Annotated in this window: 55 protein-coding genes, 1 other RNA gene, 1 pseudogene and 1 riboswitch (1 of these 58 cut by a window edge); of the genes and pseudogenes, 20 read left to right on the top strand and 37 right to left on the bottom strand. The window is 63.5% G+C overall.

What is annotated here, in order from left to right:
- Positions 1-174: 174 nt before the first annotated feature.
- Positions 175-1,218, top strand: coding sequence for a patatin-like phospholipase family protein (locus BHD06_RS08945; protein ID WP_080456649.1), 1,044 nt, complete (start codon positions 175-177; stop codon positions 1,216-1,218).
- Positions 1,219-1,248: 30 nt separating this feature from the next.
- Here BHD06_RS08945 and BHD06_RS08940 read toward each other — a convergent pair whose 3' ends face one another.
- The gene (locus BHD06_RS08940; protein WP_080456648.1) at positions 1,249-2,340 is read right to left on the bottom strand and encodes a Hint domain-containing protein; all 1,092 of its coding nucleotides are present in this window, start codon (positions 2,338-2,340) and stop codon (positions 1,249-1,251) included.
- A gap of 1 nt (position 2,341) precedes the next feature.
- On the bottom strand, positions 2,342-3,952 hold the full coding sequence (locus BHD06_RS08935) for a Hint domain-containing protein (protein ID WP_080456709.1): 1,611 nt from the start codon (positions 3,950-3,952) through the stop codon (positions 2,342-2,344).
- A gap of 362 nt (positions 3,953-4,314) precedes the next feature.
- Here BHD06_RS08935 and dapE point away from each other — a divergent pair, with 362 nt between their 5' ends.
- Complete coding sequence (gene dapE / locus BHD06_RS08930) at positions 4,315-5,466, top strand: succinyl-diaminopimelate desuccinylase (protein WP_080456647.1); 1,152 nt, start codon at positions 4,315-4,317, stop codon at positions 5,464-5,466.
- A gap of 8 nt (positions 5,467-5,474) precedes the next feature.
- Complete coding sequence (locus BHD06_RS08925) at positions 5,475-6,074, top strand: TIGR04282 family arsenosugar biosynthesis glycosyltransferase (RefSeq protein WP_080456708.1); 600 nt, start codon at positions 5,475-5,477, stop codon at positions 6,072-6,074.
- 130 nt (positions 6,075-6,204) lie between these two features.
- Here the strand turns inward: BHD06_RS08925 and BHD06_RS08920 are convergent, their stop codons facing one another.
- From BHD06_RS08920 to gatC, 6 genes are all read right to left on the bottom strand, one after another.
- The gene (locus tag BHD06_RS08920; protein WP_080456707.1) at positions 6,205-6,714 is read right to left on the bottom strand and encodes a DUF2244 domain-containing protein; all 510 of its coding nucleotides are present in this window, start codon (positions 6,712-6,714) and stop codon (positions 6,205-6,207) included.
- Positions 6,715-6,750: 36 nt separating this feature from the next.
- An RNA gene (gene rnpB / locus BHD06_RS08915) (RNase P RNA component class A) lies at positions 6,751-7,176 on the bottom strand.
- Between the two features lie 12 nt (positions 7,177-7,188).
- Complete coding sequence (locus BHD06_RS08910; RefSeq protein WP_080456646.1) at positions 7,189-7,908, bottom strand: N-acetylmuramoyl-L-alanine amidase; 720 nt, start codon at positions 7,906-7,908, stop codon at positions 7,189-7,191.
- Positions 7,908-8,627: a hypothetical protein gene (locus BHD06_RS08905; RefSeq protein ID WP_080456645.1), complete on the bottom strand. Its 720-nt coding sequence runs from the start codon at positions 8,625-8,627 to the stop codon at positions 7,908-7,910. Before BHD06_RS08905 ends, BHD06_RS08910 begins: the two co-directional genes overlap by 1 nt.
- Positions 8,628-8,664: 37 nt before the next feature.
- A complete protein-coding gene (gatA, locus tag BHD06_RS08900) occupies positions 8,665-10,152 on the bottom strand; it encodes an Asp-tRNA(Asn)/Glu-tRNA(Gln) amidotransferase subunit GatA (protein WP_080456644.1) in 1,488 nt (495 codons plus the stop codon).
- The gene (gatC, locus tag BHD06_RS08895) at positions 10,152-10,439 is read right to left on the bottom strand and encodes an Asp-tRNA(Asn)/Glu-tRNA(Gln) amidotransferase subunit GatC (RefSeq protein WP_080456643.1); all 288 of its coding nucleotides are present in this window, start codon (positions 10,437-10,439) and stop codon (positions 10,152-10,154) included. The genes gatA and gatC overlap by 1 nt, the downstream gene beginning before the upstream one ends.
- A 140-nt stretch (positions 10,440-10,579) precedes the next feature.
- On the opposite strand from gatC, the gene BHD06_RS08890 reads away from it, so the two are divergent.
- A complete protein-coding gene (locus tag BHD06_RS08890) occupies positions 10,580-11,272 on the top strand; it encodes a metal-dependent hydrolase (protein WP_080456642.1) in 693 nt (230 codons plus the stop codon).
- A 58-nt stretch (positions 11,273-11,330) separates the two neighbouring features.
- Here BHD06_RS08890 and BHD06_RS08885 read toward each other — a convergent pair whose 3' ends face one another.
- Positions 11,331-12,131: a pseudouridine synthase gene (locus BHD06_RS08885; protein ID WP_080456641.1), complete on the bottom strand. Its 801-nt coding sequence runs from the start codon at positions 12,129-12,131 to the stop codon at positions 11,331-11,333.
- 65 nt (positions 12,132-12,196) lie between these two features.
- On the opposite strand from BHD06_RS08885, the gene BHD06_RS08880 reads away from it, so the two are divergent.
- Positions 12,197-12,655, top strand: a complete 459-nt coding sequence (locus tag BHD06_RS08880; RefSeq protein WP_080456640.1) for a nucleoside deaminase — start codon at positions 12,197-12,199, stop codon at positions 12,653-12,655.
- Here the strand turns inward: BHD06_RS08880 and BHD06_RS08875 are convergent.
- The 4 genes from BHD06_RS08875 to BHD06_RS08860 all read right to left on the bottom strand — a co-directional run bounded on the left by BHD06_RS08875 (position 12,647) and on the right by BHD06_RS08860 (position 16,710).
- Entirely contained in the window at positions 12,647-13,612 is a 966-nt protein-coding gene (locus BHD06_RS08875) for a LysR family transcriptional regulator (RefSeq protein WP_080456639.1), read from the bottom strand. The two genes, BHD06_RS08880 and BHD06_RS08875, sit on opposite strands and share 9 nt — an antisense overlap.
- 6 nt (positions 13,613-13,618) lie before the next feature.
- On the bottom strand, positions 13,619-14,176 hold the full coding sequence (gene phaR, locus BHD06_RS08870; RefSeq protein WP_080456638.1) for a polyhydroxyalkanoate synthesis repressor PhaR: 558 nt from the start codon (positions 14,174-14,176) through the stop codon (positions 13,619-13,621).
- Positions 14,177-14,314: 138 nt separating this feature from the next.
- Positions 14,315-14,764, bottom strand: a complete 450-nt coding sequence (locus BHD06_RS08865; protein ID WP_080456637.1) for a phasin family protein — start codon at positions 14,762-14,764, stop codon at positions 14,315-14,317.
- 140 nt (positions 14,765-14,904) lie between these two features.
- Positions 14,905-16,710 (bottom strand): alpha/beta hydrolase, encoded by a 1,806-nt coding sequence (locus BHD06_RS08860; protein WP_080456706.1) that lies wholly within the window; start codon positions 16,708-16,710, stop codon positions 14,905-14,907.
- A 109-nt stretch (positions 16,711-16,819) separates the two neighbouring features.
- Here BHD06_RS08860 and phaZ point away from each other — a divergent pair, with 109 nt between their 5' ends.
- Positions 16,820-18,100 (top strand): polyhydroxyalkanoate depolymerase, encoded by a 1,281-nt coding sequence (gene phaZ / locus BHD06_RS08855; protein ID WP_080456636.1) that lies wholly within the window; start codon positions 16,820-16,822, stop codon positions 18,098-18,100.
- Between the two features lie 56 nt (positions 18,101-18,156).
- Here phaZ and BHD06_RS08850 read toward each other — a convergent pair whose 3' ends face one another.
- From BHD06_RS08850 to BHD06_RS08835, 4 genes are all read right to left on the bottom strand, one after another.
- Entirely contained in the window at positions 18,157-18,408 is a 252-nt protein-coding gene (locus BHD06_RS08850; protein WP_080456635.1) for a hypothetical protein, read from the bottom strand.
- On the bottom strand, positions 18,401-19,129 hold the full coding sequence (locus BHD06_RS08845; RefSeq protein WP_080456634.1) for an alpha/beta fold hydrolase: 729 nt from the start codon (positions 19,127-19,129) through the stop codon (positions 18,401-18,403). Before BHD06_RS08845 ends, BHD06_RS08850 begins: the two co-directional genes overlap by 8 nt.
- A gap of 127 nt (positions 19,130-19,256) precedes the next feature.
- Positions 19,257-20,015, bottom strand: coding sequence for an alpha/beta fold hydrolase (locus BHD06_RS08840; protein ID WP_080456633.1), 759 nt, complete (start codon positions 20,013-20,015; stop codon positions 19,257-19,259).
- 109 nt (positions 20,016-20,124) lie between these two features.
- The gene (locus BHD06_RS08835; protein WP_080456632.1) at positions 20,125-20,370 is read right to left on the bottom strand and encodes a hypothetical protein; all 246 of its coding nucleotides are present in this window, start codon (positions 20,368-20,370) and stop codon (positions 20,125-20,127) included.
- 267 nt (positions 20,371-20,637) lie between these two features.
- On the opposite strand from BHD06_RS08835, the gene thrS reads away from it, so the two are divergent.
- The 3 genes from thrS (at position 20,638) to BHD06_RS08820 (ending at position 24,119) form a co-directional block, all read left to right on the top strand.
- Positions 20,638-22,617, top strand: coding sequence for a threonine--tRNA ligase (gene thrS / locus BHD06_RS08830; protein ID WP_080456631.1), 1,980 nt, complete (start codon positions 20,638-20,640; stop codon positions 22,615-22,617).
- A gap of 122 nt (positions 22,618-22,739) precedes the next feature.
- Entirely contained in the window at positions 22,740-23,327 is a 588-nt protein-coding gene (locus BHD06_RS08825) for a cytochrome P460 family protein (protein ID WP_080456630.1), read from the top strand.
- A gap of 90 nt (positions 23,328-23,417) precedes the next feature.
- Positions 23,418-24,119: a phosphatidylcholine/phosphatidylserine synthase gene (locus tag BHD06_RS08820; protein ID WP_080456629.1), complete on the top strand. Its 702-nt coding sequence runs from the start codon at positions 23,418-23,420 to the stop codon at positions 24,117-24,119.
- Positions 24,120-24,134: 15 nt separating this feature from the next.
- Here BHD06_RS08820 and BHD06_RS08815 read toward each other — a convergent pair whose 3' ends face one another.
- On the bottom strand, positions 24,135-24,596 hold the full coding sequence (locus BHD06_RS08815) for a GAF domain-containing protein (RefSeq protein ID WP_080456628.1): 462 nt from the start codon (positions 24,594-24,596) through the stop codon (positions 24,135-24,137).
- Between the two features lie 282 nt (positions 24,597-24,878).
- Between BHD06_RS08815 and BHD06_RS08810 the strand changes: the two genes are divergently transcribed.
- The gene (locus BHD06_RS08810) at positions 24,879-25,340 is read left to right on the top strand and encodes an N-acetyltransferase (protein ID WP_080456627.1); all 462 of its coding nucleotides are present in this window, start codon (positions 24,879-24,881) and stop codon (positions 25,338-25,340) included.
- Between the two features lie 4 nt (positions 25,341-25,344).
- Here BHD06_RS08810 and BHD06_RS08805 read toward each other — a convergent pair whose 3' ends face one another.
- Positions 25,345-26,517, bottom strand: coding sequence for an acetyl-CoA C-acyltransferase (locus BHD06_RS08805; protein WP_080456626.1), 1,173 nt, complete (start codon positions 26,515-26,517; stop codon positions 25,345-25,347).
- 97 nt (positions 26,518-26,614) lie between these two features.
- Here BHD06_RS08805 and BHD06_RS08800 point away from each other — a divergent pair, with 97 nt between their 5' ends.
- The 3 genes from BHD06_RS08800 (at position 26,615) to BHD06_RS08790 (ending at position 29,251) form a co-directional block, all read left to right on the top strand.
- Positions 26,615-26,953, top strand: a complete 339-nt coding sequence (locus BHD06_RS08800; RefSeq protein WP_080456625.1) for an STAS domain-containing protein — start codon at positions 26,615-26,617, stop codon at positions 26,951-26,953.
- A gap of 58 nt (positions 26,954-27,011) precedes the next feature.
- Positions 27,012-27,443 carry an ATP-binding protein gene (locus BHD06_RS08795; protein WP_139784672.1) on the top strand — a complete coding sequence of 144 codons (432 nt, stop codon included), beginning with the start codon at positions 27,012-27,014 and terminating at the stop codon, positions 27,441-27,443.
- A 230-nt stretch (positions 27,444-27,673) separates the two neighbouring features.
- Positions 27,674-29,251 (top strand): gamma-glutamyltransferase family protein, encoded by a 1,578-nt coding sequence (locus BHD06_RS08790; RefSeq protein WP_080456624.1) that lies wholly within the window; start codon positions 27,674-27,676, stop codon positions 29,249-29,251.
- A gap of 29 nt (positions 29,252-29,280) precedes the next feature.
- Here the strand turns inward: BHD06_RS08790 and hspQ are convergent, their stop codons facing one another.
- Positions 29,281-29,607, bottom strand: coding sequence for a heat shock protein HspQ (gene hspQ / locus BHD06_RS08785; RefSeq protein ID WP_080456623.1), 327 nt, complete (start codon positions 29,605-29,607; stop codon positions 29,281-29,283).
- A 189-nt stretch (positions 29,608-29,796) separates the two neighbouring features.
- Between hspQ and BHD06_RS08780 the strand changes: the two genes are divergently transcribed.
- On the top strand, positions 29,797-30,399 hold the full coding sequence (locus BHD06_RS08780) for a lytic transglycosylase (protein WP_080456622.1): 603 nt from the start codon (positions 29,797-29,799) through the stop codon (positions 30,397-30,399).
- Positions 30,400-30,413: 14 nt separating this feature from the next.
- Here the strand turns inward: BHD06_RS08780 and BHD06_RS08775 are convergent, their stop codons facing one another.
- From BHD06_RS08775 to BHD06_RS08765, 3 genes are all read right to left on the bottom strand, one after another.
- Positions 30,414-31,019, bottom strand: a complete 606-nt coding sequence (locus BHD06_RS08775) for an outer membrane lipoprotein carrier protein LolA (protein WP_080456621.1) — start codon at positions 31,017-31,019, stop codon at positions 30,414-30,416.
- Between the two features lie 83 nt (positions 31,020-31,102).
- Positions 31,103-33,985 (bottom strand): DNA translocase FtsK, encoded by a 2,883-nt coding sequence (locus BHD06_RS08770; RefSeq protein ID WP_080456620.1) that lies wholly within the window; start codon positions 33,983-33,985, stop codon positions 31,103-31,105.
- Between the two features lie 18 nt (positions 33,986-34,003).
- On the bottom strand, positions 34,004-35,182 hold the full coding sequence (locus BHD06_RS08765) for an aminotransferase class I/II-fold pyridoxal phosphate-dependent enzyme (RefSeq protein ID WP_080456619.1): 1,179 nt from the start codon (positions 35,180-35,182) through the stop codon (positions 34,004-34,006).
- Positions 35,183-35,426: 244 nt separating this feature from the next.
- Between BHD06_RS08765 and BHD06_RS08760 the strand changes: the two genes are divergently transcribed.
- The 3 genes from BHD06_RS08760 (at position 35,427) to BHD06_RS08750 (ending at position 39,955) form a co-directional block, all read left to right on the top strand.
- Positions 35,427-38,294 carry a calcium-binding protein gene (locus tag BHD06_RS08760; protein ID WP_080456618.1) on the top strand — a complete coding sequence of 956 codons (2,868 nt, stop codon included), beginning with the start codon at positions 35,427-35,429 and terminating at the stop codon, positions 38,292-38,294.
- 147 nt (positions 38,295-38,441) lie between these two features.
- The gene (gene argE / locus BHD06_RS08755; RefSeq protein WP_080456617.1) at positions 38,442-39,608 is read left to right on the top strand and encodes an acetylornithine deacetylase; all 1,167 of its coding nucleotides are present in this window, start codon (positions 38,442-38,444) and stop codon (positions 39,606-39,608) included.
- Positions 39,609-39,703: 95 nt separating this feature from the next.
- Positions 39,704-39,955, top strand: coding sequence for a sulfotransferase (locus BHD06_RS08750; protein WP_080456704.1), 252 nt, complete (start codon positions 39,704-39,706; stop codon positions 39,953-39,955).
- 12 nt (positions 39,956-39,967) lie between these two features.
- Here the strand turns inward: BHD06_RS08750 and BHD06_RS08745 are convergent, their stop codons facing one another.
- The 9 genes from BHD06_RS08745 to miaB all read right to left on the bottom strand — a co-directional run bounded on the left by BHD06_RS08745 (position 39,968) and on the right by miaB (position 48,501).
- Entirely contained in the window at positions 39,968-40,681 is a 714-nt protein-coding gene (locus BHD06_RS08745; protein ID WP_080456616.1) for a tRNA (guanosine(46)-N(7))-methyltransferase TrmB, read from the bottom strand.
- 43 nt (positions 40,682-40,724) lie between these two features.
- Positions 40,725-41,891, bottom strand: a complete 1,167-nt coding sequence (gene metK, locus BHD06_RS08740) for a methionine adenosyltransferase (RefSeq protein ID WP_080456615.1) — start codon at positions 41,889-41,891, stop codon at positions 40,725-40,727.
- A gap of 5 nt (positions 41,892-41,896) precedes the next feature.
- A riboswitch (SAM-SAH riboswitch) is annotated at positions 41,897-41,944 on the bottom strand.
- A gap of 32 nt (positions 41,945-41,976) precedes the next feature.
- Positions 41,977-43,512: an apolipoprotein N-acyltransferase gene (gene lnt / locus BHD06_RS08735; RefSeq protein WP_080456614.1), complete on the bottom strand. Its 1,536-nt coding sequence runs from the start codon at positions 43,510-43,512 to the stop codon at positions 41,977-41,979.
- Positions 43,505-44,392, bottom strand: a complete 888-nt coding sequence (locus BHD06_RS08730; protein ID WP_080456613.1) for a hemolysin family protein — start codon at positions 44,390-44,392, stop codon at positions 43,505-43,507. Before BHD06_RS08730 ends, lnt begins: the two co-directional genes overlap by 8 nt.
- A gap of 42 nt (positions 44,393-44,434) precedes the next feature.
- Positions 44,435-44,923, bottom strand: a complete 489-nt coding sequence (gene ybeY, locus BHD06_RS08725) for an rRNA maturation RNase YbeY (protein WP_080456612.1) — start codon at positions 44,921-44,923, stop codon at positions 44,435-44,437.
- Between the two features lie 6 nt (positions 44,924-44,929).
- Positions 44,930-45,904: a PhoH family protein gene (locus BHD06_RS08720; RefSeq protein WP_080456611.1), complete on the bottom strand. Its 975-nt coding sequence runs from the start codon at positions 45,902-45,904 to the stop codon at positions 44,930-44,932.
- A gap of 182 nt (positions 45,905-46,086) precedes the next feature.
- Complete coding sequence (locus BHD06_RS08715; RefSeq protein ID WP_139784679.1) at positions 46,087-46,398, bottom strand: hypothetical protein; 312 nt, start codon at positions 46,396-46,398, stop codon at positions 46,087-46,089.
- Positions 46,399-46,410: 12 nt separating this feature from the next.
- The gene (locus BHD06_RS08710; RefSeq protein WP_080456702.1) at positions 46,411-46,950 is read right to left on the bottom strand and encodes an OmpA family protein; all 540 of its coding nucleotides are present in this window, start codon (positions 46,948-46,950) and stop codon (positions 46,411-46,413) included.
- A 225-nt stretch (positions 46,951-47,175) separates the two neighbouring features.
- On the bottom strand, positions 47,176-48,501 hold the full coding sequence (gene miaB, locus BHD06_RS08705; RefSeq protein WP_080456610.1) for a tRNA (N6-isopentenyl adenosine(37)-C2)-methylthiotransferase MiaB: 1,326 nt from the start codon (positions 48,499-48,501) through the stop codon (positions 47,176-47,178).
- Between the two features lie 113 nt (positions 48,502-48,614).
- On the opposite strand from miaB, the gene BHD06_RS08700 reads away from it, so the two are divergent.
- Positions 48,615-49,490, top strand: a complete 876-nt coding sequence (locus BHD06_RS08700) for a hypothetical protein (protein WP_080456609.1) — start codon at positions 48,615-48,617, stop codon at positions 49,488-49,490.
- Positions 49,491-49,763: 273 nt separating this feature from the next.
- Here BHD06_RS08700 and BHD06_RS08695 read toward each other — a convergent pair whose 3' ends face one another.
- The 5 genes from BHD06_RS08695 to fabA form a co-directional block, all read right to left on the bottom strand.
- Positions 49,764-51,062, bottom strand: a complete 1,299-nt coding sequence (locus BHD06_RS08695) for a glycine cleavage T C-terminal barrel domain-containing protein (RefSeq protein ID WP_080456701.1) — start codon at positions 51,060-51,062, stop codon at positions 49,764-49,766.
- Positions 51,063-51,126: 64 nt separating this feature from the next.
- A complete protein-coding gene (locus BHD06_RS08690) occupies positions 51,127-51,495 on the bottom strand; it encodes a hypothetical protein (protein ID WP_139784671.1) in 369 nt (122 codons plus the stop codon).
- A gap of 321 nt (positions 51,496-51,816) precedes the next feature.
- A complete protein-coding gene (locus BHD06_RS08685; RefSeq protein ID WP_080456607.1) occupies positions 51,817-52,608 on the bottom strand; it encodes an enoyl-ACP reductase in 792 nt (263 codons plus the stop codon).
- A 7-nt stretch (positions 52,609-52,615) separates the two neighbouring features.
- Positions 52,616-53,845: a beta-ketoacyl-ACP synthase I gene (gene fabB, locus BHD06_RS08680; protein ID WP_080456606.1), complete on the bottom strand. Its 1,230-nt coding sequence runs from the start codon at positions 53,843-53,845 to the stop codon at positions 52,616-52,618.
- A gap of 26 nt (positions 53,846-53,871) precedes the next feature.
- Positions 53,872-54,381 carry a bifunctional 3-hydroxydecanoyl-ACP dehydratase/trans-2-decenoyl-ACP isomerase gene (fabA, locus tag BHD06_RS08675; RefSeq protein WP_080456605.1) on the bottom strand — a complete coding sequence of 170 codons (510 nt, stop codon included), beginning with the start codon at positions 54,379-54,381 and terminating at the stop codon, positions 53,872-53,874.
- A gap of 182 nt (positions 54,382-54,563) precedes the next feature.
- Here fabA and irrA point away from each other — a divergent pair, with 182 nt between their 5' ends.
- Positions 54,564-54,989 carry an iron response transcriptional regulator IrrA gene (gene irrA / locus BHD06_RS08670; RefSeq protein ID WP_080456604.1) on the top strand — a complete coding sequence of 142 codons (426 nt, stop codon included), beginning with the start codon at positions 54,564-54,566 and terminating at the stop codon, positions 54,987-54,989.
- Positions 54,990-55,199: 210 nt separating this feature from the next.
- A pseudogene (locus BHD06_RS08665) lies at positions 55,200-55,690 on the top strand (PLP-dependent cysteine synthase family protein) (its annotated part continues 208 nt past the right edge of the window); the annotation flags it as partial.

Below are 55,690 nucleotides of genomic sequence, written 5' to 3'. Positions count from 1 at the left end.
GGCCAAACGGTTCCATGTCACAGATCGACCGAAACGCCTGCGGTGCCGACAGAGCGGGCATGACCCGGCTGCCACACAGACCCGTGACACCTCTGCGCGGCATTCCCCCTATGGCTGCGCGCGGATTTCGGCTATGCGTGAAAACATGCCGCGACGCAGCAGAAAGGGATACCCATGCCGAAGACCCCCAAACCGATCAATCTCGCACTCCAGGGCGGTGGTGCGCATGGGGCCTTCTCCTGGGGCGTGCTCGACTATCTGCTCGAGGACGGCCGCCTGCGCATCGCAGGCATCTCGGGCACCTCGGCAGGGGCGATGAACGCGGTGGCGCTCGCCGACGGCTATACCCGGGCCGGGCCCGAGGGCGCGCGCGCCGCGCTCGACCAGTTCTGGCGCGCGATGAGTGCCAGCGCCCAACACACGCCCCTGCAACGCACGCCGATGGACCGGCTGACCGGAAACTGGGGGCTGGAAAACAACCCGTTCTATCACTTCATGAACGCGCTTACCGGCGTTGCCTCGCCGTACCAACTCAACCCGATGAACATCAATCCGCTGCGTGATCTGGTCGAGGACAGCATTGATTTCGAGATGGTGCGCAAATGCACCGCCTTCGAGTTGTTCGTCTCGGCCACCAATGTCGAGACCGGGCGCGTCAAGGTCTTCCCGCGTGAGCATCTGACCGCTGACATGGTCATGGCCTCGGCCTGCCTGCCGCATATCTACCGCGCGGTGGAGATCGACGGCGTGCCCTATTGGGATGGCGGCTACATGGGCAACCCGGCGTTGTTTCCGCTCTATGGCAAGACCGGCACCGATGACATCCTGATCGTCCAGATCAATCCGATCGAGCGCAAAGGCGTGCCGCGCTCGGCGCAGGAGATCGAGAACCGCGTGAACGAGATCAGCTTCAACGCCAGCCTGCTGAAAGAGCTGCGCGCCATCGACTTCGTCGACCGGCTGATAGCGCAGGGCAAGCTTTCGACCGATCACTACCGGCCCGTCAAGGTCCACCTGATCCAGAACGAAGACGCGCTCAAACCGATGGGGGCATCATCCAAGATGAATGTCGAATGGGCCTTCCTCACGCGGCTGCGCGATATCGGACGCGAGACGGCGGCAACCTGGCTCGACGACTGCTTCGACCGGATCGGTGTCGACAGCACCATCGACCTGCGCACCATGTTCGATGGCATCGGGGCCGAACACCAGGGCTGACCGGAGCATAAAACTGAAGACGCTGCCCCCTCACGCCGCGCGGTTCATCGCCAGCGTGATTGCCTCATAGGGTTTCAGCACCGGCCAGAGCGGCCTGGGATGTTCCGGCAGGCGCGCGCGATCGCAGGCCTCCAGCAGGCTGCATCCGATCAGGTCCGGCTTGCGTCGCAACCGCCCGATATAAAGGCTTTCGGTCTGGGTTCCGGCGGCGTCGATCTCTTCGTGGCCTGGCAACAGCAGATTGTGATAGCTCACCATCATCGGGCTCTCGGCGAAGAGTGCCGAAAATCCGTTGACCAGATAGCGTGCCGGGACCAGCACGGCCTCGGAATTGAACAGGTATTCCACCTCCGATCCGCGGATCACCAGGCGCTGGTGCGGGGCTACGACGATATCGCGGCGCAGGCCGAAGTAAGGCGCGCGCAGGCGCACCGGCCGAAAACTGCCAAGCGCCGGAACCCGGCGATTCAGGCTTTGCAGCACCGGCACCGGCGCGCCATCGGTGGTCAACACCTGGTCGGCCCGTCGCAGTCGACCCGCCGCCACATAGCCGCCCGGCGTCAGCACCGGCACCGTGGCGCTGAGCCCTGGCATTGGCCCCACCGGCTCGACCCGCGACGACAATGCGGCGAAGATCACCTCGCGATCCATTACGCGTTGACGCGGATCGGTGAAGACCGTGCGCATGTCCGACAGCGGGATCGGATGCGGCGGCACCAGCGCGACCGAGGTCAGACCGAACACATCCGGCCGCTCGACCGAGAGCCGCGCCCACCGGCCCGGCGCGTCCCAGCTATAGGTGATGCGCAGGCTGTCGGTGCGGTCGTCGATCCGGTAGGGCAGCGTTGCGTGGCGCAGGTCGTCCGCCTGTGTCTCGATCAGCGTGATCCCGCCCGAGGGCAGCGCCTGCACAGAGAAACTACCGCGCCAGGGGTGGCTGCGGCTGAAGGACAGCAAGGTCTGCGGGCGCGACTCCGCAGCCGGGCGTGTCTCGATCATCAGCGTCCCGCGAGGCATCAGCGCGTCCGGCGCCGGCGGGGCCAGGGTGCCGGTCGGGCACTCTCCCAATCCCTGCGGCATGAAATGCCCGCCGGTCTGGTCGGTGAAAGCGATCCAGCCCATCTCAGGCCGCGTGCGCGCTGATCATCAAGAGCCGCGCCTCGTATTGCTTGAGGGTGCGCCGTGCAGCGGGGCTGTAGCCCGCGCCTGTTTCCGGGTCGATCTCTGGGAAGAGCGCGCAAATCTCCTCGACGATCTCGGCCTCGAAGCTGTGCGCGGTCTGCGGTCCGGGCAGAAAGCTTTCGGTCGGCAGGCCTTCGGAGAACACCACCTGATGCCGATCGAAGAGAATATGCACATACTCCACCTCGCCGCCCTCGATCCGCCGCACCGTGCGGTCATTGACCAGATCGCGCGCCGCCACCAGCACCTCGCGCTCGCCGAACAGCAACTCCGCGACACTGTCGCGGATCAGCACCCGGTGCAGCGGTGACAGAAGCAATTCGCGATGCGCACCAAAGGTGTCAGCGGCGATGCGAACAGGCGCAAAGTCGGCCGCCGCCATCACCTTGCGCCGCCCGATCCAGCGCAGGGGTTGCGCGCCGTCATCCTGCGTCAGGACCAGATCACCGGGCTGCAAGGTCTCGACCGCCACCTCACCGCCGGGCGTGCGGATGAGCGTTCCTGCGACGAAACAGGGCACCGAGTCGACGATGACAAAGCCCACATCGGTCTGTCCCGTGCTGCTTTCGACCTCGTAGGTAAAGTTGAAGAGTTCGGTATCGCCATCGCCGATAATTTCGATCGTGCCATCGGCGTTAAGCTGGATCTGCTGGCCTGAATTCAGCGTGACGATATCGCCCGCCGAGACCGCCTTTCCGTTCAGATGGGTGATCGTCAGCGTTCCGGCAGTGTTGTTGATGTCATTGGCCAGAAGATCGAGCGTACGCGAGCCATCTGGAAACAGCGTCGTCGTGTCATCGCCCGCGACCAACGTGGTCTGCACACTGTCCGCCGCGATCAGGAGGTTCGAGTCGAAATTGGCATCATTCACATCGGCGATACCGATGCGGATCGAATTCACTTCATTCGCGTTGACCGGGATAGTCAGGCTCATCGTGACGGTGAACCCGTCCATCTCGGTATTGAAATCGCTGTTGGTGTTATCGACGAACAGATTAGCGTTGGACTCGTCGTTGATATTGTTCGGTGCTGTATCGCCGTTGCCGACACTGATCGGCACAAAGTTACCGTTGATCCAGACCCCCACAGAATCCTGGAACTGACTTGTAGTGAACTCGGGGTATTCCTCTGAGGCAAAGACGAATTGCATGGTCAGCATATCGCCGGTGGGTATGAAATCAGTGTCTATGAACGCGGCGTCGAATGTCGGGGCACCGATGGCCGCATTGAAGGCAGGATCGTTGTTCACACCGCTGGTATTGGTGCTCGTGTCGTCTCTCTGATTGGCATCGTTGTTGACCCACCAGGCCCATGGCGGCGCGTTGCTTGGGGTGTTGGTAAAATCCGATGCACGTCCGGTCGACAGGATCACACCGCTGTCTGACGGTGTCACGCCCGGCGCGACGCTGTCGCCACTGCTATAGATTCCCGAAGAACGGTCGTCTCCGGTATAGCTTGCATTGACGACCGTCACCCCCTCGCCAAAGATGGCCTCTGCCATGTCCAACGCCGAAGCATTGGTATCGACCGGAAGCTTCGATGCCGTAACCATGTCCTGCCCCACCTCTTCGAGAGGCAGCGCAAACGCAGCGTTACACGGCCCGTGCGGGCCGTCGGATCCTTGATGCCGAAAACGCGCGCCCTTGCTTTTCGGCGCGCGATCCTGCCCGGATATCGGGGCCATTGTCCCTCAGGATCTGCGTCCCTTTGCGGATCTGGCGGCCCGTAAGTCTGTCTTGCCCTGCCTCGGGTTTTTATTGTTAAGTGTCTTTCAATACCAAAAACTTCCATCGGTGTTAAGATTTATTCGTTCGATAGACTGGCCCCCTTGCAATCGGGTCACGGGGTCCGGTTTGCACATGGGCGCGATCCGCGCTAACCGGGCGGGGATATTGATCTTACAGGACCCCGCAAATGCCGCTTTTTCCGCTCGATCCCGCGCGTCTCACCGCCGATCTTATCAAATGCCCCTCGGTCACGCCCGAAGAGGGTGGCGCTCTGCAACTGCTCGAAGAGGTGCTGAGCGGCGCGGGCTTCGCCTGCACCCGCGTGGATCGCGGCGGGGTCGGCAACCTTTTTGCCCGATGGGGCGACAAGGGCGCGGCGCGCAGCTTCGGCTTCAACGGGCATACCGACGTGGTGCCGGTGGGCGATGAGGGCGCGTGGAGCGTGCCGCCCTTCGGCGCGGTCGAAAAGAACGGCGTGCTATACGGGCGCGGGGCAACGGACATGAAATCCGGTGTCGCGGCCTTTGTCGCGGCGGCGACGGATTTCGTGGCAGAAACCCCGCCTGAGGGCGCGCTGATCCTCGCCATCACCGGCGATGAGGAAGGCGATGCGGTGGACGGCACCACCGCCCTGCTCGACTGGATGGACGCGAATGGCGAGCGGATGAGTGCTTGCCTCGTGGGGGAGCCCACCTGCCCCGAGCGTATGGGCGAGATGATCAAGATCGGGCGGCGCGGTTCGCTGTCGGCATGGATCACGATCACCGGAGTGCAGGGCCATTCCGCCTATCCGCACCGCGCCTGCAACCCGCTGCCCGCCATGGCGCGGCTGATGGACCGGCTGTCCTCGCATACTCTGGATGAGGGCACCGAGCATTTCGATCCCTCGACCCTGGCCGTGGTCACCATCGACACCGGCAACCCGGCCACCAACGTGATCCCCGCCGAGTGTCGCGCCACCGTCAATATCCGCTTCAACGATACCCATGACAGCGCCAGTCTCATCCAATGGATGCAAGCCGAGATCGACCGCGTGGCAGAGGAGTTCGGCGTGTCGGGCGCGATGCAGGTGAAGGTGTCGGGCGAGTCGTTCCTGACCCCGCCCGGCCCGCTTTCGGACCTTGTGGCAGGCGCGGTCAAGGCCGAGACCGGTGTGGTGCCGGTACTCTCGACCACGGGGGGCACGTCGGACGCGCGCTTTATCAAGGATCACTGCCCGGTGGTGGAATTCGGCCTTGTCGGCCAGACCATGCACCAGGTGGACGAACGCGTGGAGGTGGCGCAGATCCACCAGCTCAAGGCGATCTATGCCCGCATCCTGCGCGACTATTTCGCCTGATGTACCGGATGCGGCGGCAGCTGATCGTCATGGTCAAGGAACCGCGCCCCGGGCGCGTCAAGACCCGGCTCGGGCGGGATATCGGCATGACGGCGGCGGCGTGGTGGTTTCGCCATCAGGTCGCGCGGCTCCTGCGCGAGGTGGAGGACCCCCGCTGGCATCTGAGCCTTGCCGTCAGCCCCGACCGCGTCGGGATGACAAGCCGCGTCTGGCCTGCGCATCTGCCGCGTCTACCGCAAGGGCCGGGCAATCTGGGCGACCGGATGGGGCGGCTTCTGCGCAACGCACCGCCCGGGCCGGTCTGCATCATCGGGGCCGATATCCCGGGCATTCGCGCCGCCCACATCGCGCGTGCCTTCGACGCCCTTGGACGGCATGACGCGCTGGTCGGGCCGGCGCATGACGGCGGTTTTTGGCTGATCGGATTACGCCGCACCGGTCGGGTGCCCGATGGGCTTTTCCAAGGCGTGCGCTGGTCGACCGCGTATGCGCTGCGTGACACAATCGACAGCCTTGACGGCCAACGCGTCGCGCTGACCGACCAGCTACGCGACATCGATACCGCAGCCGATCTGCGCGCGTTGCGGAGCCCCGGAACGCAGCCCTGATGGCGAGGGACACACAGATCAGGGGCGACGGTGCGCATCTGGCCTGTTGCTGTCAGCTCTGGATAGAGGGATGCGCCACGTATTGGTGCCGAACCTCATGGTCTGCCAAAGGCCCAATCGTCCGCTTCCCTCACCCCGTCATCGGTGCCGACGGCGGCCGCAGCGCGTCGGTCAACTCGCCATAGAGCGCCTTGCGCTCGTCCTCGGACAGGAAGACGCCGATCTCGACCTCGCGATCGCCGCCCTTGAGGGTAATGTAATGCTCGACCGGGCCGCCCTTGGGGTGCATCTGCACCCGTGCCCAGTAGCGGTTGCAGTCCCATTGCTGAACGTCGCCGCGCGGATTAGTACGCGTGAGGTGGACCTCGTCCGGTGAAATGACCAGTTCCTCGGTGATGCGCGCGCTGCGATAGCTGTGCTCTAGCGCCCACCAGATGCCGCCCACCGCGGCCAGCATGAAGGGCAACAACCCCCACAGCACCACCGTTCCCAGAAGTGGATAAAGCGGGATGGTGATCAGTGTGAAGGTGCCCAGCACGAAGGCCGCGAAGCCCCGGCGCGGCAGCGACCGGTGCGGCCAGAGCGAGAGGCTGATATCAGGGTCTGCCCCGCGTGGCGGGGTGCTCCATTCATACGGCATGACCCGTTTGTAGCCCTTGGGCGGAAAATGAAAAGGGTGCGCGGAGGGCCTGTAAGCCGGATTCTGTCCAGGGGTTGCCCCCTTGGATGACCATTCATCTGGACGCGCGATTGCCCGCGCGCCTCAAGCTGCCAACCCGGACCGCCGGGCCAAGACGTGCCTGCGGGCGGTTTCGGTTGCCCGACCGGTCCCCGCGTGCGGTCCCTATTTGGCATTGCTCCCGGTGGGGCTTGCCGTGCCGGTCCGGTTGCCCGTCCCGCGGTGGGCTCTTACCCCACCGTTTCACCTTGACCCTGGCGCTTCGCCAAAGGCGAACCCTTGACACAGCTCCGGGGCTGTCTGTTTTCTGTGGCGCTTTCCCTCGGGTTGCCCCGGCCGGGCGTTACCCGGCACCGTTGTCTTGTGGAGTCCGGACTTTCCTCGACGCCCCTTGCGGGGTGCCGCGGCCATCCGGCCCTCCGCGCGAGGTTCGACTTAGGCGGTCGCGCGGTCCCGGTCAACGGGGAAGCGACGGGCAAGATCGGCGATCATCGCGCAATCCTCGGGACCAAGCGGCCCGGTGGCATGGGGGCGAAAGCGCAGGCGAAAGGCGCGCTGGATATCGTCAGCCTTCACGCCCTCGCGCAAAGAGTAGCCGAATTGTTCTGCATCACGCAGGAAATCCGCCTCTGAAACGCGGCCCGGCGCAGCCCCCTCCGGCCACACCGACAACCCCGCGCGCGCCAGCCCGCGCCAGTCAAACCGTGGCCCCGGATCGGATTTGCGCGCAGGGGCCATGTCGGAATGGGCGATCACCCGCGCAGGCGCGATGCGCCAGCGCTGCATGATGCCCGCCATGAGCCGTTCCAGCGCCGCCATCTGTGGGGCAGAAAAGGGATGCGTGCCGGTATTAGCCAGCTCTATCCCGATGGAGCGGGAATTGACATCCCGCACATCGCCCCACTGTCCAGCCCCCGCATGCCAGGCGCGCATTTCCTCCTCGACCATGCGCCAGACGCGGCCCCGCTCACAGATCAGGTAATGCGCGGACACCTCGGCGCACGCATCACAGAGCCGCTCGAGCGCCGCCTCGGGCGTCGCCATCGCGGTGTAGTGCAACACGATGATGTCGGGCCGCACGCCCTTCCGACGCGGCCCGAAATTAGGCGAGGGATGGGGTGTCACCGGCAGGTGCGCCTCGGCGCACCCGGTCATCAGCCGCCGACCGCGTTCTGAAAGCGGGTCGGATCCCAATCGCAGGCAAAGCCATCGCCATCGGGATCAAGACCGAGACGGTCGCGCTCCGGTCCGCCGCGGTCCAGAAAGTCGATCTGTGCCTGATCCGCCGAGGGGTATTGCGCGCAGTTGCGCTGAAACTTTCTGTCCTTGTTGAAGCCGACCCGGCTGTAAAGCTGGGTCCCGATGGGGTGCCGGTTGGCCAGCGCATAGGCCACGATATTGGGACCCGCTTCGGTCGGACGGGCACCGATCGCCTCGGGCTGTACGACCTGATACTGCGCGCGACTCTGCGCGAGGCGGGCAGCGTCTTCCTCGATGGAGCGCTCCGAGCCCACGGCGTCGAAATCGTTCTCTTGAGAAATACCAGCCGAATTCAGCACCGGCGGTGGCGGATTCGAGGGGCTCGCCTGTAGCGGCACCTCGCCGGAATTCGCCGCCGCGAGGGCGGCCTCGGTATCGGCCGCCAGGCGTTCGGCATCGCTGCCTCCGGTCGCCTGCCCGGTGGCGTCGAGCGGCTCGGAGGAGACCGCATCTGGCGCAGGCAGGGCGTTGCCCGCAAGCGCCGCCTCGCGCGCCTCTTTTTCGCGCTGATACTCGTTGTAATCCTTGAACCCGACGCCCGCGCCGCTATCGGGGATCGCCGGAGCACAGGCCCCAAGCGCCGCCATCGTCACCACTGCAAATGCGATCCGCATCTTTGTTATCCTGCCATGTGCCCTTTTAGAGAGGCGTTTACCACCATTTCGCGGGCTTGGCCACAAAGCCCGCCGCCTGCTCAAGCGCATAGGCGGTATTGAGCAAATCGCCCTCGTCCCAAGGCCGCCCGATCAGTTGCAACCCGAGCGGCAGGCCCTGCTTGTCAGTACCGGCAGGCACAGCGATGCCCGGCAGACCGGCAAGGTTGACGGTCACGGTGAAGACGTCGTTGAGATACATCTGCACCGGGTCGGCATCGGTCATCTCGCCCAAGCCGAAGGCTGCGCTTGGCGTGGCGGGGGTGAGAATGGCGTCGATACCGGCGGCGAAGACCTCCTCGAAATCGCGCTTGATCAGGGTGCGCACCTTGCGGGCGCGGTTGTAGTAGGCGTCGTAGAACCCGGCAGAGAGCACATAGGTACCAACCATCACCCGGCGCTGCACCTCGTGGCCAAAGCCTTCGGCACGGGTTTTTTCGTACATCTCGGTGATGCCGTCACCCTGCGCCAGTTTTGCCCGATGGCCATAACGCACCCCGTCATAGCGCGCGAGGTTGCTTGACGCCTCGGCGGGCGCAATCACGTAATAGGCAGGCAGGGCGTATTTGGTATGCGGCAGGGAAATGTCGCGGATGTCGGCGCCCGCGTCCTTGAGCATCGCGGTGCCGTCAGCCCAAAGCTGCTCGATCTCGTCGGGCATGCCGTCCATGCGGTATTCTTTCGGAATACCGATCACCTTGCCCTTTATATCGCCGGTCAGCATTGCCTCGAAATCAGGCACCGGAATATCCGCCGAGGTGCTGTCCTTGGGGTCATGGCCGCACATCGCGCCCAGCATGATCGCACTGTCGCGCACCGTCTTTGTCATCGGCCCCGCCTGATCCAATGAAGAGGCAAACGCTACGACCCCCCACCGCGAGCAGCGCCCGTAGGTGGGCTTGATGCCGGTGATGCCGGTGAAAGCCGCAGGCTGGCGGATCGAGCCGCCGGTATCGGTGCCGGTCGCGGCAAGGCAGAGATCTGCCGCCACGGCGCTGGCCGACCCACCGGAGGAGCCGCCGGGGGTAAGCGCCGCCTCGTCATTGCCGCGCCGCCAAGGGTTGACGACGTTGCCATAGCAGGAGGTCTCGTTCGACGAGCCCATGGCAAACTCATCCATGTTGAGCTTGCCCAGCATCACCGCACCAGCATCGAACAGGTTCTGTGTAACGGTGGACTCGTATTCCGGCGTGAAGCCTTCCAAAATGCGGCTTGCGGCCTGTGACGGCACGCCGCGCGTGCAGAAAAGATCCTTTATCCCCAGCGGGATGCCGCACATCGCGGGGGCATCGCCCTGCGCGATGCGCGCATCTGCCGCCTGCGCCTGCGCGCGCGCCAGATCAGGCGTGTCGTGGACAAAGGCATTGAGCGCGCCCGCCCCCTGCACCGCCGAAAGGCACGCCTCGGTCAATTCCACGCTGGTCACATCGCCCTTACGCAGCGCGTCGCGGGCATCAGAAATGGTCAGTCTGTTGAGATCGGTCATTATTCAACCACCTTCGGCACGGCAAAAAAACCCTCGCGCGCATCGGGCGCGTTCGACAGGATCTTGTCTTGCTGGTCGCCCTCGGTCACCACGTCGTCGCGACGTTTCAGACGCTGCGGGGTGACCGAGGTCATCGGCTCGACACCCGTCACATCCACCTCACCCAATTGCTCGATAAAGCCGAGGATGGTGTTGAATTCCTGCGCCAGCGCAGGCAGCGCGTCCTCGTCCACGCGGATGCGCGCGAGCTTGGCCACCTTGGCCGCAGTTTCCAGATCGATCGACATGAGCCACTCCTCTTGTCCGGTTGCCCCAGCGTTTAGCGCCCACGCGATATGGGTGCAAGACGGGTGCGGGCTGGACACCCCCTTTATTCTCGCCGCCGGCTTGCTACTGTCACGCCAAATCGCAAGAGAGGAGACGACACATGAATATAATCTGGCTCGGACACAGCTCTTTCCGGATCGAGATCGGCGGGCAGGTGCTGCTGCTCGATCCGTGGCTGAATGGCAATCCGATGCTGCCGGAGGACAGCCACGACGAGGCCACCAAGGGGGCCACGCATATCCTGCTGACCCATGCCCATTTCGATCACGTGACCGACGTTTTGCCGCTGGCGAAAAAGCTGGGCGTGCCTGTGGTCGGCCAGTTCGACCTGATGGCGCATTGGGCCGAGGCCGAGGGGATCGAGACGGTGGGCTTCAACAAGGGCGGCACGGTCGATCTGGGGGGCGTGAAGGTGACGATGGTGCATGCCACCCATTCCACCAGCTTTGGCAGCGATGCCGGACCGAACGTGCCGGGCAGCGAATGCGGCTTCATGATCGCGGGCGAAGGGCATGTGATCTATGTTTCAGGCGATACCGACGTGATGGCCGATATGGGCGTGTTTCACGACCTGCATCAGCCAGATATCGGAATTCTCTGCGCGGGCGGGTATTTCACCATGGACATGTGCCGGGCGGGCTATGCGGCTAAGACATTCTTTGACTTCAAGACCGTGATCCCGTGTCACTACAAGACCTTCCCGATCCTGGAGCAATCAGCGGAGGAACTTGTCAAGGCGCTGCCGGGCGTCGATGTGATCGAGCCCGAGGTGATGGCGGCGATCAGTCTCTGAGCGCGGAGTGGGGGCGCTGCCCCCACACCCCCGGGATACTTTCGGCAAGATGAAGCGATCAGCGGCGGCGGCGCTGCGGTTTGCGCAGTGGTTTTGCGGACGATTTTTTGGTGTCGGGCTGGGGCTCGTCCGGCATCCCTAACTGGTCACGCAGCACGCGGGGGCGGATTTCCTCGACCGCGCCGGGTTTGAGCTGGCCCAACTGGAACGGCCCGTAGGACAGGCGGATCAGGCGGTTGACGACAAGGCCCACCGCCTCCATCGCGCGGCGCACCTCGCGGTTCTTGCCCTCGCGGATCGACACGGAGACCCAGGCGTTGGCCCCCTGCTGGCGGTCGAGCGTCACCGTCATCGGTTGGAATTTCTCGCCCTCGATCACCAGCCCCTTGCGCAGCGGATCGAAGGTGGCATCGGTGGGCCGCCCGTTGACGCGGGCGCGGTAGCGGCGCAGCCAGCCGGTCGAGGGCAGTTCCAGCTTGCGCTTCAACTCGCCGTCATTGGTCAGCAGCAACAGCCCCTCGGAATTGAGATCAAGCCGCCCGATGCTCATCACGCGCGGCATGTCCTCGGGCAGATCGTCGTATATCGTCGGACGGCCCTGCTCGTCTCGGGTGGTGGTCACACGGCCCACAGGTTTGTGATAGAGCCAGAGGCGCGCGGGCTCGGGGGCTGCAAGGGCGCGGCCATCGACCACGATCTTATCCGTTGGCGTCACGTTGAGCGCGGGCGAGGTGATCTTTTGCCCGTTCACGGTGACGCGGCCGGCCTCGATCAGGCGCTCGGCCTCGCGTCGGCTGGCGCGGCCTGCACGGGCGATGACCTTGGCGATACGCTCGCCGGGGGGGGTGTCGGTGCTCATGGATCACGCGCATAGCGCAAAGCCGGGGCTTGCGAAAGCGCGGATCGCGAGGCTAGAGACAAGTCATGACATTCCGCAGCCACATGGACACCGCCCTGACCGAGGCCCGCGCCGCAGGCGCACGCGGCGAGGTCCCGGTGGGCGCGGTGGTGGTGGACGCGGCGGGCCGTATCGTGGCGCAGGCGGGCAACCGGACGCGCGAGCTAAGCGATCCCACGGCGCATGCAGAAATCCTCGCGCTCCGTGCCGCCTGCACCGCGCTCGGATCGGAGCGGCTGATGGGGCATGATCTCTACGTCACGCTGGAGCCCTGCGCGATGTGCGGCAGCGCCATCGCGGCGGCGCGGATCGCGCGGCTCTATTACGGCGCGGCCGATCCGAAATCGGGCGGCGTGGCGCAGGGCGCACGGGTTTTCGCGCATCCGCAATGCCACCACGTGCCAGAGGTTTATGACGGCATCGGCGCACGGGAGGCAGAGGTGCTGCTCAAGGCCTTCTTTGCCACCCGGCGCGGGTCAGAATAAGGTCAGGCCATCGGCCAGAAACGGGTGCTGCCGGATCGCCGGATCGACGATGGTCTCCTTGAGAATCGGCTTGAGCCTTGTGGCCAGCGTCTCGGGCATGTCCTGCAATATACCCTTACGCGCGATCACGCTGATCGTGCGCGTGAGCGGTGCCAGTGGCAATTCCAGCACGTCGATCTGATCGGCAAAGCGCCGCGCCCGCATCAACGCCAGCGGCGGCAAAATCGACCAGCCGGTGCCCTGCCCGACCAGCGCCAGGATCGAGTGATAGCTGTCCAGCTCGAAGCGATGCGGCAGGTTCAGATTTTCGCGCACCAGATGCGCCGAGATCAGCCGCCCCATGTAATGCCGCTGCGTGTACTGGATGAGCGGCAGACGCTTTAGCTGCCGCAGCACGTCGCGATCGGGCCGGATCACGCGTCGCGGCGCGACCACGGCAAAGCCTTCGCGCAGCACCGGGTGCACCTCGGTCCAATCCGCCGTGTCACCCAGTTCAGCAGCGACGATGAAATCGAGCGCGCGCGCGTCAAGCTGGTCATAAAGGTGATGGCTCGCGCCGGTCTCCAGTAGGAACTGACAGCCCGTCAGCTCTCCGGCCATGTGGGTGAGGAGTTGCGGGGTGACATCCGCCTCAAGATCCTCGATCATCCCGAGGCGAAAGCGGGTCAGCGTTGAAAGATGCGACATCGCGAGTTCGGCGCGCGCCTGTGCCGCCTCGTTGAGAATGACCTGTGCGCGGCGCTGCATGATCTCGCCGGCGGGCGTCAGGCGGATCGGCCGGGCGTTACGCTGCAACAGCGTCGCACCCACCGCGCCCTCAAGATTGGTCAATTGCTGGCTGACCGCCGATGGGCTGGCCCCAAGACGCCGGGCGGCGGCAGAAATCGAACGCTCGTCGGCGGCGGCCATGAACACCTCGATCCCCCAGAGGGTGATCCGGCCCGGGCTTTCGACCATGCCCGCCTACTTGCTCATCTTCGACAGCTTGCTCTGCAAATCCGCAAGCTGCTTCTTGATCTCGTCGAGATCGCCCTCGTCCCTGGGTGCGTCGGTATCAGGCTGCGGCCCGCTGCTGCCCATGCCCGACATCCCTCCCGTCATCGCCTTCATAAAGGCCTCCTGCTGGGCGCGCATCGCCTCCATGCCGGGCATTGCGGCGAGCGGGTTGGCCTTGGTCATGTTCTCAAGCATCTTGGATTGACCGTCGCGCAGCATCTCGAAACTGGCGGCAAGGAATTCCGGCACCACACTGGTGGCCTGCGTGGTATAGCTGCGCACCAGATCATTGAGCACGTTGATCGGCAGCACGCTTTCACCGCGGCTTTCGTGTTCGGCGATGATCTGCAGCAGGTACTGCCGCGTCAGGTCGTCGCCGGACTTGAGGTCGATGATCTGCACTTCGCGCCCGTCGCGGATGAACTCGGCGATATCCTCCAGCGTGACATAATCGGAGGTCTCGGTATTGTAGAGCCTGCGACTGGCGTAGCGTTTGATAAGCAACGGTTTCTGGGTGTCGGCCAAAGGATGTCCCTCCCGAGTAATGCGGCTGCAGCACAGACTAGACGCAAGTGCAGAAAAAAGAAAGGGCGAGCCTCGCGGCCCGCCCTTCGCAGTCCATACCCATCAAGGGAGGGGATCAGGGTATGTATCTGCGTGTTCTTACTTGGTCGCGGCGGTCGCTTTCTGCGTCGCTGCGGTCACGTCGTCGGTTGCTTTCTTGACCACTTTGGTTGCGTCTTCCTGCATGGTCTTGCCAGCGGCCATCATCAGTTCGACGGTTTCCATCTGAACCTTTTTCGCGATTTCAGCGAAGGCGGACATGTTCTCGGCGGCCACTTCGGCATTGGCCGACGCGAAATCGGTCATCGCCTTGGCGTAATCGGCAGGCTCGGCTTTCGCTTTCGACATCTCGCTCAGCTTGGCCAGGGTTTCCTTGGTCCACTTGTTCGAGATTTCGGCCGACTGCTCGGCTGCTGTCAGCGCGACGCTGGACAGTTTCTCGTTCAGCGATGCCTGGTTCTTGAACGCATCTTCCATCGCCTTGGTATCGACGGGAAAGGTGCCCATGACGTCTTTGAACATCGCGGTGAAATCTTGGGTTTTTGCCATTGGTCAGATCCTCTCGGGTTGAGCGGGGTGTCCGCTGTTGTCTGCAACTGAGAGGAATATAGATGCTGCAACGCGGCATTTCAAGGATTTTTTCTGCATTGCAGCATTTTTTGGTGACGTAGGGTCAAAAGACTTCCAGATCAGAGGCTTGCCTTCTTGCGCACATAGGTGCCAGGGGCCGGTGCCAGCGCCGGATGCTCCGAATCGCCCGGTTCGCGGGCGACAACCATCTTGCCCGATCGCTTCGCCAGCCATGCCTCCCAGCGCGGCCACCACGACCCTTCGTGATAGGTGGCCCGCTCCAGCCAGTCCTCCGGCGACCCGCTCAGGTCGTCATTGGTGTAATGCCCGTATTTCTTCTTGGCGGGCGGATTGACAATCCCGGCGATATGGCCGGATTCCGATACGATGAAGGTGCGGTCCTTAGCGCCGGTCTGCTGAAAGCCGCGATAGCAATCCTTCCACGCCGCGATATGGTCATTCTCACAAGTGACCGACATGAGCGGCACCTTGACGTCGCTGACATGCAGCCGCTCGCCGCAGAGATCGAACCCGTCGGTCACGAAATGGTTGCCCTGACACAGGCCCCGCAGATACTGCACCGTCATTTTCGCCGGCAGGTTCGCCCCGTCGCCGTTCCAGTAGAGCAGATCGAAGGCGGGCGGCGCCTCGCCCATCATGTAGCTACGCACCGCAGGCTGGTAGATCAGATCACGAGAGCGCAGGAACGACATGGTGCGCCCCATTATGAAGGAGCGCAGCACACCCTGCGCGGTGACCTCCTCCTCAATGCCGTCGATGAAATCGTCCTGCAGGAAGGGCGTGAACTCTCCCTGTTCCGCAAAATCGGTAAGCGCAGTAAAGAACGTGGCCGATTTCACCGATTTGTCACCGCGCTTGGCCATCAGTGCCAGCGTCAGGTGCAGCGTGGTGCCTGCGATGCAATAACCCACGGCGTTTACCTGTTTTTGACCGGTGATCGCCTTGGCCTCGCGGATTGCGGTCAGAAAGCCCTCTTCGATGTACTCCTCCATGCCGACATCGGCATGGCTGGCATCGGCATTGACCCAGCTCACGACAAACAGCGTATAGCCCTGATCGGTGATCCACTTGATCAGGCTGTTCTGTGCCTTGAGATCGAGGATATAGAACTTGTTGATCCAGGGCGGAAAGATCACCAGCGGGATGGCGTGGACCTGCTCGGTGGTGGGGCTGTACTGAATGAGCTCCATCATCCGATTGCGATAGACCACCTCGCCGGGGGTGGTGGCGATATTGGTGCCCAGCTCGAACGCCTTGTCATCAGCCAGGCGCACGACCAACTCGCCGTTATTGGCCTCCAGGTCGGCGATCAGGTTCTCCATCCCCTTCACCAGGCTCTCGCCCTCGGTCTCGATGGCGCGTTCCAGCGCATCTGGGTTGGTGCCGAGAAAATTCGTGGGCGACATCATGTCGATGATCTGATGCGCGAAATAATCAAGTTTGAGGCGGTCCTTCTCCGGCAGATCCTCGTCGATCTCCTCGAGCGCCTGCTCAATGGCCTGCGCGTTGAGCGCATATTGCCGCTTGACGTATTTGAAATACGGGTGCGACTCCCACAGCGGATTGGCAAAGCGCTTGTCGCCCGCCAGCGGGTCGGGCGTGTCATCCGGCTCGGCCGCCTCGCCGCGCATCAGCATCTGCTGCGCCTCCATGAAATGACGCACCGACTTGCCCCAGTATTCCAGTTGCTGCTCATAAATCTTGCCGGGATTCTCGAACATCTCAGTCCAGTAGGACGACGCCGCCTTGGCAAACAGATCCTGCGACGGGGCGTTCAACGTCGGATTCGCAGGCTTGCGCGCGGCCAGCGCCTGAACCAGCCGCTGCGACAACTGCTCGACCTTGGCGAGATTTTCGTTCATCTTTTCAACGTTTTCGCCTGCGACATTGTCTTGCGTTGCCATTTCAATCATTTCCCCTTAACATTTTCTGCTATGCAGCATACCGTCGCCACGACCGGAGGGGCAGTGCGGCGAATGGAACCGGGTGCCCACCCGAGAGCAGGAGACGAATATGCGCTACATGGCCACTTACGACCTCATGGAATCCCTCCGAAATGCCAACCAATGGCTGGGAGCCTCCGCCCTTTCCTTCGCATCCTATCCGATGTTCAGCTTGGTGCCAAACCCTGCCTTGCAATGGATGGCGGCCTGGGGCGAGGTGACCGAGCGCAGCTATCAGCGCATGGTCTCGAAGCCCGATTGGGGCATCCGCACCTTCACCCACGAGGATGGGCGCGACCATCTGGTGAACATTGAAACGGTGGTCTCTCGCCCGTTCGGCGATCTCATCCATTTCAGTGTCGCGGGGCGCGAGGAACAGCCGCGCAAGGTGATGCTCGTTGCACCGATGTCGGGCCATTACGCGACACTCTTGCGGTCGACCGTCAAATCGCTGCTGGTTAATTGCGAGGTCTATGTCACCGACTGGCATAATGCGCGCGATATCCCCGTGTCCGAAGGCAAGTTCGATATCGAGGATTACACCCTCTACCTTGTCGATTTCATGAAAGAACTGGGCCCCGACATCAACGTCATCGCCGTCTGCCAGCCCGCGCCGCTGACGCTGGCCGCGACGGCCTATCTGGCCGAACTCGAGCCCGAGGCGCAGCCGCGCACGCTCACCCTCATCGGCGGCCCCATCGACCCCGACGCCACACCTACGGACGTGACGGACTTTGGCCGCCGCGTGACCATGGGCCAGCTTGAGGAAACCATGATCCAGCGCGTCGGCTTTAAATACAAGGGTGTGGGCCGTCAGGTCTATCCCGGCCTGCTGCAACTGGCCTCCTTCGTGTCGATGAATGCCGAGCGCCACGCCAAGGCCTTTACCGATCAGATCATGCGCGTCAGCCAGGGCGACGCGAGCGATCACGACGCCCATAACCGGTTCTACGATGAATATCTCGCGGTCATGGACATGACAGCCGAGTTTTACCTCTCAACGGTGGAGCGGATTTTCAAGGGGCTGGAGATCGCGCAGAACCGCTTCGAGATCAAGGGACACCGGGTCGATCTGGGCAAGATCACCAAGGTCGCGGTCAAGACCGTCGAGGGCGGCAAGGACGATATCTCGGCCCCCGGCCAATGCGTCGCGGCGCTTGACCTCTGTACCGGGCTGCCCGATCACATGAAGGCCAGCTATCTCGAGCCCGAGGCCGGTCATTATGGCATTTTCGCGGGCCGGTCCTGGCGCAACAACATCCGCCCTGTCGTGCTCGATTTCATCGACGCGAATGCACGGCCTGCGCGCGCCGCCAAGCCGGCGAATCGCAATATCGCCGCGAACGGCTGAGCAGGCTCCGGCGGTACGGCCTTGCCGTGCCGCCGGGCGATCCGAGTTCAGTGCAGTCACCGCGTGCGACGCCGCAGCCATCGCCAGAGCGGCACGATATCGAGCGCGGCCACCGTGATCCCCAGCGGGATCATCCAGAAGCCGAGCACCGGCAGAAACCCCAGAATTCCGCCGACGATCAGCAACAGCCCGACGAGCAGCCTGATCCCCGGTGGCAATCTGCGCCCGGTCCAGACCTGCATTCGGCGGCGCAGTTGACGCAGCCTGCCCTTGGGCGGGGCGATCGGATTCCGCTTCGGCTCAGGCATCGACCGGGTTCTGCAGCATCAAGGGCCGTTTCAGCCAGCCACGCAGCGCCGCGGTGGTCACCTCGGGTTGTTCCAGAACCGGCAGATGCCCCGCCTCGGGCACCAGGGAGAGCGTCGCCGTGGGGATCAGCTCGGCCAGAAAGCTGTGCCGCCGGGGTGGGGTCAGCCCGTCCTGCTCGCCGCACAGCACCAGCGTCGGCACCTTGCAGCGCCGCAGCACCGCCTGATAATCGCGGCGGCGTTGCAGCGCGCGCGTCTGCCGGATGATTGCCTCGGGTCCGAGCGCGGTGGCCATCTCCACCACCTGCGCCAGCACCGCCGCGCGCCCCTGCCCGGGGGCCAACACATCGCGGCCCAGCATCATTTCGACGGCATCGGCCACGGTGCCCGCGCGCAGCTTGATGATGAAGGGCTCGTAGGCTGCGGCGGATTGCGGGGTTTCGGCAAGCGCATTGGTATCCATCAGGGCGATCCGCGTCACCCGGTCCGGAGCGCGCCGCAGAATCTCCATCGCGACGATGCCGCCCATCGACAACCCGGCCAGCGCAAACCGGCGCGGCAGCACGTCGAGCAAGCCCGAGGCGATCTCCTCGATCCGGTCCCCGCCAGTGATCGGCGCAACCGTGACCGCCATATCGCGGCTCATGTCGGCCAGTTGCGGCGCGAAAAGCCGCGCATCGCACATCATGCCGGGCAGAAACACGACCGGATCACTGCTCATTTGACATCTCGCACTTCCCGAGGGTCTGCGCCCCCGCTATCGGGAATCAGATTGTCACCTTGCAAGACCAAAGAGCAAGCCCCTCCTGCCCTCGCGCGCTGGAATACGCCGGGCGTCCAGTCGCACCTCACGCCTGACCGGCCCGCGCGATCACCTCTTCTACCGACGCCCCGATCAGCGCCAGACAATCGCAGTCCGAGAACCGGTGATCGGCGCCATCGACCAGAACCAGCCGCATATCTGGCCCTGTCGAATGGTCCAAAAGCGACAAGGCTACGGACTTATCCACATCTTTATCGGCGGTTCCTTGCAGAAATCGAACAGGAAAGGGAAGATCGAGCGGTGAGCGCAAAACCAGGTTCTCCCGCCCCTCCTCGATCAGTCGACGGGTAATGACATAGGGCTCGCCATAGTCGCTCGGCAGATCAATTTGCCCGTCATCCCGCAACGCCGCGCGTTGCGCCGCATTGAAGCCCGCCCACATCGAATCCTCGGTGAAGTCCGGGGCGGCGGCGATTGTCACCATGCCCACCACCCGCTGCGGCATCTCCCGCGCCAGCAAGAGTGCGATCCAGCCCCCCATGGAGGACCCCACGAGGATTTGCGGCCCCTTGGTCAACGCCTCGATCACCGCTCGCGCATCCGCCACCCAATCGCCGATGCAACCGTCGGTAAAGGCACCAGAGGAGCGCCCGTGCCCGGAATAGTCGAACCGCAGAAAAGCGCGGCCGGCGCGTTGCGCCCACTGCTCCAGCCAGAGCGCCTTGGTTCCCTCCATGTCGGATTTGAACCCGCCGAGGAACACCACGCCCGGCCCTTGCCCCGGCGTCTGATGATACGCCAGATCGCGGCCCTCGGCGGTAGTCAGATAAGGCGTCCCCTGCATCGCGTCCTCCCGCGTCGTTCGGGGCGATCATGCACGGCGCAGCCACCACGGGCAAGCAATGTGCGACCGCCCAGGCTCAGGACGAGCAGACATACAGTTTAACGTTCGGTCAGCCGCCGATATAGGCCCCGCGACGCGGGCGGTAGAAAACCTTTTGATTGTGCAGTCGGCCCAGAAGATCGTGAACCTGGCGCAGGGTCTCATCGGCATCGCCGATGCTGTCCACGGTCTTGTCATGCTGCTCGGCGACCGGCACGGCACGCGCCGAAAGATCGGATTTGGTCTGACGCAGCGCCGCCTCAATCAACTCCATATCCGCGACCGACAATTCGAAGTTTGAATTATAACCCGCCATGTAACTGGCCTCCTAAGCCCATGCTGCCCCCAGGCATTGTGCAGGTGCAGCGTAATATTGTTTCGTGACCGATAAGCGGCAATTAAGCCATCAATTGCGACATGTCCAACGCTTTTTCCGACCTGCGGCAAAATGATAATCTATACCATTGTATACTGCCTCATCCGTCAGCAGGTCTTGACCTGCGGACACGCGGCGGGCATTAGGCGTCAACCATACCCGCAACCGGGCGTTCCGTGGGCGCCAAACCGACGAGGAGCCAGAGCAATGGCCAATATCTCCCTCACCTTTCCCGATGGCAATGCACGCGATTATCCCGCAGGCGTGACCCCTGCCGAAGTCGCGTCAAGCATTTCGACCTCACTGGCGAAAAAGGCCATTTCAGCGCATGTCGACGGCCAGCACTGGGATCTGCAATGGCCGATCCCGCAAGACGCGGCGGTCAGCATCAACACGATGAAGGACGAGGCCCCGGCGCTCGAACTCATCCGGCATGACCTCGCGCATATCATGGCCCGCGCGGTGCAGGAACTCTGGCCCGAGGTGAAGGTCACTATCGGTCCCGTCATCCAGAACGGCTGGTATTACGATTTCGACCGCGCGGAGCCCTTCACACCCGAGGATCTCGGCCTCATCGAGAAAAAGATGAAAGAGATCATCAACCTGCGTGAACCGGTGCGCACCGAGATCTGGGAGCGTCCCCGCGCCATCGAACATTATCGCGGCACTGGCGAGCCCTACAAGATCGAGCTGATCGAGGCCATTCCCGGCGACGAGCCGCTGCGCATGTACTGGCACGGGCACTGGCAAGACCTGTGCCGCGGCCCGCATCTGCAACATACCGGTCAGGTGCCTGCCGACGCCTTCAAGCTGATGAGCGTCGCCGGGGCCTATTGGCGCGGCGACAGCAGCCGCCCGATGCTGCAACGCATCTATGGTGTGGCATTCCAGTCCAAGGAAAAGCTCAAGGATTACCTCACCTTCCTCGAAGAGGCCGAACGCCGCGACCATCGAAAGCTGGGCCGCGAGCTGGACCTTTTCCACATGCAGGAAGAGGCACCCGGCCAGGTTTTCTGGCATCCCAACGGATGGACCATCTACACCGCGTTGCAAGATTACATGCGTCGCAAGCAGCGCGTCGGTGGCTATCGCGAGATAAACACCCCTCAGGTGGTCGACCGCAAGCTATGGGAGGCAAGCGGCCATTGGGAGAAGTATCAGCACCACATGTTCCTGGTCGAGGTGGATGAAAGCCGTGACGGCGAGAACGACGATGCCAGCGCCCGCAACCAGGAACAGACCCGCATCAACGCGCTCAAGCCGATGAACTGCCCGTGCCACGTGCAGGTCTTCAACCAGGGGCTCAAAAGCTACCGCGACCTACCGCTCAGGTTGGCGGAATTCGGCTCCTGCGCGCGATTCGAACCTTCGGGCGCGCTGCACGGCATCATGCGGGTGCGCGGCTTTACCCAGGATGACGCGCATATCTTCTGCACCGAGGACCAGATCCAGGAGGAATGTGCGCGTTTCATCGACTTCCTCGCAGATGTCTATCGCGAGCTGGGCTTTCCGGATTTCGAGATCCGCTTTGCCACACGCCCCGAAAAGCGCGTCGGCTCGGACGAAAGCTGGGACCATGTCGAAGGGGCGCTGGAGAAGGCGATCAAGGCCGTGGGACGCGACTATGTGCTTGAACCGGGCGACGGTGCCTTCTACGGGCCGAAGCTCGATTTCTACCTGACCGACGCGATCGGTCGGGTCTGGCAATGCGGCACCTTCCAGGTCGACCCGAACCTACCCGAGCGGCTCGGTGCCACCTATATCGGTGCCGATGGCGACAAGCACCGCCCATATATGCTGCACCGCGCCTGTCTCGGCTCGTTCGAGCGGTTCATCGGTATCCTGATCGAGAACTGGGAGGGCCGGTTGCCCTTCTGGATGGCCCCGCGTCAGGTGGTCGTGGCCACAATCACCTCGGAGGCGGATGACTATGTGCAGGAAGTCGTTGAGAAACTGACCGCCCTCGGCATCCGCGCCGAGGCTGACACGCGCAACGAAAAGATCAATTACAAGGTGCGGGAGCACTCGGTCGGCAAGGTCCCGGTGATCCTCGCCTGCGGCATGCGCGAGGTTGAGGAGCGCACCCTTTCGGTGCGTCGCCTCGGCGAGAAGCAGACCAGCATGCGCGGCCTTGACGAGATGATCCAGGATCTTGCGCGCGAGGCCACGCCACCCGACCAGGCCTGAGCGCCGGGTCTCGAAAACGCCTCTCTCCTCACGGAATAGTTAGGTTCAATTTCAACCAATATGTGCCACGGTCCGCGCGGAAGACCTTTGCGTCTTGTGACCGAAATGGAGAGACTATCATCATGAAACGCCAGCTTTTCGCCGCCGCCGCGACCCTCGCTGCCAGCCTCGCATTGGCCCCCGTCGCCCATGCGGCCTGCGCCGTCGACGTGACCGATCCGTTCGACCTTGACGCCGCCGCGATCGAGGAGATCTACGCCTGCCTCAAGGACGAGATGGCTGAGAAATACGCCAAGGAAGGCGACGAGGTCGCCGTCGCCTATCGCGACTGGACCGTTACCTCGACCCGCCCCGCCGTCGCGGGCGCGCATGGCAACCGCCTGCTGCAGACCTTCGCCAATGATGTTGCCGCCGAGCAATACCTGAAATTCGCCGATGAGGGTGTGGTAATGCCCGCAGGTTCGGTGCTCGCCAAGGAAAGCATCACCATCAGCAAGAAAAAGAAAGAGGCCCGCACCGGCCCGCTTTTCATCATGACCAAGGGCGAGGAAGGCAGCGCGCCTGACACCGCCGACTGGGTCTATGCCGGCGTGCAGCCCAACGGCAAGCCGATGAAGTTCAAGCAGAGCTTCTGCCACGACTGCCACGTCGCATGGGAGGCGCAGGACATGGTCGCCTACCCGCTCGAAGAAGTCCGCGTCTCGAACTGAGGCATTCCACTCACGGCAACCGCCCGGTCCCCTGCCAAGGGGGCCGGGTTTTTCTTTGCAAATCCCGAACGGCTGCGCCATTACACCCCGATGACACCACAGTTGCGCGCGCTCCTCGTTCATCTTCTTACAGCCACCGGCGCGGTATTCGCGATGCTCGCCATGCTCGCTGCGATCGACCGGGAATGGGAGCTGATGTTCCTGTGGCTCGTCGTGGCCTTTGCCGTTGACGGCATCGACGGGCCGCTGGCGCGCAAATATCACGTTCAGAAATACGCCCCCGAATTCGACGGCGTGCTGCTCGACCTGATCATCGACTACCTGACCTATGTGTTCATTCCCGCCTTCGCGCTTTTCAGCTCCGACCTCTTGCCGGGCTGGACGGGATGGGTTGCGATTATCGTGATCACCTACGCGAGTGCGATGTATTTCGCCGACACGCGGATGAAGACCACGGACAATTCCTTTTCCGGTTTTCCCGGCTGCTGGAACATGATGGTGATCGTGATGTTCGCGATCAAGCCGCCGTTCTGGATCATCCTCGCCCTCGTGGTGATCCTGTCGGTGGCGATGTTCCTGCCGCTCAAGTTCGTGCATCCGGTGCGCACCGAACGCTGGCGCTGGCTGACGCTGCCGATGGCGCTCGGCTGGACGTTCTTCGCGGGCTGGGCCGCCTGGGTGCATTTCGACCCGCAAAGCTGGGCGCATTGGGGGTTGGTGGTGACCAGCGTCTACCTGGTCTTTGCCGGTATCGTGCAGCAGATCATCCCGCTCCGCGACGCATCGGCCTGAGCCCGCAAGCCCTGTTCAGCCGTCAAGGCACCCGAAGACGCTCTCGAGAATCGCTGCCAGCCGCGCCGTATCCTCGACCGTAAAGGCGGCCGGTCGGTCGCTGTCGATATCGAGAACCGCGATCAGCGCACCCGCCGCGTTGCGCACCGGCAGCACGATCTCCGACCGGGTCGAGGTGGCACAGGCAATATGGCCGGGAAAGGCATCGACGTCATCGACCCGCTGCACCTCGCCAGTGCGCGCCGCCGCGCCGCAGACCCCGCGCGAGAACGGGATCGTCAGGCAGCCATGCCCGCCCTGATAGGGCCCGATCTTGAGCATCTGTGGCCCCGTGACACGGTAGAAACCGGTCCAGTCGAAGCGGTCATCGGCATGGTGCAATTCGCAGACCACCGTGGCCATGAGCGCCACGCTGTCGGTCTCGCCCTCGGTCAGGGCGGCGATGGTCTTGGTGATGCTGTCATAATCAATGGTCATACCGAGGATATGCCACGGGGCTCATGTGGGGGCCAGCCCCTGTCTTCGAATGTTGTAGTGCGCTTGCCGGTGGTCGAGTGCGACACGCGGACCGGACTTTTGGCCTAATAAGGGGACGTTGCCACACCCCGCGCGAAACGCACCGAAGGCGCCATATCTGCTCCAAGCCAAAACCGGCACCGCTTGCCCGCCGCACCAACCGTTCTGCCACCCGGTTGCATCTCGCCCGCGTCCCGTGGCAGTCCCCTGGCCCGAAACCGAATCCCGTATCAAGGAGAGGCCATGGCCCGGCTCACCCTGTACCGCAACCACGCCCGCGACCTCGCCCCGCTCGCCCGCCTTCTTGCTGACCCAGACGAGCTGGCACTTGTCAATCCGCACGCCGCGCAGCCCTTCGACCCCGGCGAATGGGCGATGAAATGGGTGGGCGAGCGTGACGACGAGACCTTCTACCTGCTCGACCACGAGGGCCGCGAGGTGGGCTTCTTCGCGCTGCGCGTGGGCGTCGGGCCGGAGGTTCGGCACCTGACATATGTCTTCGTCGAAAAACGCATGCGCGGCGGCACCGGCGAGGACCTTGCCCGGTTGGCCGAAGACGCTGCGCGCGATCTCGGCGCGCTGACGATCACGCTCAAGGTCGAACTCGATAATGAGCCTGCCCTCAACCTCTATCGCAAGGCGGGTTACGAGGAACTCTCGCGCCGCGGTGGCATGGCCACGATGCGGCGCGACCTGGACGGCTAGACGCTCAGTTCCGCTCGATGGCGATTGCAGTGCCCTCGCCGCCACCAATGCAGATGGCGGCGATGCCACGCTTGAGATCACGCTTTTCCAGCGCATTGAGCAGCGTCACCATGATCCGCGCACCCGAGGCCCCGATCGGATGCCCAAGAGCGCAGGCCCCGCCATTCACGTTCACCCGGTCACGGGCCAGACCCATTTCATGCATGAACGCCATGGGCACCACAGCGAAGGCCTCGTTGACCTCCCACAGATCGACATCCTCGACCCCCCAGCCCAGCCGCTTTAGCAGCTTTTGCGCCGCCGGAACCGGCGCGGTGGTAAACCAACCCGGCGCCTGCGCGTGGCTGGCATGGCCGAGGATGCAGGCGCGGATGTTGAGCCCCTGTGCCTCGGCCGCCTCGCGCGAGGCCAGCACCAATGCCGCCGCCCCGTCACTGATCGAGGATGAGTTGGCTGCGGTCACCGTGCCGCCCTCGCGAAAGGCGGGCTTGAGTTGCGGTATCTTCTCGGGCCGCGCCTTGGCAGGCTGCTCATCCGCCGAGATCACCACATCGCCCTTGCGGGTTTTCAGCGTGACCGGCGCGATCTCTTCCTCGAAGGCACCGGATATCTGCGCATCGAGCGCGCCCTGCAACGAACCGATAGCATAGTCGTCCTGCGCCTCACGGGTAAACTGATACTTCTCGGCGCAATCCTCGGCGAAGGTGCCCATCAGGCGGCCCCTGTCATAGGCATCCTCCAGCCCGTCGAGGAACATATGATCGACCGTCCGGCCATGCCCCAGTCGCGCGCCGCCGCGCATCGTGGGAAGCAAGTATGGCGCGCAGGACATCGATTCCATGCCGCCCGCGATCATCGTGGCCGCATGGCCGAGCGCGATCTGGTCAAAGCCCATCATCGCGGCCTTCATCCCCGAGCCACACATCTTGTTGAGCGTCGTGGCGGGCACCTCCTCGCCGAGGCCACCCAGAAACCCGGCCTGACGCGCAGGCGCCTGCCCCTGGCCCGCAGGCAACACGCAGCCCATCAGCACCTCATCGACGCTCGCCGCACGCGCATCACCAAGCGCCGCTGCAATGGCAGCACCGCCCAGAACCGGGGCCGCGACTCCGTCGAAGTCACCCTGGAATCCGCCCATGGGGGTGCGCGCCGCCCCGGCGATCACAACCTCTTTCATTTTGCATCCTCCTGCTGAACTCTTGCGTCTGAACACCGGATGGTAAGGAATCAGGTCTATCGTGTCCCGTATTATTACGTATCACGCCGGAGGCAGCATGGATCTCGCAACCAATCCCCATCCCGATCTGACGATCATAACGGTGAAGGCCGGGCGCATAGACGCTGCCGCCGCGATCGCCTTCAAGGACGCGATGCGCGCCGCGCTGGCCGATGGGCCCGATCACGTGGTGCTCGACCTCTCACAGGTCACCTTCGTCGATTCGAGCGGGCTTGGTGCCATCGTCGCGGCGATGAAAATGACCGGCGACGGGCGAAGGCTCGATCTGGCGGGGCTCACGCCGGACGTGGCCAAGGTGTTCCGGCTGACCCGGATGGATACGATCTTTACCATTCACCCCGATATCGGCCAGCTGGTGCGCCGCGCCACCGGATGAGGCCCGCCAGCCCGGTCGGTCGCCCGGCCCAGCCACAACCCGGAGCGTAACGCAGAGCATGGCAGACAGCATCCGCCTCGACTGCATCGCAACCGAAAGCGACGTGCGCGATCTGCTGATCGACCTGCGCGCGCGCCTGCTGGCCGCAACCCTGTCGGTTGAGGATTGCGGAACCATCGAGATCGCACTTGCCGAAGCGCTCAACAATATCGTCGAACACGCTTTCCCTTCGGATGCACCGGGCCGCATCGCGCTTCGGCTCCATCTGAGCCCCGCCCGCCTGCGTTGCGAGTTGCGCGATCAGGGCACAGCCCTGCCGGGCCTCGCCCCGCCCGATTCCAGCCTGCCAGAGCTCACCGGACCGCCCGAGACCCTGCCAGAAGGGGGATTTGGCTGGTCGCTGATTCGCACATTGACCGAGCGGCTGCACTACGAGCGGCACGATGGCGAGAACCGACTCACGCTTGAATTCAACCTCCGCCCTTCATGATTCAACCCATGCGTGCCGGTGCCGCATTATCACCGCAATCCGGGCAAACTCGTGCCCCAGGTCCCGATCATAAACGCATCTGTAGCTGCATATGGCTTCCCTCGGCGCCGTGCGTAATTGCCCCCACCCAGTGTGCGGCGTCGAGGTCTCTCTCTCCCCAACATTCAGACGATTGGCAAACCAGGCGATAGGTCCTAATGTCTGCCGCATTCACCAGATGAGGCACAGACATGCGCGACTTTCACCTGCCGGGCCGCTCGGCCACATATGCCACCAACGGGATGTGCGCCACGTCGCACCCGCTCGCCGCCAAGACCGCCATCGACATTCTGGAACGCGGCGGCAACGCCATGGACGCGGCAATTGCGGGTGCCGTGCTTCTGGGCATCTGCGAGCCGCAGATGACCGGAATCGGCGGCGATTGCTTCGTGCTCTTCAACACCCCCGGCGACCCCACGATTCGTGCCCTCAACGGCTCAGGCCGCGCCCCCGCCGCCTCCTCCGCCGCAGCCCTGCGCGCCGAAGGCCATGAAGCGATCCCCCTGCAAAGCGCGCATGCGGTCACCGTCCCCGGTGCCATAGACGCCTTTTGCCAGTTGAGCGCCGATCACGGCAAGCTGGGGCTCGACGCCCTTCTCGCCCCTGCGATCCGCTATGCCGAGGAAGGCGTGCCGGTAGCCCCCCGCGTGGCCTTCGACTGGCCCACCGCAGGCCAGGCGCTTCAGGGCCATGGCCTCACCCATTTCATGCCCACAGGCACCCCTCCAGCAATAGGGGATATGTTCCGCGCGCCTGGTCAGGCTGAGGTGCTGCGCCGCGTGGCCCGCGATGGCCGCGCCGCCTTCTACGAAGGAGAGGTGGCCGAGGATATCCTCGCGGCGCTCAACGCGCTTGGCGGTGTGCATCAGGCACAGGATTTCGCAGCACAGCGCTGCGATTACACCACGCCGGTCAGCGGCGCGTACAAGGGCGCGAACCTTGTCGAGCACCCGCCCAATGGCCAGGGTGCCACGGCGATTCTGCTCCTGAACATCCTCAAGCATTTCGACATCGCCGGGATGGACCCGATGGGTGCCGAGCGCCTGCATATCGAGGCCGAGGCCACCAAGCTGGCCTATGACGCGCGCAACCGCTTCATCGCCGATCCCGATCACACCACGCGACTCGACTACATGCTGTCACCGGAAACGGCGGCGCGGCTGGCCGGACTGATCGATCCGAAACGCGCCATGGCCGCCGCTGCCCCCCTGACCGAGGCGGTGCATCGCGACACCATCTATGTAACCGTGGTCGACCGCGACCGCATGGCGGTGTCGCTGATCTACTCGATCTTCCACGGCTTCGGCTCCGGCATCGCGTCGGAAAAATTCGGCGTGCTGCTGCAAAACCGCGGCGCAGGCTTCACGCTTGAGGAAGGTCATCCCAATGAGTTGGGTGGCGGCAAACGGCCGATGCACACGATCATCCCCGGCATGCTGACCGAGAACGGTCGTGTGACCCTGCCCTTCGGCGTGATGGGCGGTTCCTACCAGTCGACGGGGCATGCGCGGCTCACGTCCAATCTGCTTGATTTCGGCATGGATGTGCAGACCGCCATCGACGCGCCGCGCGCCTTCGCTGATCCAGCCGGGCTCAAGCTCGAACGTGGTTTCGCGCCGGAGGTGGCGCAGGCGCTGACGGATCTTGGCCACGCGGTCTATACCCCGCCCGAGGCTATTGGCGGCGCGCAGGCGATCAAAATTCATGAAACCGGTGTGCTCGAAGGCGGCAGCGATCCGCGCAAGGACGGCTGCGCACTCGGCTATTGACGACACGGCGGGCCCCGGCCCGCCGTTCCTCAATTCAACTGGAAATGCAGCGGGTAATGCCCGTCCTCAAACGGCCCGAAGAGATCAGGAATGTCGGGGTGATCCACCGGTTCGCCGGAATAGTCGGCCACCAGATTCTGTTCGCTCACATAGGCGATGTAATAGCTCTGCTCGTTCTCGGCCAACAGATGATAGAACGGCTGTTCCTTCGAGGGGCGGCTGTCCTCGGGAATCGAGGCATACCATTCCTCGGTATTGGAAAACTGCGGATCTACGTCAAAGACAACCCCCCGAAAGGGATGCTGCTTATGACGGACCACCTGGCCCAAGTGATATTTTGCGCGTGTCTTGATCATTTCGTCTTGCCCCTAACACATATTATTAACGGTGCAAGGCCCATTTGTCCAACCATCGCCCGTTTGATCAGGGAAACAGTCTGTGAACCATGTCCCGACAGCGGCCGCTCCGCGCACCCTGCGATTTCGTGATTTCCCCCGGCCCACGTTTCGGTTAGACTTGGCAAAAAACAAAAGAGCGAGAGGCAGATGAGCAGAACCCTTCGCGCCCTGGCCGTGCTATTCCTGCTGTCCTCCTGTGGCGGCGGAACGGGCTATGGTACGGCCCCGCGCAACCTCGACAACGCCTGCGAGATTATCGCAGAGCGACCCGAATACGCCCGCGCCTTCCGCGCGTCCGAACGCCGCTGGGGGGTGCCCGCCCATGTGCAGATGGCGACGATCTATCAGGAAAGCAAGTTTGTCAGCGATGCGCGCACGCCGTTCCGCTGGTCGCTCGGGGTCATCCCGACGGGGCGGATCAGTTCGGCTTATGGTTACAGCCAGGCGCTCGACGGCACCTGGGACGAATACAAGCGCGACACCAACCGCTTTGCGGCACGGCGCAGCGACATCCACGATGCCACCGACTTCATCGGCTGGTACATGGCGGAATCAACCCAGAGCCTCGGGATCTCGCCGTTGGACGCCCGCAGCCAGTATCTCGCCTATCACGAGGGGCGTACCGGCTTCAAACGTGGCAGTCATAACAGTAAACCGTGGCTGATGCGGGTCGCCGGAGAGGTTGACGCACGCGCCACCCGATACCGCGCCCAGCTCGGCAGCTGTCGTCAGGGCCGCGGCCTCGTCTGAGCCGCGCGCCCGGCCTAGCGGTCGCCGCCTGCCTGCGGCTTGCCCGGGATTTTGAAGCTTTCGTCCGCGAGCCGCACCCCGGTTTTCAGATCGCCGAGGATCACCGTCGTGCTGCTGCCGCTACCGTCATGGATCACCCATTGGCGAAGTTCCACCGGGTCGCCGGTGAACACCAGGTCGATGCTGCCATATTCCGGATGTTCGGGATCCTGCGCGCGCACCGTGGTCGAGGTGCCGTCGCTGGCATGCCCGACCACCATCCGCTCGCGCGTCAGATCGACATTGTTGGCGAGGATGATCTTGAGCGGCGTGCGGTGCAGCGGATAGCCCTGCGGCCCGTCATTCGAGCGCGGGTCGATGATGCCCACCGTATCGCCATCAGCCACCACCAGCGTCTCGTCAGGCGGATCGTAGTCGAACCGCACCCGGCCGGGGCGCTTGAGCAAGATTTTCCCGGTACTGATCGAGCCATCCTCGCTGACCTGCGTGAACGCGCCCTGCGCGGACTTGAGCCGGTTGAGATAGGATGAGATTTCCCCAAGCGACAGCTTCTCTGCCGCTGCCGGGAGGGTCATCGCCGCCCAGAGGGCGGGGATCATCAGGATACGCAACTTTGTCATGCTCCTCACATAAGCAGCCCCGCGCGGGATTGCACCTGCGCGGGGCGTAAAATCTGCGTGGTCCGGCGATGCACCGCCGATGCCTATTGCGGCTCCGGCACCAGCACCTCGCGCTTGCCGACATGGTTGGCCGAACTCACCACGCCCTCGTCCTCCATCTGCTCCACAAGGCGCGCGGCCTTGTTGTAGCCGATCGCCAGTTTCCGCTGGATATAGGAGGTGGAGCATTTGCGATCCTTGATGACAATCGCCACCGCCTGATCGTAGAGCGCATCCTCGCCATCCGTGTTGCCCCCCGTCGAGAGGCCCAGAACTGCGTCGATGCTGCCGGCCCTATCCTCGTCGGGGCCTTGCAGCACACTGCCCAGGTATTCCGGCGGGCCGTAGGCCTTGAGATGGCTCACCACCTCCTCGACCTCCTCGTCGCTCACGAAGGGGCCATGGCAACGGGTGATCTTGCCGCCCCCCGCCATATAGAGCATGTCGCCCATACCCAGAAGCTGCTCGGCCCCCATCTCGCCCAGAATGGTGCGGCTGTCGATTTTCGAAGTCACCTGAAAACTGATCCGCGTCGGAAAGTTGGCCTTGATCGTGCCGGTGATCACATCGACCGACGGGCGTTGCGTGGCCATGATGAGGTGAATGCCAGAGGCCCGCGCCATCTGCGCCAGACGCTGGATGCAGGCCTCGATCTCCTTGCCCGCGACCATCATCAGATCGGCCATCTCGTCGACGATGACCACGATATAGGGCATCTTCTCGGGCGCGAATTCTTCCGTCTCGAATACCGGCTCTCCGGTTTCATCATCGAATCCGGTCTGCACCGTGCGGCTGAACATCTCGCGCTTCTTCTGCGCCTCCTCGACCCGGCCATTATAGCCGTCGATATTGCGCACGCCCATCTTCGACATCTTGCGATAGCGGTCCTCCATCTCGGCGACCACCCATTTGAGGGCGACCACGGCCTTCTTGGGGTCGGTCACCACCGGCGATAGCAGGTGCGGAATGCCGTCATAGACGCTGAGTTCCAGCATCTTGGGGTCGATCATGATCAGGCGACACTCGTCCGGCGTCAGCTTGTACAAGAGGCTGAGGATCATCGTGTTGATCGCCACCGATTTGCCCGACCCGGTGGTGCCCGCGATCAGCAAATGCGGCATCTTGGCAAGGTTCGCCACAATCGGATCGCCACCGATATCCTTGCCCAGGGCCAGAGGCAGCTTCTGATTGCCGTCACCATAGGCGCGGCTTGACAGGATTTCGCGAAAGCCCACCATCTCGCGGTTGTCGTTGGGCAATTCAATACCGATCACGGACCGCCCCGGCACCGTCGAGACGCGCGCCGAGAGCGCCGACATCGAGCGCGCGATATCGTCGGCGAGGCCGATCACGCGGGACGCCTTGAGACCGGGCGCCGGCTCCAGCTCGTACATCGTGACCACGGGGCCGGGGCGGACGCTGACGATCTCGCCCTTGACGCCGTAGTCATCAAGCACGTTCTCCAGCATGCGCGCGTTTTCCTCCAACGCCTCGTCGCTCAGGTGATGCCGCTCGATGCGCGCGGGATCGGACAGCAGGCTCAGCGGCGGCAGTTCGTACTCGGGCAGCGCGGGCTCTTCGAATTGCAGCGCGGGCTGCGCCTCGGCGATGGCGCGGGCCGAGGGCTGCGGCACCTTGCGGGGGACATGCTGGACCACCTTGCGCGGTTCCGGCACAGGGATGCGCGGGGCGGCCTGGGGCTGCGGCGCGGGCTCGGCAATGTCGGCCTGCCAATCATCCATCTCCGGCTCGGGTGCATAAAGGTCTTCACGCTCGATCACCGGTTCCTGCGGTTCGGGCGCTGCATGACGCGCGGTCAGCGGTGGCTCGGGCGGCAGGCCGCCACGCGGCGCGGTGTTGAGGATCAGAGGATCGGGTCCCCGGCCCCGGCCCTTGGTCAGCGGTGCGACGCTCTCGGCCTGCACCGCCGGGTTCTGCCGCACCCGGGCGCGGATCACGTCCGAGATACGTGCCTTGATGCGGTCGTCTTCTGGGGGCTCAGCCTCGCCATGGTAGCTCTCGGCCTCGACCAGTTCAGGCTCCGGCATCGGATCGGGGCGGCGCATCAGCATCGGCATACGCGCCAGCAACCCGCCGTTCTTTTCCGCCGCCGCCGACGGCTGCGGTGCGCGACCCAGAACCGGCTCTGACCGGCGCACACGCGGGGCCTCGATGACCGGCTCGTCATCCTCAAAGACCACCGCCTCGGCGCGCCGCGCGCGGCGTTCGGCCATACGCACCTGCATCGCCTGACCGGCCTGCGCCATACCACCAGCCCCCCGTCCCAGGAGGCGCATCAACCCGGCATAGGACACGATCACACCGACCAGAAGGAACCGCGCGATCCGGCTCAGCTCGGGGCGGGTAAAGCCCAGCACGAACGCCCCGAAGACCAGCACGCCGATCCCCATCGCCAGCGACAAAAGCTTGAGCCCCAGGCCCGGTGACACAGGAAGGACCCCAAGCATCGCGCCGAGGATCGTATCGCCAAAAAGACCACCCAGCCCGAAACTATGCGTGGCCGCCCAAGCCTCGCCCGGGGCCAGTGTCGCGGCATAAAGCGCCAGCACGGCCAGCCAGATCGGCGCGAAAATCAGGCGACCGGTCGCGCGATCCTCGCCCAGATGCAGGGCAAAGCGTACGCCCCACGCACCCAGCACGATGGCCAGACCCCAAGCCCCCCAGCCGATAATCATGAACAGCGGCGAGGCGATGGCCGCACCCGCGCGCCCCATCCAGTTCTGAACCGGTGCGTCGGTGGCGCTAATCCAGCTTGGATCGTCAGGGCTGTACGAGGCCACCATCGCCGCCGTCATCAGGGCAATGGCCATCAGCACGAGACCCAGCAATTCCTTGCCGCGTTTCTCGATCGCCTCTGCCGTCGTGCTATCCAGCAAGGGGTCGCGTCCACGTGTCTGATATGCCATCTCGTCCCTCGTCCTCGATCATCCGTATAGACAGTCACGCAGGCGGCGAAGCCCATGTGCCATCTCATCTTTCGGGGCCACCATCGCGGCCCGAATGTAACCTTTGCCGGGATTCTCGCCCCCGGCCTCCTGCCCCAGATAGGCGCCGGGCAACACCCGCACGCCCGTTTCCTTCCAGAGCCTGAGCGTCGCCGCCTCGCCATCCGCGACTGGCAACCACAGGAAAAACCCCGCCTCGGGGCTGTGATAGCCCGGCAGATTGCCAAAAATCTGGTCCGCGATCTCGTATTTCTCTGCATACAGGCGGCGGTTCTCGATCACGTGGTCCTCATCGGTCCAGACCGCCGCCGCCGCATGCTGCAACGGCATCGGCAGAGGGCTGCCCGCGTAATTGCGCAACTGCTTCATCGCCTTGATGCTCTCGGGGCCCGCCGCGACAAAGCCCGAGCGCAGCCCCGGCAGATTCGACCGCTTGGACAGGCTATGAAAGGCTACGATGCGCTCGGGGTCGGCGCCAAGCTCCTGCGCTACCTGCAAGACGCCCGCAGGCGGAGAATCACGGTAGATCTCGGAATAGCATTCATCGGCGAAAATGCGGAAATCGTGCTTTTCCGCCAGCCGGATCAAGTTCGCCCAATAGTCCCGCGTCGCCACCGCGCCTTGCGGGTTGGAGGGCGAGCACAGATAGACCACCCCAACCCGGTCGAGCACATCGGGTGCCACTGCGTCGAAATCCGGCAGATGCCCGGTCGCCTGCGTGGCGTTGAGGAACATCGGCTCCGCGCCCACGCTGAGGGCCGCCACCATATAAACCTGATAAAACGGGTTCGGCACCAGCACGAAGGGTTTGCCGCCGCACTTCGTTTCGGGGCAGAGCGCCATCATCGCATTGTATAGCCCCTCGCGCGTGCCGTTGAGCGCCATCACCCGGGTCGCGGGATCAAGCGTCACGCCATAACGCCGCGCCACCCAGTCGGTTATCGCCTCTAGCAGCGCAGGCATGCCCTCATTGACCGGATAATTGCCGAAACCGTCGGCGTTTTTCGCAATGATATCAACGATCCAGCGCGGAAAGTCGTGTTTCGGCTCGCCGATCGTCATATGCACGACCTCGCCGCCCGGTTCATGGACGTCAAGCAGGCTCCGCAGGCGCGGAAACGCGTAGGCCGGAAGGTTCGAAAACCGCTCGGGAAACATCTGGTACTGCCTCAAGGTTCGGGATCGTTCACGCCCCGTTTTATGCAAATCTACCCAAGCACATGCATCAGGTCCAGCAAAACCAAGGGCTTGACAGGGCGAATGTGGCATTTTTGGCAGCCCTACCCCGATTGCCACCCGAAAATCGCACGGCACCGGCGCGCAGCCCACCCGCTTGCCATAGCCACGCACAGCCGCGCGCCCTATATTGCGGGATAGTTATATCGCAAGGGGAGACAGCGCCATGTGGGAACGGATCGGAGCGGTTTGGCTGGTCCTTGTGGTCGCGGTGGCCGCCGCACCTGCGCTTGCGGGGCGCGACGCCGCGCGGATGCATGTCTTCGGCAACAGCCTGATCAACCACCTCAGCGAGGCAGACGGCGATGCCACCACCGTACCTTATTGGCTCGGCCAGCTTACCCGTGCCTCGGGACGTGATTTTGCACTATCCGGGCAATGGGGGTTCCTGCGTAATTTCGCGCGCGATGGGGCCGCGTCGAACTGGTCGTTCAAGGGCGTGGCCGCACCGCGCGGGCGGATCGACACGGTGATGATCAATCCCGCCAATTTCATCCAGTATCAGCCCCCCGATGCGCCCTATGAGGGCGACAATCCCGACGGCTCCAGCCCACTCTCGGCCACGCTCGCGATCATCGACCGTGCTCAGGATGACTGGCCCGGCGCGCGCATCGTGATCTACGAAGGCTGGCCCGACATGGGCGGTTTCGGCCGCAGCTTCCCCCCCTCTGATCGCAACCTGCGCCGCTGGCATAGCTATGCGCTCGGCGACTATCACGACTGGTATCGTGCCTATGTCGCACAGCTACAGAACGCCCGGCCCGAGACCGAGATCACCCTTGCGCCGGTCTCCTCTGTGCTATCGGGGCTGCTATCCGGCCTGCTGGAGGATATCCCCGTCGAGGCGCTCTTCACCGACGACGCCCCGCATGGCACGCCGACACAGTATTTCCTGGCCGCCCTCGTGACCTATACCGCTCTCTTCGAGGCACCTGCCCCCGCCGGTTTCGCGGTGCCCGAAGCCATTCATCCGGGCGTGCGCAACCGCTATGATCGCCTCACCGACGAGATAGCTCAGGCCCTCGGGCTGAAAGATGAACGCGCCGTAGCCCCCGCCACGACACAGGAAGCACGCGCCGGCGTGGGCGTTGCCAACCCGAGCCTTGCCATGGGCCTCAACGGTATCGCCGACTGGTCGAGCCAGCACCCCTTCCTAAACGTGATGAAATCCGCCCGCCCCTGGATTGGCCACACGTCCGACGAATGGGGCGCCTTCTCGACCGAGGCGCTGCGCACGGGCGGCTACCTGAACGAGGTTGGCTATCCCGTGGCACTCCCCGACGGCGCGAAATCGCTGGAGTCTTTCCTGCTGACCGATCAGCCCGCGGCGGCCACCCACCTCGCCGGTCGCTACCTCTTGCGCTACGAAGGCGAGGGCGTGCTCCGCGTGACCGGGCGCGCCGACAACGTGCGCTACAATTACGACACCCGCGAAATCCGCTTCGACTTTCGGCCCGGCGACGGCCCGGTGGTGCTGCGCCTGCTGGAAACCAGCCGGGACGACCCGATCCGCAATATATCCATCGTCAAGCAAGACCATCTGGCGCTGCACGAGGCAGGTGCGCTGTTCAACCCCCTCTGGATCGACAAGATCGCCGATTTGCGCATGCTGCGTTTCATGGACTGGCAGTTTACCAATGGCTCCAGCCAGTCCACGTGGGAGGGTCGCCCCCGCCCCGAGGATGCCACCTATGTCTGGCGCGGCGCACCGGTCGAGGTGATGGTTGCCCTTGCCAACCGGATCGGGGCGGATCCGTGGGTCAACATGCCCCATGCCGCCGACGACGCCTACATGCACGCCTTCGCCGAATACATGCGCGACCATCTCGATCCCGGCCTCAAGGCGCATGTGGAATACTCCAACGAGGTCTGGAATTTCATCTTTCCTCAGGCCGTCTGGGCGCGCGAGGCCGCCGAGGCGCTCTGGGAGGACGCCGCAGGCGATGACGCCTGGATGCAATATGCCGGGCTGCGCGTGGCGCAGATGGCCACGATCTGGCGCGAGGTGTTCGAGGGGCAGGAGGATCGGCTTTCGGTCCTCGTGGCGACCCATACTGGCTGGCCCGGTCTGGAAGAGCCGATGCTGAATGCCCCGCTCGCGCTCAAGCATGGCCAGCTTTCCGCCGCGCCGGTCGATCATGTCGACGGCTATGCGGTCACCGGCTATTTCGGCTTTGATCTGGGGGCCGAGGAGATGGCCGCAACGGTCGAGGGCTGGATCACCGCCAGTCGCGCGGTGGCGCGCGCCAAGGCCGCCGAGACCGGCAGCGACCCCAACGTCTATCTGGCGGCGCATGAGTTCGACCTCGCCTATGATCTCGCCGCCGAGGCGTTGCGACAGGGGTCGCTCGGCGAATTGCACACGGAGGTGTTCCCTTATCACGCTGATCTGGCGGCCCGTCACGACCTGCCCCTGATGATGTATGAGGGCGGCACACATGTGGTGGGCCACGGCACCACGGTCGAGAACGAGACGTTGACTGCGTTTTTCACCGGCTTCAACTACAGCCCGCAGATGGGGCAACTCTACGAGGAATTGCTGGCGGGCTGGCAGGCCGCAGGTGGCACCGCCTTCAACGCCTTCGTCGATGTGGCCACCCCCTCGAAATGGGGCAGTTGGGGCGCGCTGCGCCATCTCAACGACGACACACCGCGCTGGCGCGTGTTGATGGCCGCAAACACCACGCCCCCCGACTGGGCCGAGCCGCGCATATCGGGCGCGTTCCTGCACGGTGTCACACAACAGGCAGGTGACGAGGGCACGACCCTCATCGGCACGGCCAAGGCCGATATCCTGCTGGGCGGTGCGGGCGATGATGTGCTGATCAGTCATGGCGGCAATGACCGCCTGCATGGCGGCGCGGGCCGCGATCTGGCGATCCTGCCCGGCGCTCGGACGGAATACGGCATCGGGCGCGACGGGGCCCGTGTGATCCTGCAAGGGCTGGCGGGCGAGATCACCCTCGTCGCGATCGAGGCGGTGGAATTCGGTGATGCGCCGGGCCAACAGGTCACGCTCGGCGATCTGATGTAGACCGGCCCCGACTGCGAAAAAACCCGGCCACTCAGGCCTTTCTCGCCCCGAACCGCAAAGAAACCGCCGCTGCGGTCTTGACGGGGTGGCGCAGGTTCCACAAGGTCAGACAGTTTTCAGATTTGCCAACCGGCCAAGGACTTCGACGTGAGCACGCAACTCTCCGATACCGTAGCACTGCTGCGCGATCTCATCGCCTTTCCGACCATCTCCGAGGTCAGCAACCTAGACATGATCGCCTATCTCGCGCGCCGGCTTGAATCCCACGGTGCGCGGGTTGACATCTTTCACGATGAAATAGGCCACAAGGCCAATCTCTTCGCCACCATCGGTCCCGATGACGTGGATGGGGGCATAGTGCTCTCGGGGCACTCCGACGTGGTGCCGGTGGCCGAACAGGACTGGGCCAGCGACCCGTTCGAACTGATCGAGCATGACGGCCATCTCTACGGGCGCGGAAGTTGCGACATGAAGGGCTTTATCGCTGCCGCCTGCGCAATGGCACCGGTCTTTGCCGAAAAGGTCCGCGACCGCCCGGTGCATTTCGCCTTCACCTATGACGAAGAGGTCGGCTGCTTCGGCGCGCAGGCGCTGGTGGACAGCCTCAAGAAACGCGGCATCCGCCCCGGCGTCGCGATCATCGGCGAACCCACCTCGATGCGCATCATCGAGGGCCACAAGGGCTGCTATGAATACACCACCCATTTCTGCGGCCTCGCCGGGCACGGCTCGCATCCCGCGCGCGGCGTCAACGCGGTCGAATACGCGGTGCGCTACGTCAACCGCCTGCTGGAACTCAAGGAATCGCTGCGCTTCCGCGCGCCCCCCGACAGCCGGTTCGAGCCACCCTGGACCACGATCAACACCGGCTCGATCAAGGGCGGCGTTGCGCATAATGTGATCGCCTCAAACGCCACCATCGAATGGGAAATGCGCCCTGTCACGCTGGCCGATGCCGGATTCGTCAAGGAGGACATGCGCCGCTATTGCGAAGAGGTCCTGCTGCCGCGTATGCGCGGCGTCCACCCCGAGGCCGATATCACGACCGAGGTGATCGGCGAAGTCGACGGGCTGGAACCCGCCGAGATCAACGAGGCCAAGGACATCATGATGGAACTCACCGGGCGCAACGGCGCGGAACTTGTGCCCTTTGGCACCGAGGCGGGGATCTTCCAGCAATACGGCATGTCGGCGGTGGTTTGCGGCCCCGGCTCCATCGAGCAGGCGCACAAGCCCAACGAATACGTGGCCCTCGACCAGTTGCAGCAATGCCTCGACATGCTCGGCCGCCTTGGCGACAAACTCGCGGCCTGACGCGATTCCATTAGGGACTTTGGTCTATCCAAGTCATACTTCTCCGCATCCGCTCAGCCACCGCAGAGTAGCAGACGCCGCATATGGGGGACGGTATGACACTCATGGTTATCGGCTCGGGTTTCGGGTGCACCGGCACCATGTCGACCAAACTGGCACTGGAAGAGTTGGGCTTCGGCCCCTGTCGTCACATGCTGGAGGTCATGCAACGTCCCGACCAGCGGCACATTGGGCCACCATGGCAGCCGCACTGCAGTTTTCTCGACGTACCTGTGCCCGACACGCGCTTCCCGCGCAGCGATCCGCGTGACGAGTTCTGGGCGCATTTCGGCGGCGAGCCTGCCTAAGCGCCTGACGCCTCAGACCCGCCGAAAGGTCAGGTAATGCGGTGCCCGGCCTTCGCGCAGGGCCTTTTGCTCGTATCGCGTGGATATCCAGTCACCCCACGGCTCCCGCCAGTCGGCAGGTCCCTCTGCCAGCCAATCGAACCCGTGGCGCGGCACCTCTTCCAATGTCTGGCGCACATAATCGGGGATATCCGTCGCCACGCGGAAAATCGCACCGGGTTTCAGGCACTTGGCGAGCGGAGTTAGATGCTGATCGGTCACGAAGCGTCGCTTGTGGTGGCGTTTTTTGGGCCAAGGATCAGGATAAAGCAGAAACGCCCGCGAAATGGAGCCCTCAGGCAGCACGTCAAACATGTTGCGGACATCGCCCGGATAAACCGCGACATTACGCGCATCGGCATCCCGGATCTTGCCCAAGAGCATCGCCACGCCGTTGATATATGGCTCACAGCCGATAACCCCCACGTCCGGATTTTCGACGGCCTGATGCACCATATGCTCACCACCGCCGAAACCGATCTCGAGCCAGACCTCCCGATCCCCGAAAAGCGCGTTCAGATCAATCGGTTTCCGCTCGGGGTTCGCGTCCCAATCGACCGGGCCGGGCGATAATTTGCCCAGATCCTCGGCCAGATATTCCTCTTGCCTGGGGCGCAGGGCCTTGCCCTTGAAGCGGCCGTGAAAATTGCGCCACGGCGCGCCGGTCGGGTGCTTGTCTTGGCTCATGCAGCACAAACTGGCGCGTGAGGCTCACGCGCCAGCCCCTTGATCAAACGGATTTTTTCAGCGCCTCGACCAGATCGGTGCGCTCCCAGCTGAAGCCGCCATCATCGTCGGGCGCGCGCCCGAAATGACCATAGGCCGCCGTGCGCGCATAGATCGGACGGGTCAGCGACAGATGCTCGCGAATACCGCGCGGGGTCAGATCCATGTTCTGCGCAACCGCTTTCTCGATCTCGGCTTCGTGCACCTGGCCAGTGCCATGCGTATCGACATAGATCGACAAGGGCCGCGCCACGCCGATCGCATAGCTCAGTTGCAGCGTGCATTTCTGTGCCAGACCGGCCGCCACGATATTCTTGGCCAGATACCGCGCGGCATAGGCCGCAGAGCGGTCCACCTTGGTCGGATCCTTGCCCGAGAACGCGCCGCCGCCATGCGGGGCCGCCCCACCATAGGTGTCCACGATGATCTTGCGCCCGGTCAGGCCCGCATCGCCGTCAGGCCCTCCGATCACGAAGGTGCCGGTGGGATTGACATGCCATTCGGTATTGCTCGTGATCCACTCTTTCGGCAGCACTTCGGTGATATACGGCTCGACGATGGCGCGAATGTCGTCGCTGGTCTGCGCCTCGTCGGTATGCTGCGTCGACAGCACAAGCTGAGTCACCTCAACCGGCTTGCCATCCTCGTAACGCAGCGTCAGCTGCGACTTGGCATCGGGCCCGAGCGTCGGCTCAGCCCCCGATTTGCGCACCTCCGCGAGCCGCTTCAGGATCGCATGCGAAAAAAGCAGCGGTGCCGGCATGAGCGCGTCGGTCTCATCCACGGCAAACCCGAACATGATGCCTTGATCGCCCGCGCCATCACGGTCCACGCCTTGCGCGATATGCGCCGACTGCGGGTGCAGCATGTTGTGCAACTGCAAGGTATTCCAGTGAAATTCGTCTTGCTCGTACCCGATATCACGCACGCAGTCGCGCACGATCCCGTCGATCCGGCCCATGAAATCCGCGAGCCGCGACTTGTCCGACAGCCCCACCTCACCGCCGACGACCACGCAATTGGTGGTCGCAAAGGTCTCGCAGGCGACCCTCGCGTTCTCTTCCTCGGCGAGGAATGCATCGAGGATCGCATCGGAAATCCGGTCACAGACCTTATCCGGATGCCCCTCCGAAACGGATTCGGAGGTGAAAAGGTAGTTCTGTCTTGGCATGAACGTGCTCCATTGTGTGACGCCGTCACGCCAGGAAGCCGTTGTGACGGGTGTTGCGTGTCGTTACGCCCCCTACCCGGTCGCGTCAATGCAGAACTACACCGGTTTGCCGCGCCCTGTGGCGCAGCCGCGACAGCCCCAGCAGGCCCAGAAACAGCAGGATCGTCGGCGCATCCCCCAGCCGCGCGTAGAGCGTCGGCGGCAGGGGCGGCGGCAGGGCCGCATCGCGCCAGCCCGCCTCGCCCATCGGGATACTTGCCATGACACGCCCGGTGGCGTCGATCATCGCCGAGACGCCGGTATTGGCGACCCGGATCATCGGCAGCCCCATCTCGGCACTGCGCAACCGCGCCTGCGCCAGATGCTGATAGGGGCCGGAAATCTTGCCAAACCACGCATCGTTGGTGATCAGCAAGAGGAAATCGGCACGCTCAGGCGCCGCCCGCAGGTCGCGTGAAAATACGCCCTCGTAGCAAATCAGCGGCAGCGCCCGGCCCACGGCCCCAAGGTCGAGCACCTGCGCACCGGGCCCGGCAGAATAGCCCTGCCCGGCATTCGACGCGAGGCCATGGATCCCCAACTGCGCCAGAAAATCGCCGAACGGCATGTATTCCCCGAAGGGCACAAGATGATGCTTGTCATAGACCGCCGCGACCGCGCCCCCCGCCTCCACAAAGGCCAGCGAATTATAGAGACGCGGCCCGTCGAACCGCTGAATGCCCAGCACTACCGGCACCCCGCCGGCCACCCGCGAAATTGTCTCAAGCGTTGGCCCCGCACGGTTGAGCATCACCGGCACCGCTGTCTCGGGCCAGACGATCAGGTCAGGCCGCGCACCCTCGCCCGCCGCCGAGAACTGCAACTGTCGCTCGTAAAAGCCTTGGATCTTGTCGGGATCCCATTTCTCATGTTGTGGCGCATTGGGTTGCACAAGGCGCACCGTAGCGGCCTCGGGCCCGGCACCCGCTTCGGGCGTGCGCCATGCCCCCAACGGCAAAAGCACCACGAGCGCCAGCAGCCCCAGCATCGACGGCAGGTGCCGGGCCGTCCCCGCCTGCCAGATCAACGCCGACGCTGCCAGCACCAGCGCCAGCAACCCCGGCGCGCCCAGCCACGCCGCCCAGTGCAAATACCCTGTGTCAATCAGCACATGCCCCGGCTGCGCCCATGGAAAGCCTGTAAAGACAAAACCCCGCGCCAGTTCTGCAAGGCCCATGCCGCCAATGAATCCGGGCACTCCGCCCCCCATCGCCCGCCCGACACCCAGCCCCAGGGCCCAGAATAGCGCCAGCCCCGCGCCCAACGCCAGCAGCGCAAACGGTGCTATCCAGCCATGCCGCGCCACATCCACGAGGAACGGTTCGACAATCCAGTTCAGCGCCATCAGGAAATAGCCGGTGCCGATCAGCCAGCCCAGCCAGGCCGCCTGCCGCCATCCCTCGGTCATCCGGAACAGACCAAATACCACCGCCAGCGCCAGCAGCGTCACCGGCCACGCCCCGATCGGGGCCTGCCCCAGAGCTGCCAGCGCCCCGATCAGCAGTAAAAGCGGCACGCGCCGCCCGCGCGACGTGACGAGGATATGCGCGACCATGCCGGCCACGCGCCCCTGATCAGCCATGCGCCGACTCGACCAGCCGCACCCGCACCCGCTTGATCCGGCGCGGGTCAGCCTCCATCACCTCGATCACCGGACCCGCGGGATGTTCGATCACCTCGCCACGCACCGGCACCCGGCCCAATAGCATAAAGACCAGCCCGCCGATGGTGTCGATCTCTTCCTCGTCCACTTCGTCCACATCGGTGAGCGATTGACCGATCTCGGCCTCGAATTCCTCCAGCGGGGTCTTGGCGAGGGCGATGTAACAGCCGGGCTTTTCCTCGGTCCAGTATTGGCCCTCGTCGATATCGTGCTCGTCCTCGATCTCGCCAACCACCTGTTCGATCAGATCCTCGATGGTCACAAGCCCATCCACGCCACCATATTCGTCGATCACCAGCGCCATGTGCCTCCGCTCGGCCTGCATCTTTTGCAGCAACACCCCAATCGGCATCGACGGTGGCACGAAAAGCAGCGGCCGCAGCATCTTTTTCAGAGAAAACGCGGGGCCATTGCCATTGAACCCGTGCTTCAAGGCAAAATCCTTGAGGTGGATCATGCCGATGGGGGTATCGAGCGTGCCCTCATAGACCGGCAGACGTGTCATGCCGCTGTCGCGGAAGACATGCACCAGATCGTCCTTGTCGATATCGGCGGGAATCGAGACGATCTCGGCCTTCGGGATGGCCACGTCCTCGACCGCCATGTGGCGTAGATTGCCAATTCCCGGCGCGCCGTTCGCGCGCTCGGCGGCGTCTTGCGCCTCCTCATCAGTGTCCTCGACCGGGTTGAATATCCCGATCACGCGGCGGAAAAATCCGCCCGTATCGTCACTCCCATTGTGGCCGTCCGGCTGCGCGCCCTGCGCTGCGCTAGAAGACCCGTCCGTACTCTCGTCCATCCGTCTCTTTTCCAAATCACAGGGGTCTAGGCCCCTCGATAGCTAATATGGGTCACCAACCCCCAGTTTGCCAAGTATCGCCACCTCTGTCGCCTCCATCAAAGTGGCATCTTGGTCACGGATGTGATCGTAACCCAACAAATGCAACACCGCATGCACGATCAGGTGTGTCACATGATCACCCAGCGGTTTGTCGCCGGCCTCGGCCTCGCGCGCGCAGGTCTCATAGGCAATCGCGATATCGCCCAATGCCGGATCAGGCCCCGCCTCGGGCAGGTCGGGGCACGCGCCGGGGCGGTCGGCCCCGCGCTCCTCGCTTGGCCAGCTCAATACATTGGTCGGCTGCGGCTTGTCCCGGAAATCATCGTTCAGGACGGCGATGCGCGCATCGTCACAGCCCAGGACGCTGATCTCCCAATCTCCCGGGGCCAGCCCCAGATGCGCCAAAGTGGCCTCTGCGGCCCGCTCGGCCAGCGCCGCCAGCCCCACCGCCTGCCAGCGGTCGTCCTCGATCATCACCTCGGTCAGCATGTGCGTCTAACCATCGGCCTCATAGGCTTCGATGATCGCGGCCACCAGCGGATGCCGCACCACGTCCTTGGCAGTGAAATAGTTGAAGCTGATCTGCGGAATGGTCGTCAGCAACCGCTCGGCATCGGCCAGCCCCGAGGGCACACCGCGCGGCAGGTCGATCTGCGTGCGGTCGCCGGTGATGACCATGCGCGAGCCTTCGCCCAGACGGGTCAGAAACATTTTCATCTGCATCGAGGTCGCGTTCTGCGCCTCATCCAGCACAACAAAGGCATTGGCCAGCGTCCGCCCCCGCATGAACGCCAGGGGCGCGATCTCGATCCGCTTTTCCTCGACCAGCTTGGCCAGTTGCTTGGCAGGCAGAAAATCATTCAGCGCATCATAGAGCGGCTGCATGTAGGGATCGACCTTGTCCTTCATGTCGCCGGGCAGATATCCCAGCTTCTCGCCCGCCTCGACCGCCGGACGGCTGAGGATGATGCGGTCGACATGCCCCTCGATGAACATGTTCACGCCGACCGCGACGGCCAGATAGGTCTTGCCGGTGCCCGCAGGCCCGATGCCGAACGCCAATTCATGCGCGAAGAGCGAGCGCACATAGGCCTTCTGCGCGTCGGTGCGCGGTTCCACCAGCTTCTTGCGGGTCTTGATCTCAACCGCGCCGCCCTTGAACATCTCAAGCTGATCGCCCTCGTCGCTACCCGATTCGCCCTCGTCGCCGCCCATGCGCAATTCGCGGTCAACATCGCCGCTCTCAACGCTCTTGCCACTTTCCAGCCGCTCGTAAAGCGCGCCAAGCACCTCTGCCGCCACCTCGCGCGCATCCGTCTCACCCACCACCACTAGCTGATTGCCCCGGCGCAGGATCTGGATTCCAAGGGATTTCTCTATATCGGCGAGGTTGCGGTCATATTCGCCGCAAAGCTCGATCAGCAGACGGTTATCGGGAAATTCGACAAGGGTTTCTTGGCCTGCGGTCATATCCGGGACGGGGGGCGGTGCGCTATGGACCAAACGTGTCTCCCACTGCAAAAGGTCTGGGCTCAGAGTGCCAACATGTAGCGCGGGGCGCAAGCTCTGGACGTGCGAGACCATTAACTCTACGAAAAACTGCGGGCGATTTGCCCGCAGTTCCGTTGTTCAGTAAAATCTGCTCACATTCGTCAAAGCGTATCAGGAATTGAGGTTCCTCCTTTGAAGGGTCCGGTCGCAACGGTTGGCGGGGCCACGCCGGAACAGACCGGCTTACCGAACTTGTCGAGCCGCTGTGACAGATAGCCTTCGAGACCGTCGTCGATGATCCAGTGATCGCAGCCATTCGGATCGACCCAAATACCCGCCTGCAACTGGCTGAGATGTTTCTGATCCGTCCCCCGATCACGGGTTTTATCCGGACCGACAGACATGTGCCCCCCTGTACAGGCGGACAGAATGGCGATCGCTGGGACCACAAGTGCAAATTTAAACTTCTTCATCATTCAATCCCCTCAGCGCCAGCACATGATTTCGACACGGCGATTCTGTGCCATGCCTTCGGCGGTATTGTTCGACGCCTTGGGCCGCCGTTCACCGTAACCGCGCACATCCGAAATACGCGCGCCCACGCTTTGCGCGACGGCAGCAACTGCATTTGCCCTGCGCAATGAGAGGTCCATGTTGTATTCATCTGATGCGCGGCTGTCGGTATGTCCCACAATCAGGTAGGAGACTGCGCCCGCTTCGCGGAAGAAATTCATGAGGTTTTCGCGTCCCCCCGGGCGGATCCGCGCACTGTCTGTCGCGAAATGCTGATCGGTATTGACCACGCCACAAAGGTTGAGTTCACGGCATACCGGAATGCCTTGACGGCTGACATGCGGGCTCATGTAGCCCTCTGCCCCGTCATCCATCACCCAATGCTCGCAGCCATCGGGATCGACCCAGATGGTGGGAATGTATCTTTCGCCGCTCACGATACGATCGTCCTGAGCGGTCGCTGTTCCAGCCGTCAGAGCCAGTGAAAGCGCCGTGACAGCGGCCCCCCTCACCAGACTGCGCAGCGTTTCCGACGTCAATTTAACCACGGCTACTATCCTTTTATTTCCCCCAGAAGGCGCATCCACCACGGAGGCCCACGCCAACTCCAAATGCTCTAAAAGTTTAACAAGAATGTCGTCAAAGTGAAGCAGTTTCTACCACATATTGTGGACAAATCGGAAACAATCCCAATTCACGGCCGCATTTTCGCCGCATTCCCTGCCGGGCTATGTGTTTCAGACCGAAACCACCCGCCCCGCCAGAGAATTAGCCCCGCTCTCGATGATCTCGACCTGCGCCAGATTGCCAGGTTTCACACGGTCATCCGCCACATGAACCGCATGCAGATAATCCGACTTGCCGACCATCTGCCCCGCCATGCGCCCGGGCTTTTCAAAAAGCACGCCGACGGTGCGCCCGACCATCGCGTCCTGTGCAGCGCGCTGCTGCCTGGTGATCAACGCCTGAAGCCGGTGCAACCGCTCGGATTTCACATCCTCCGACACCTGCGCGCGTTCCGCTGCCGGGGTGCCGGGCCGGGTGGAATACTTGAACGAGAACGCGTAGCCGTAATTCACCGCCTCGATCAGGTCCATCGTGGCCTGAAAATCCTCTTCGGTCTCTTCCGGGAAGCCGACGATGAAATCGCCCGACATCAGGATATCCGGCCGCGCCGCGCGGATACGCTCGATCAGCCGCAGATAGCTGTCGGCGGTGTGGCTGCGGTTCATCCGCTTGAGGATGCGGTCGGAGCCCGACTGCACCGGCAGATGCAGATAGGGCATCAGCTTTGCGCATTCCCCATGCGCCGCGATCAGGTCGTCATCCATGTCATTGGGGTGGCTGGTGGTAAAGCGGATACGCTCCAGCCCGTCGATGTCATTGAGCGCCCAGATCAGCCGCGCGAGGCTCCAGTCGCCGCCCTCGCCTGCGCCATGATAGGCATTGACGTTCTGCCCCAGCAAGGTGATCTCGCGCACGCCCCTCTCGACCAGATCGCGCGCCTCTTCCAGCACGCGTGCGGCCGGTCGGCTCACCTCGGCCCCGCGCGTATAGGGCACCACGCAGAAGGCGCAGAACTTGTCGCAGCCCTCCTGCACGGTCAGAAACGCGGTCGGCCCGCGTTTCGCCTTGGGCCGGTGTCGCAGCGTGTCGAACTTGTCATCCAGTGGAAAATCGGTGTCGAGGGCCTTGCCGCCCTCGCGCACCCGCGCCTCCATCTGCGGCAGGCGGTGATAGCTCTGCGGGCCGACCACCAGATCGACCAGCGGCTGACGACGCATGATCTCCTGCCCCTCGGCCTGCGCCACGCAGCCCGCCACGCCGATCTTGAGATCGGGCTTTTCGTCCTTCAGCGCGCGGAAACGGCCCAGTTCGGAATAGACCTTCTCGGCGGCCTTCTCGCGGATATGACAGGTGTTGAGCAGGATCATGTCGGCCTCGGCCGCATTCTCGGTTGTGACATAGCCCGCCCCGCCCATGGCCTCGGCCATGCGCTCGCTGTCATAGACGTTCATCTGACAGCCATAGGTCTTGATATAGAGCTTTTTCACATCCGCCATGCGCCGGGCCTCCGCCTGAGAGTTTAAGCCGGGTGACTACATCACCACAGGGGGCACTTGCAATGCCCGCGCGTTTGACGGACTCTGCCGCCAACAATAGGACAGAGCAGCCCATGACCGCCCCGACCCTGACCGAGTTTCTCGCCGCCCCCGGCACCGCCCTCGCCAAGGGGCCGGTCGCGATGGTCTTTGCCGAGGACGAGGTAGAGCTTGATTCCACCCTGCGCCACCATATCGATTCGGGGTTCAAATCGGTGCTGTTCCTCGCCCCCGACAGCTTTGCCCTCGCGCCCGATGTCACCGAAAACCCGCTCATCCATCGCATCGCCTATGATCTGCCCTCAGGCGATAGCCTGACCGAGGCGGTGGACAAGGTGATCAAGGCCGCACCGGGGCTGTGGATGTATTACTGCTACAATGCCGAATACCTGTTTTACCCATTCTGCGAGACGCGCACCGTGGGCGAGTTGCTGGCCTTCCACACCGAGGAACGGCGCGACGCGATGCTGACCTATGTGATCGACCTCTATGCCGGTGATCTCACCCGCCATCCCACCGCCGTCTCGCTGGAAGAGGCGCATATGGACAAATCCGGCTATTACGCGCTGGCCCGCAACGATCCGGCCAATCACAACCACCCACGCGAACGGCAGCTCGATTTCTTTGGCGGGCTGCGCTGGCGCTATGAGGAACACATCCCCGCCGCCCGACGCAAGATCGACCGTATCGCGCTGTTCCGCGCCAAAGAGGGCTTGCACCTGCGCGACGATCACACGTTCTCGGACGAGGAATACAACACCTATGCCTGCCCGTGGCACAATAACCTGACGGCCGCCATCGTGTCATTCCGCACCGCCAAGGCGCTCAAGCGCAACCCGGGGTCGACCTTCGATATCGAGGGGTTCACCTGGCACAATTCGATCCCCTTCGAATGGCACTCGCGGCAGTTGCTCGACCTGGGACTGATGGAACCGGGACAGTGGTTCTGACGCGGGTGGCCTATTGCTGCCGTTGAAGTTCAGCCCCAATGCGCGGAATCAAGGTGCCTCAGGCACCGCCGCGCAGCGCCCGACCGCCCCCTCGGGCGGGCGCCTTTGCAACGTATCAAGCCATTGATAACGCGGGAGTGTTTGGCTGGCATAAAGTGCGATCCGCCGAGTTTGCTGCGCCCACCCGGCGGTCGGGCACCGCGCGGCTCATTTCTGAAACCGTCGACGGCAACTCCAGACCACTAACAACGTCCAAACACTATTTGATGTCCCCTACCCACGCCCCCGCTCCCGCGCACTCGGATGCTCTGACGCCACGAACGGCACCTCCGACACCACCGCCGCAACCGACTGCCCCGAGGTTTCCTGATACATCTCCGGCAATTCGACCTGCAACCGCGTGCCAATGGCGGACTTATCCCACGGCACATGGGCCAGCGCGATATTCTGCTCCAGTTCCGGTGAAAACCACGGCGAGGTGACATAGCCACAGCGCGCGCCCTTTGCATCACCGACAAGCCAGAAATCCGGCGCGTAGTCGGTGATCGGCAAACCGCCCATCTTCAGCCCGACCAGCTTGAGCGCGAACGGATAGCGCCCCGCCTCGATCTCGTCGCGCTGCGCCTCCAGTGCCGCCTTGCCGATGTAGTCGGCGGATTTGTCGCGCGGCACCTGATAGGCGAGATTGACCTGAAACGGCGAAGTTTCGGCATCCATGTCCTGCCCCCAAGACAGGATACCAGCGGCGATCCGGCGGTGATGGCCCGGCGCGATTACCCGCAGCCCGTACCGCGCCCCCAAACCGCGCAGCGCATACCAGACGCGCTCAGCCGTCTCCGAGGCATTGCGCACGTAAATCTCATAGCCCTTCTCGCCGCTGAATCCGGTCTGGCTGATCACCACCGGGCAGCCGTCAATCTGCGCCTCCATCAAGCCGTAATAGGGGATGTCGCGCAGCGCCTCGCCGATCAGGTCCGCCATCAGATCTTCCGAGAGCGGCCCCTGCACCTGAAGCGGGGCGACGTCCAATTCGCGGATATCCACATCCCAGCGGCGCGGCGTGTTCACCCCCTGCAACCAGAGCATCAGGTCACTGTCCGAGATCGAGAACCAGAACTCGTCCTCGGCCAGGCGCAGCAGCACCGGATCGTTCAGGATACCGCCCCGCTCATTGCACAGGATGCAATATTTGCCATGCATCGGCCTGATCCGCGTGGCGTCGCGGGTGATCACGGTGTTGACGAACGCCTCGGCATCGGGGCCCTTCACGCGGATCTGGCGCTCGACGGCGACATTCCACAGGGTCACGCCGTTGACCAGCGCGCGGTATTCGGCCATTGCGCCGCCATCTTCGGGGCGGGCATAGCCGCGCGGGTGATACATCCGGTTGTAGATCGTCGCGCGCCACGCCCCGGCCTCGATCGACAGATGCCAGAAGGGGGATTTTCGGACCCTGGTCGAGATCAGCATCTGCACGGGGGTGGGGCCGGATTGGCGCAGATTGGCGGGCACGGTGCGATCCGATTGATCCACGCCGGGCACATTCGGGTGGGTGCGGTTCTGGTAAGTCATACTGCTGAAGTGGGAATGCGCCACGCTGCGGTCAATACGCCCGCAGCACATTCCCTGTCATGGGTCAGTTACTCAGGGCATCGGTCAGAGACGCCGAAAGATTAGGCGCGTCCTGCGCCAGCCGTTCGCCGGTCCAGGACTTGAAGAACGCCGCAACCTGTTCGTTTTCCTCAAGCCGGGCTTCAATCGACGCGACCGCGCTCTTCATACCGTCATGAAGGTCCGGTGCAAGCGTCGGCTCCTGCCAGATCGCCGTCCCGAGACAGCCCAGCAGGCCGATCCGCACCGGCCAAGCCATGCCCCGCGCGCGTCGGGCGCGCTGCTCAACGCGCATCTGACGTCCTGCCGGAGATTTGCCCTGCTGTTCCATGCCTACAGCATGATCGGCAAGCTTGGTCAAATTGAGGCGGAACTGCGGCGTCAAGAGCGTCATGCGCATGCCCCGGCCACGTAAGGAAAACTGAGGGTGAATGGGAATAACACCGCAGAGCCCGGATTTACCACAAGCCCCGTCGGGATCACCACGCGGGGCTAAGCAACCGTCAGATCGACCTGTCCGGGCTGAGCGGCGTCAATGATTTCGACGACGGTCTCGGTGCCGCGCGGGTTTCAGGCAACTCTGTCGTGCTCGACTTCGGCACGCATGACCTGATCTTGTGCAACTTCACGATTGCACAGCTCGACCCGAACGATTTCATTCTGTGACGCTGCAGGCAGCGCCGCTCCCGACAAGTTCGGGGGCGGCAACCGTGGCTCAGATATTCTCGCCCTGCGGCATGCCCAGCACGTGATAGCCGCCATCCACATGGATGATCTCGCCGCTGGTGCAGGCGCCCGCATCCGATGCGAGGTAGACTGCCGTGCCGCCGATTGCCTCGAGCGTGGCATTGGCGCGCATCGGCGCGTTCATTTCGGTATGTTTGAAGGTCTTGCGCGCGCCGCCGATGGCTGCGCCTGCCAGTGTTTTCATCGGGCCGGGGCTGATCGCATTGACGCGGATGCCCTCTGGGCCCAGATCATTGGCCAGATAGCGCGTCGCCGCCTCCAGCGCCGCCTTGGCCACGCCCATGACGTTGTAACTCGGCACCACCTTATTCGACCCCTGGTAGGTCAGCGTCAGCAGGCAGCCGCCCTTGTCGCGCATCAGCGGATGCGCCCGGCGCGCCACCTCGATGAAGGAATAGGTCGAAATTTCCAGCGAATGCTTGAAATTCTGCCGACTGGTATTGAGAAACCGCCCGGTCAGTTCCGACTTGTCCGAATAGGCGATAGCGTGCACCACGAAATCGATTGTCGGCCAGCGTTCGGCCAGCGCCGCAAATGCGGCGTCAAGCGAGGCATCATCGGTCACATCCACATCCAGCAGGATGTCCGAGCCGACGCTTTCGGCCAAGGGGGCCACGCGCTTGGCGAAATTCTCGCCCTGATAGGAAAACGCCAGTTCCGCCCCCGCCGCGTGCATTTCCCGGGCGATCCCCCACGCGATGGAGCGGTCATTGGCCACCCCCATGATCAGGCCGCGCTTGCCCTGCATCGAAGTCATCATATGCGTGTCATCCGTGATACTTGCTCAGCAGCATGCAGCCATTGGTGCCGCCGAAGCCGAAGGAATTGGTCATCACCGTATCGAGCCCGGCATTGTCGACCCGGGCGGTCGCGATCTCGGCAGGGTCAAGCGCGGGGTCGAGCGTCTCGACATTGATCGAGGGGATGATGAAATCGTGTTCCAGCGCCAGCAGGCAATAGATCGCCTCCTGCGCGCCGGTGGCTCCCTGGGAATGGCCGGTCATCGACTTGGTGGAGCTGATCGGCGGGGTGGAGCCTTGGCCGAAGATGCGGCGCACCGCCTCGACCTCGCCGACATCACCTACGGGGGTCGAGGTGCCATGCGCGTTGATATAGCTGACGCGGCGCTCTTCGGGCAGCGTCGACAGCGCCACGCGCATCGCGCGCTCGCCGCCCTCGCCCGAGGGGGCCACCATGTCGGCCCCGTCCGAGGTGGCGCCATATCCGGTCACCTCGGCATAGATCTTGGCCCCGCGTGCCTTGGCGTGCTCCAGATCTTCCAGCACCACGATCCCGCCGCCGCCGGAAATCACGAACCCGTCGCGATCCGCGTCAAAGGCGCGGCTCGCGCGTTCGGGCGTGTCGTTGTATTTGGACGACATTGCACCCATGGCGTCGAAAAGGCACGACAGCGTCCAGTCCAATTCCTCGCCGCCACCGGCGAACATCACGTCCTGCTTGCCCATCATGATCTGCTCGGCCGCATTGCCGATGCAATGCAGGCTAGTCGAACAGGCCGAGGTGATCGAATAGTTGATCCCCTTGATTTGGTAGGCGGTGGACAGGTTGGCCGAGATCGTGGAGGACATGCACTTGGGAACCGCGAACGGCCCGATCCGTTTCGGGCTGCCCTTCTCCAGAACAGTCTGATGCGCCGAAAGCATTGCCGAAGTGGATGGCCCGCCCGATCCCGCCACCAGCCCTGTGCGCGGGTTGATGATATCGGCCTCTTTCAGCCCGCTATCGGCAATCGCCTGGCCCATGGCGATATGCGCATAGGCCGCCCCCGGCCCCATGAAGCGCAGGGTCCGCTTGTCGACATGCTCGGCGACATCGAGTTTGATCGCCCCCGCGATCCGGCTCCGAAAGCCGTGCTCGGCCATCGCCTCATTGGCGGACACACCCGACCGCCCCTCCCTGAGAGAGGTCAGGACCTCCTCGGCGTTGTTGCCGATGCTGGATACAATCCCCAGACCGGTGACGACGACACGACGCATTGGCGCTCTCCTTGTTGCAGCGCTGATCAGTTTTCCGAAAGGGCCACTTTCATGTCGCTGACCTGATAGATGACCTCACCATCGGCCTCAACCCGGCCATCGGCAACCCCCATCGTTAGACGACGGGTCTGCACCGCCTTTGTGAAATCCACGTGATAGGTCAGCATCTTTCTGTCCGGGCGCACCATGCCGGTCAGCTTGACCTCGCCGACGCCCAGCGCATAGCCGCGTCCCTGCCAGCCGCGCCAGCCGAGATTGAACCCCGTGAGCTGCCACAGACCGTCGAGGCCCAGACAACCTGGCATGATCGGATTGCCCGGGAAATGGCATTTGAAGAACCACAGATCGGGGTCGATATCGAATTCCGCCACGATATGCCCCTTGCCATGTGCCCCGCCATCACCTGACACCTCGGTGATCCGGTCCATCATAAGCATTGGCGGTTCAGGCAATTGCGCATTGCCCGGCCCGAAAAGCTCGCCGCGGGCGCATTTCAGCAGATCGTCACGATCGAAACTGCTCGGATACTCGACCATTCGGGCGGCCCCTTTCATTGCTGGCTTCGCAAAAGAATTCATCTTTGAACCCTCTAACACCGGGCAAAAGCCCCTTGCAAGCCTGCCGCATCACTGCGGCCTTGTTTCTCGCACCCGGAATTTTGTTTGAAATAGGGGGCCATGCCGCCCTATATTGCAGCATATAGAAGGGAAAGGCATCCATGACGACGCAAGCGACCATAGTGGCGACCGATTGGCTCTCCGGGGCCGGGCTGCGCCCCACGCGGCAACGTGTGGCCTTGGCGCGTCTTCTGGTGGGCGACGGGCAGCACCGCCACGTCACCGCCGAGAGCCTCTTTGCCGATGTGCAGACGCAGGGCGCAAGCGTGTCGCTGGCCACCGTCTACAACACGCTGCGCGCCTTCTGCGATGCCGGACTCATTCAGGAAGTGACGGTCGATGGTTCCAAGAGCTATTTCGACACCAACACCCATGACCACCCGCATTTCTTCTGGGAAGACGAAAACCGCCTGAGCGACGCCCCGGCCGACGAGCTGGAAATTTCGCGCCTGCCCTCGGCCCCTGAAGGCGCCGAAATCAGCGCGGTCGATGTGGTGATCCGCCTGCGCCGCACTGCGCATAGTTAAATCGCACGACACAAGCCTGTCGGGCACCCTTCAATCAGCCCGACACCGCATGTGGCGCGCCTCGCAGCACCGCTGCGTTTGTTCCGGACAGAAGGCACTTTTCGGTCTGCTTTCCCGATCTCATGCGTTTCGTTTGGCATAGTCGGAACAACTCTTCCCCGCCGCTTCGGCACTGCATAGGTTTACAGCCATCCGCAAGGGAGACCCATCATGACCGACAATCGCATTCGCAGCACCAAGGGGCGCGGCAGGCGTTTTGACAGCGTTCTGGACACCATTGGCGACACGCCGGTGATCCGCGTCAACAATCTCGGGCCCGATCACGTGACCATCTATGTCAAGGCCGAGGCGTTCAACCCTGCGGCCTCGGTCAAGGACCGGCTGGCGGTGAACATCATCGAGGCCGCCGAGCGCGACGGGCGGCTCAGGCCCGGGCAGACGGTGGTCGAAGCGACCAGCGGCAATACCGGCGTCGGCCTTGCCATGGTCTGTGCACAGAAGGGTTATCCGCTGGTGGTGACGATGGCGGAAAGCTTCTCCATCGAGCGTCGCCGCCTGATGCGGATGTTGGGGGCCAATGTGGTGCTGACACCCAAGGCCGAGAAAGGCTTTGGCATGTACAGAAAGGCCGAGGAACTGGCCGAGGCGAATGGCTGGTTCCTCGCCCACCAGTTCGAGACCGAGGACAATGCCGACATTCA

This window comes from Roseovarius sp. A-2 (assembly GCF_002072155.1).
Classification (GTDB): Bacteria; Pseudomonadota; Alphaproteobacteria; order Rhodobacterales; family Rhodobacteraceae; genus Roseovarius.
This window is presented reverse-complemented; position numbering and strand designations above follow the sequence as displayed.

Excerpts from the sequence above, each read along its gene's own strand:
- BHD06_RS08945 (WP_080456649.1), top strand. The coding sequence starts at position 175 with ATGCCGAAGACCCCCAAACCGATCAATCTCGCACTCCAGGGCGGTGGT.
- BHD06_RS08940 (WP_080456648.1), bottom strand. The coding sequence starts at position 2,340 with ATGGGCTGGATCGCTTTCACCGACCAGACCGGCGGGCATTTCATGCCG.
- BHD06_RS08935 (WP_080456709.1), bottom strand. The coding sequence starts at position 3,952 with ATGGTTACGGCATCGAAGCTTCCGGTCGATACCAATGCTTCGGCGTTG.
- dapE (WP_080456647.1), top strand. The coding sequence starts at position 4,315 with ATGCCGCTTTTTCCGCTCGATCCCGCGCGTCTCACCGCCGATCTTATC.
- BHD06_RS08925 (WP_080456708.1), top strand. The coding sequence starts at position 5,475 with ATGCGGCGGCAGCTGATCGTCATGGTCAAGGAACCGCGCCCCGGGCGC.
- BHD06_RS08920 (WP_080456707.1), bottom strand. The coding sequence starts at position 6,714 with ATGCCGTATGAATGGAGCACCCCGCCACGCGGGGCAGACCCTGATATC.
- BHD06_RS08910 (WP_080456646.1), bottom strand. The coding sequence starts at position 7,908 with ATGACCGGGTGCGCCGAGGCGCACCTGCCGGTGACACCCCATCCCTCG.
- BHD06_RS08905 (WP_080456645.1), bottom strand. The coding sequence starts at position 8,627 with ATGCGGATCGCATTTGCAGTGGTGACGATGGCGGCGCTTGGGGCCTGT.
- gatA (WP_080456644.1), bottom strand. The coding sequence starts at position 10,152 with ATGACCGATCTCAACAGACTGACCATTTCTGATGCCCGCGACGCGCTG.
- gatC (WP_080456643.1), bottom strand. The coding sequence starts at position 10,439 with ATGTCGATCGATCTGGAAACTGCGGCCAAGGTGGCCAAGCTCGCGCGC.
- BHD06_RS08890 (WP_080456642.1), top strand. The coding sequence starts at position 10,580 with ATGAATATAATCTGGCTCGGACACAGCTCTTTCCGGATCGAGATCGGC.
- BHD06_RS08885 (WP_080456641.1), bottom strand. The coding sequence starts at position 12,131 with ATGAGCACCGACACCCCCCCCGGCGAGCGTATCGCCAAGGTCATCGCC.
- BHD06_RS08880 (WP_080456640.1), top strand. The coding sequence starts at position 12,197 with ATGACATTCCGCAGCCACATGGACACCGCCCTGACCGAGGCCCGCGCC.
- BHD06_RS08875 (WP_080456639.1), bottom strand. The coding sequence starts at position 13,612 with ATGGTCGAAAGCCCGGGCCGGATCACCCTCTGGGGGATCGAGGTGTTC.
- BHD06_RS08865 (WP_080456637.1), bottom strand. The coding sequence starts at position 14,764 with ATGGCAAAAACCCAAGATTTCACCGCGATGTTCAAAGACGTCATGGGC.
- BHD06_RS08860 (WP_080456706.1), bottom strand. The coding sequence starts at position 16,710 with ATGGCAACGCAAGACAATGTCGCAGGCGAAAACGTTGAAAAGATGAAC.
- phaZ (WP_080456636.1), top strand. The coding sequence starts at position 16,820 with ATGCGCTACATGGCCACTTACGACCTCATGGAATCCCTCCGAAATGCC.
- BHD06_RS08850 (WP_080456635.1), bottom strand. The coding sequence starts at position 18,408 with ATGCCTGAGCCGAAGCGGAATCCGATCGCCCCGCCCAAGGGCAGGCTG.
- BHD06_RS08845 (WP_080456634.1), bottom strand. The coding sequence starts at position 19,129 with ATGAGCAGTGATCCGGTCGTGTTTCTGCCCGGCATGATGTGCGATGCG.
- BHD06_RS08840 (WP_080456633.1), bottom strand. The coding sequence starts at position 20,015 with ATGCAGGGGACGCCTTATCTGACTACCGCCGAGGGCCGCGATCTGGCG.
- BHD06_RS08835 (WP_080456632.1), bottom strand. The coding sequence starts at position 20,370 with ATGGCGGGTTATAATTCAAACTTCGAATTGTCGGTCGCGGATATGGAG.
- thrS (WP_080456631.1), top strand. The coding sequence starts at position 20,638 with ATGGCCAATATCTCCCTCACCTTTCCCGATGGCAATGCACGCGATTAT.
- BHD06_RS08825 (WP_080456630.1), top strand. The coding sequence starts at position 22,740 with ATGAAACGCCAGCTTTTCGCCGCCGCCGCGACCCTCGCTGCCAGCCTC.
- BHD06_RS08820 (WP_080456629.1), top strand. The coding sequence starts at position 23,418 with ATGACACCACAGTTGCGCGCGCTCCTCGTTCATCTTCTTACAGCCACC.
- BHD06_RS08815 (WP_080456628.1), bottom strand. The coding sequence starts at position 24,596 with ATGACCATTGATTATGACAGCATCACCAAGACCATCGCCGCCCTGACC.
- BHD06_RS08810 (WP_080456627.1), top strand. The coding sequence starts at position 24,879 with ATGGCCCGGCTCACCCTGTACCGCAACCACGCCCGCGACCTCGCCCCG.
- BHD06_RS08805 (WP_080456626.1), bottom strand. The coding sequence starts at position 26,517 with ATGAAAGAGGTTGTGATCGCCGGGGCGGCGCGCACCCCCATGGGCGGA.
- BHD06_RS08800 (WP_080456625.1), top strand. The coding sequence starts at position 26,615 with ATGGATCTCGCAACCAATCCCCATCCCGATCTGACGATCATAACGGTG.
- BHD06_RS08795 (WP_139784672.1), top strand. The coding sequence starts at position 27,012 with ATGGCAGACAGCATCCGCCTCGACTGCATCGCAACCGAAAGCGACGTG.
- BHD06_RS08790 (WP_080456624.1), top strand. The coding sequence starts at position 27,674 with ATGCGCGACTTTCACCTGCCGGGCCGCTCGGCCACATATGCCACCAAC.
- hspQ (WP_080456623.1), bottom strand. The coding sequence starts at position 29,607 with ATGATCAAGACACGCGCAAAATATCACTTGGGCCAGGTGGTCCGTCAT.
- BHD06_RS08780 (WP_080456622.1), top strand. The coding sequence starts at position 29,797 with ATGAGCAGAACCCTTCGCGCCCTGGCCGTGCTATTCCTGCTGTCCTCC.
- BHD06_RS08775 (WP_080456621.1), bottom strand. The coding sequence starts at position 31,019 with ATGACAAAGTTGCGTATCCTGATGATCCCCGCCCTCTGGGCGGCGATG.
- BHD06_RS08770 (WP_080456620.1), bottom strand. The coding sequence starts at position 33,985 with ATGGCATATCAGACACGTGGACGCGACCCCTTGCTGGATAGCACGACG.
- BHD06_RS08765 (WP_080456619.1), bottom strand. The coding sequence starts at position 35,182 with ATGTTTCCCGAGCGGTTTTCGAACCTTCCGGCCTACGCGTTTCCGCGC.
- BHD06_RS08760 (WP_080456618.1), top strand. The coding sequence starts at position 35,427 with ATGTGGGAACGGATCGGAGCGGTTTGGCTGGTCCTTGTGGTCGCGGTG.
- BHD06_RS08750 (WP_080456704.1), top strand. The coding sequence starts at position 39,704 with ATGACACTCATGGTTATCGGCTCGGGTTTCGGGTGCACCGGCACCATG.
- BHD06_RS08745 (WP_080456616.1), bottom strand. The coding sequence starts at position 40,681 with ATGAGCCAAGACAAGCACCCGACCGGCGCGCCGTGGCGCAATTTTCAC.
- metK (WP_080456615.1), bottom strand. The coding sequence starts at position 41,891 with ATGCCAAGACAGAACTACCTTTTCACCTCCGAATCCGTTTCGGAGGGG.
- lnt (WP_080456614.1), bottom strand. The coding sequence starts at position 43,512 with ATGGCTGATCAGGGGCGCGTGGCCGGCATGGTCGCGCATATCCTCGTC.
- BHD06_RS08730 (WP_080456613.1), bottom strand. The coding sequence starts at position 44,392 with ATGGACGAGAGTACGGACGGGTCTTCTAGCGCAGCGCAGGGCGCGCAG.
- ybeY (WP_080456612.1), bottom strand. The coding sequence starts at position 44,923 with ATGCTGACCGAGGTGATGATCGAGGACGACCGCTGGCAGGCGGTGGGG.
- BHD06_RS08720 (WP_080456611.1), bottom strand. The coding sequence starts at position 45,904 with ATGACCGCAGGCCAAGAAACCCTTGTCGAATTTCCCGATAACCGTCTG.
- BHD06_RS08715 (WP_139784679.1), bottom strand. The coding sequence starts at position 46,398 with ATGAAGAAGTTTAAATTTGCACTTGTGGTCCCAGCGATCGCCATTCTG.
- miaB (WP_080456610.1), bottom strand. The coding sequence starts at position 48,501 with ATGGCGGATGTGAAAAAGCTCTATATCAAGACCTATGGCTGTCAGATG.
- BHD06_RS08700 (WP_080456609.1), top strand. The coding sequence starts at position 48,615 with ATGACCGCCCCGACCCTGACCGAGTTTCTCGCCGCCCCCGGCACCGCC.
- BHD06_RS08695 (WP_080456701.1), bottom strand. The coding sequence starts at position 51,062 with ATGACTTACCAGAACCGCACCCACCCGAATGTGCCCGGCGTGGATCAA.
- BHD06_RS08690 (WP_139784671.1), bottom strand. The coding sequence starts at position 51,495 with ATGACGCTCTTGACGCCGCAGTTCCGCCTCAATTTGACCAAGCTTGCC.
- BHD06_RS08685 (WP_080456607.1), bottom strand. The coding sequence starts at position 52,608 with ATGATGACTTCGATGCAGGGCAAGCGCGGCCTGATCATGGGGGTGGCC.
- fabB (WP_080456606.1), bottom strand. The coding sequence starts at position 53,845 with ATGCGTCGTGTCGTCGTCACCGGTCTGGGGATTGTATCCAGCATCGGC.
- fabA (WP_080456605.1), bottom strand. The coding sequence starts at position 54,381 with ATGGTCGAGTATCCGAGCAGTTTCGATCGTGACGATCTGCTGAAATGC.
- irrA (WP_080456604.1), top strand. The coding sequence starts at position 54,564 with ATGACGACGCAAGCGACCATAGTGGCGACCGATTGGCTCTCCGGGGCC.